General features: G+C 62.0%; 41 protein-coding genes (2 of these 41 cut by a window edge). 27 read left to right on the top strand and 14 right to left on the bottom strand.

The annotated features are described in order from the left end of the window. From D7S89_RS13770 to D7S89_RS13750, 5 genes are all read left to right on the top strand, one after another. On the top strand, positions 1-674 hold the 3' portion of the coding sequence (locus tag D7S89_RS13770) for a sensor domain-containing diguanylate cyclase (protein WP_121278225.1). 268 nt of this gene lie to the left of the window's left edge; 674 of the gene's 942 nt are visible here — the last part of the coding sequence; its start codon lies beyond the left edge, outside the window; the stop codon is at positions 672-674. 247 nt (positions 675-921) lie between these two features. Next, entirely contained in the window at positions 922-1770 is an 849-nt protein-coding gene (gene hpnD / locus D7S89_RS13765) for a presqualene diphosphate synthase HpnD (RefSeq protein WP_121278224.1), read from the top strand. A gap of 34 nt (positions 1771-1804) precedes the next feature. After that, entirely contained in the window at positions 1805-3799 is a 1995-nt protein-coding gene (gene shc, locus D7S89_RS13760; RefSeq protein WP_121278223.1) for a squalene--hopene cyclase, read from the top strand. Between the two features lie 2 nt (positions 3800-3801). Then, positions 3802-4488 (top strand): phosphorylase, encoded by a 687-nt coding sequence (locus D7S89_RS13755; protein WP_121278222.1) that lies wholly within the window; start codon positions 3802-3804, stop codon positions 4486-4488. A 343-nt stretch (positions 4489-4831) separates the two neighbouring features. Then, positions 4832-6874 carry a M3 family metallopeptidase gene (locus D7S89_RS13750; RefSeq protein WP_121278221.1) on the top strand — a complete coding sequence of 681 codons (2043 nt, stop codon included), beginning with the start codon at positions 4832-4834 and terminating at the stop codon, positions 6872-6874. Positions 6875-6925: 51 nt separating this feature from the next. Here the strand turns inward: D7S89_RS13750 and D7S89_RS13745 are convergent, their stop codons facing one another. Genes D7S89_RS13745 through hpnN form a run of 4 tightly spaced genes read right to left on the bottom strand, consistent with a single transcriptional unit; the run spans position 6926 to position 11596 of the window. Then, positions 6926-7198 carry a type II toxin-antitoxin system Phd/YefM family antitoxin gene (locus tag D7S89_RS13745; protein WP_121278220.1) on the bottom strand — a complete coding sequence of 91 codons (273 nt, stop codon included), beginning with the start codon at positions 7196-7198 and terminating at the stop codon, positions 6926-6928. Positions 7199-7246: 48 nt separating this feature from the next. Continuing rightward, entirely contained in the window at positions 7247-8041 is a 795-nt protein-coding gene (locus D7S89_RS13740) for a sulfite exporter TauE/SafE family protein (RefSeq protein ID WP_121278219.1), read from the bottom strand. Beyond that, positions 8041-8967 carry an MlaA family lipoprotein gene (locus D7S89_RS13735; protein ID WP_121278218.1) on the bottom strand — a complete coding sequence of 309 codons (927 nt, stop codon included), beginning with the start codon at positions 8965-8967 and terminating at the stop codon, positions 8041-8043. Before D7S89_RS13735 ends, D7S89_RS13740 begins: the two co-directional genes overlap by 1 nt. After that, the gene (gene hpnN, locus D7S89_RS13730) at positions 8960-11596 is read right to left on the bottom strand and encodes a hopanoid transporter HpnN (RefSeq protein ID WP_121278217.1); all 2637 of its coding nucleotides are present in this window, start codon (positions 11594-11596) and stop codon (positions 8960-8962) included. The genes D7S89_RS13735 and hpnN overlap by 8 nt, the downstream gene beginning before the upstream one ends. A gap of 830 nt (positions 11597-12426) precedes the next feature. On the opposite strand from hpnN, the gene D7S89_RS13720 reads away from it, so the two are divergent. The 6 genes from D7S89_RS13720 to D7S89_RS13690 all read left to right on the top strand — a co-directional run bounded on the left by D7S89_RS13720 (position 12427) and on the right by D7S89_RS13690 (position 26275). Then, positions 12427-20301: a beta strand repeat-containing protein gene (locus D7S89_RS13720; protein WP_245982888.1), complete on the top strand. Its 7875-nt coding sequence runs from the start codon at positions 12427-12429 to the stop codon at positions 20299-20301. Further along, a complete protein-coding gene (locus tag D7S89_RS13715) occupies positions 20298-20651 on the top strand; it encodes an immunity 8 family protein (protein ID WP_245982886.1) in 354 nt (117 codons plus the stop codon). Before D7S89_RS13720 ends, D7S89_RS13715 begins: the two co-directional genes overlap by 4 nt. A gap of 81 nt (positions 20652-20732) precedes the next feature. Continuing rightward, positions 20733-20924 (top strand): colicin E5-related ribonuclease, encoded by a 192-nt coding sequence (locus D7S89_RS28295; RefSeq protein ID WP_121278215.1) that lies wholly within the window; start codon positions 20733-20735, stop codon positions 20922-20924. A 642-nt stretch (positions 20925-21566) separates the two neighbouring features. Then, positions 21567-23624 (top strand): two-partner secretion domain-containing protein, encoded by a 2058-nt coding sequence (locus D7S89_RS13700; protein WP_121278213.1) that lies wholly within the window; start codon positions 21567-21569, stop codon positions 23622-23624. Next, positions 23624-25462, top strand: a complete 1839-nt coding sequence (locus D7S89_RS13695) for a ShlB/FhaC/HecB family hemolysin secretion/activation protein (protein ID WP_121278212.1) — start codon at positions 23624-23626, stop codon at positions 25460-25462. Before D7S89_RS13700 ends, D7S89_RS13695 begins: the two co-directional genes overlap by 1 nt. A 216-nt stretch (positions 25463-25678) precedes the next feature. Then, positions 25679-26275: an MlaC/ttg2D family ABC transporter substrate-binding protein gene (locus D7S89_RS13690; RefSeq protein ID WP_121278211.1), complete on the top strand. Its 597-nt coding sequence runs from the start codon at positions 25679-25681 to the stop codon at positions 26273-26275. Between the two features lie 88 nt (positions 26276-26363). Here D7S89_RS13690 and D7S89_RS13685 read toward each other — a convergent pair whose 3' ends face one another. The 3 genes from D7S89_RS13685 to ispH all read right to left on the bottom strand — a co-directional run bounded on the left by D7S89_RS13685 (position 26364) and on the right by ispH (position 29213). After that, positions 26364-26954 carry an NUDIX domain-containing protein gene (locus tag D7S89_RS13685; protein ID WP_121278210.1) on the bottom strand — a complete coding sequence of 197 codons (591 nt, stop codon included), beginning with the start codon at positions 26952-26954 and terminating at the stop codon, positions 26364-26366. Positions 26955-27099: 145 nt separating this feature from the next. Continuing rightward, positions 27100-28257 carry an adenosyl-hopene transferase HpnH gene (gene hpnH, locus D7S89_RS13680; RefSeq protein WP_121278209.1) on the bottom strand — a complete coding sequence of 386 codons (1158 nt, stop codon included), beginning with the start codon at positions 28255-28257 and terminating at the stop codon, positions 27100-27102. Between the two features lie 17 nt (positions 28258-28274). Next, entirely contained in the window at positions 28275-29213 is a 939-nt protein-coding gene (gene ispH / locus D7S89_RS13675; RefSeq protein ID WP_121278208.1) for a 4-hydroxy-3-methylbut-2-enyl diphosphate reductase, read from the bottom strand. A 438-nt stretch (positions 29214-29651) separates the two neighbouring features. Between ispH and D7S89_RS13670 the strand changes: the two genes are divergently transcribed. Continuing rightward, the gene (locus tag D7S89_RS13670; protein WP_121278340.1) at positions 29652-30824 is read left to right on the top strand and encodes a glycosyltransferase; all 1173 of its coding nucleotides are present in this window, start codon (positions 29652-29654) and stop codon (positions 30822-30824) included. A gap of 64 nt (positions 30825-30888) precedes the next feature. Here D7S89_RS13670 and D7S89_RS13665 read toward each other — a convergent pair whose 3' ends face one another. From D7S89_RS13665 to D7S89_RS13655, 3 genes are all read right to left on the bottom strand, one after another. Then, positions 30889-31380: a hypothetical protein gene (locus D7S89_RS13665; RefSeq protein WP_121278339.1), complete on the bottom strand. Its 492-nt coding sequence runs from the start codon at positions 31378-31380 to the stop codon at positions 30889-30891. Positions 31381-31486: 106 nt separating this feature from the next. Beyond that, on the bottom strand, positions 31487-32497 hold the full coding sequence (gene hpnA, locus D7S89_RS13660) for a hopanoid-associated sugar epimerase (RefSeq protein ID WP_121278207.1): 1011 nt from the start codon (positions 32495-32497) through the stop codon (positions 31487-31489). A gap of 137 nt (positions 32498-32634) precedes the next feature. Continuing rightward, entirely contained in the window at positions 32635-35787 is a 3153-nt protein-coding gene (locus D7S89_RS13655) for a sensor domain-containing protein (protein WP_121278206.1), read from the bottom strand. A 182-nt stretch (positions 35788-35969) separates the two neighbouring features. On the opposite strand from D7S89_RS13655, the gene D7S89_RS13650 reads away from it, so the two are divergent. Both D7S89_RS13650 and rarD read left to right on the top strand, forming a co-directional pair. After that, complete coding sequence (locus D7S89_RS13650) at positions 35970-36266, top strand: acylphosphatase (RefSeq protein WP_121278205.1); 297 nt, start codon at positions 35970-35972, stop codon at positions 36264-36266. After that, positions 36267-37169, top strand: coding sequence for an EamA family transporter RarD (rarD, locus tag D7S89_RS13645; protein WP_121278204.1), 903 nt, complete (start codon positions 36267-36269; stop codon positions 37167-37169). It begins immediately after the preceding gene. Positions 37170-37211: 42 nt separating this feature from the next. Here rarD and D7S89_RS13640 read toward each other — a convergent pair whose 3' ends face one another. Together D7S89_RS13640 and D7S89_RS13635 are read right to left on the bottom strand one after the other, a co-directional pair. After that, entirely contained in the window at positions 37212-37757 is a 546-nt protein-coding gene (locus D7S89_RS13640; RefSeq protein ID WP_121278203.1) for an Mpo1 family 2-hydroxy fatty acid dioxygenase, read from the bottom strand. Between the two features lie 121 nt (positions 37758-37878). After that, complete coding sequence (locus D7S89_RS13635; RefSeq protein ID WP_121278202.1) at positions 37879-38886, bottom strand: zinc-dependent alcohol dehydrogenase family protein; 1008 nt, start codon at positions 38884-38886, stop codon at positions 37879-37881. 199 nt (positions 38887-39085) lie between these two features. On the opposite strand from D7S89_RS13635, the gene D7S89_RS13630 reads away from it, so the two are divergent. Next, on the top strand, positions 39086-39490 hold the full coding sequence (locus tag D7S89_RS13630; RefSeq protein WP_121278201.1) for a winged helix-turn-helix transcriptional regulator: 405 nt from the start codon (positions 39086-39088) through the stop codon (positions 39488-39490). Between the two features lie 85 nt (positions 39491-39575). Here D7S89_RS13630 and D7S89_RS13625 read toward each other — a convergent pair whose 3' ends face one another. Together D7S89_RS13625 and D7S89_RS13620 are read right to left on the bottom strand one after the other, a co-directional pair. Further along, complete coding sequence (locus D7S89_RS13625; RefSeq protein ID WP_121278200.1) at positions 39576-39839, bottom strand: hypothetical protein; 264 nt, start codon at positions 39837-39839, stop codon at positions 39576-39578. Beyond that, positions 39832-40581 carry a DNA/RNA non-specific endonuclease gene (locus tag D7S89_RS13620; RefSeq protein ID WP_121278199.1) on the bottom strand — a complete coding sequence of 250 codons (750 nt, stop codon included), beginning with the start codon at positions 40579-40581 and terminating at the stop codon, positions 39832-39834. Before D7S89_RS13620 ends, D7S89_RS13625 begins: the two co-directional genes overlap by 8 nt. Positions 40582-41710: 1129 nt before the next feature. On the opposite strand from D7S89_RS13620, the gene D7S89_RS13615 reads away from it, so the two are divergent. The 12 genes from D7S89_RS13615 to D7S89_RS13560 form a co-directional block, all read left to right on the top strand. After that, entirely contained in the window at positions 41711-44482 is a 2772-nt protein-coding gene (locus D7S89_RS13615) for a TonB-dependent receptor (RefSeq protein ID WP_121278198.1), read from the top strand. 620 nt (positions 44483-45102) lie between these two features. Further along, positions 45103-45678, top strand: coding sequence for a helix-turn-helix domain-containing protein (locus tag D7S89_RS13610; RefSeq protein ID WP_121278197.1), 576 nt, complete (start codon positions 45103-45105; stop codon positions 45676-45678). A gap of 350 nt (positions 45679-46028) precedes the next feature. Next, complete coding sequence (locus D7S89_RS13605) at positions 46029-48806, top strand: TonB-dependent receptor domain-containing protein (protein WP_121278196.1); 2778 nt, start codon at positions 46029-46031, stop codon at positions 48804-48806. 161 nt (positions 48807-48967) lie between these two features. Then, entirely contained in the window at positions 48968-49663 is a 696-nt protein-coding gene (locus D7S89_RS13600; RefSeq protein ID WP_121278195.1) for an energy transducer TonB, read from the top strand. Positions 49664-49742: 79 nt separating this feature from the next. Beyond that, positions 49743-50651 carry a MotA/TolQ/ExbB proton channel family protein gene (locus tag D7S89_RS13595; RefSeq protein WP_121278194.1) on the top strand — a complete coding sequence of 303 codons (909 nt, stop codon included), beginning with the start codon at positions 49743-49745 and terminating at the stop codon, positions 50649-50651. A 32-nt stretch (positions 50652-50683) separates the two neighbouring features. Beyond that, positions 50684-51109 (top strand): ExbD/TolR family protein, encoded by a 426-nt coding sequence (locus D7S89_RS13590; RefSeq protein WP_121278193.1) that lies wholly within the window; start codon positions 50684-50686, stop codon positions 51107-51109. A gap of 150 nt (positions 51110-51259) precedes the next feature. Continuing rightward, the gene (locus D7S89_RS13585; protein WP_121278192.1) at positions 51260-51688 is read left to right on the top strand and encodes an ExbD/TolR family protein; all 429 of its coding nucleotides are present in this window, start codon (positions 51260-51262) and stop codon (positions 51686-51688) included. A 10-nt stretch (positions 51689-51698) separates the two neighbouring features. Beyond that, positions 51699-52910, top strand: coding sequence for a tetratricopeptide repeat protein (locus tag D7S89_RS13580; protein WP_121278191.1), 1212 nt, complete (start codon positions 51699-51701; stop codon positions 52908-52910). 150 nt (positions 52911-53060) lie between these two features. Further along, complete coding sequence (locus tag D7S89_RS13575; protein ID WP_121278190.1) at positions 53061-54959, top strand: extracellular solute-binding protein; 1899 nt, start codon at positions 53061-53063, stop codon at positions 54957-54959. Between the two features lie 8 nt (positions 54960-54967). Then, positions 54968-56026 carry a microcin C ABC transporter permease YejB gene (locus D7S89_RS13570; protein ID WP_121278189.1) on the top strand — a complete coding sequence of 353 codons (1059 nt, stop codon included), beginning with the start codon at positions 54968-54970 and terminating at the stop codon, positions 56024-56026. After that, entirely contained in the window at positions 55980-57092 is a 1113-nt protein-coding gene (locus D7S89_RS13565; RefSeq protein ID WP_121278188.1) for an ABC transporter permease, read from the top strand. Before D7S89_RS13570 ends, D7S89_RS13565 begins: the two co-directional genes overlap by 47 nt. Beyond that, on the top strand, positions 57092-57671 hold the 5' portion of the coding sequence (locus D7S89_RS13560; RefSeq protein WP_121278187.1) for an ABC transporter ATP-binding protein. Its footprint extends 1061 nt past the window's final position; only the first 580 of its 1641 coding nucleotides appear in the window; the start codon lies at positions 57092-57094; its stop codon lies beyond the right edge, outside the window. The genes D7S89_RS13565 and D7S89_RS13560 overlap by 1 nt, the downstream gene beginning before the upstream one ends.

Raw genomic sequence — 57671 nt, 5'->3', positions numbered from 1 at the left:
TCAAGTTCGAGCACGACAGGCCCATCACGGGCGGCGTCGACTTCATGCAGCAGGACTGCACGTTCATGCCGCTCACGCGCGGGCGCGACGTGATCGCCGTGTGCGTGACGATCTCCGACGTGACGAATGTCAGCGTGATGCAACGCGAGCGTGAGGAAGCCGTCATCAAGCTCGAGGAATATGCGCACCGCGATGGCCTCACGGGCATTGCGAACCGGCGCTTTTTCGAGGGGCGTCTGAGCGATGAGTTCTCGCGCTGGCAACGCTATGGCGGCGATCTGTCGGTGCTGCTGTTCGACCTCGATCACTTCAAGGACATCAACGATCGCTACGGTCATGCGGTCGGCGATGCGGTGCTGCGCGTGATGGCGCAGCGCGTGGGCGAGGCGGTGCGCGCACAGGATACGTTCGGCCGATTCGGCGGTGAGGAATTCGCGCTGTTGCTGCCGTGCACGCCATTGGCCGAGGCGATGGTCGTCGCCGAAAAGATTCGCACGACGATCGGCGATACGCCCGTCGAGGCCGAGGGCGTTCGCGTGCCGGTCACGGCCAGCGTGGGTGGTGCTGCGGCGCGGGCCGGTCTGCCAACTTACGAAGTGCTCATCAACGAAGCCGACGCCGCGCTCTACAGTGCCAAGCGGCAAGGGCGAAACCGCTCCGTCGCGCTCGGCTAGCGCACATTCGTTCGGTCTGCAGAACGTTTTTTCCGCGTGCAAGTGCGATACAAGGGACCGATCGCCAACGTGGCGCGCTGTGGCACTCAATAAAACGTTGCTATACTTTTGCCCGTTTCCGGCATCTCTGCCGGCGTGTCGCACTCGTCGATCCGGGCGCGATGCGTCAATGCAGTGCCCGAGCGGCACACCGCCTGGATAGCATCGATTCTCAATCGCCCGCAAGGGTGCCACAGCGGAGTTCGCCTTGGCCGTTTCCAATCCTGTCGCGGACGAACCTGAAGTCGACGCGGCAGCCGTCACGTCGAGCAGTTCGTTCTATCTCGCGATGCGCATCCTGCCGGCTGCGCAACGTGACGCGATGTACCAAATCTATGCGTTTTGCCGTGCCGTCGACGACATCGCCGATAGCGACGCGCCGCGCGAAGAACGCAGCGCCGGGCTCGAGCGCTGGCGCGCAGACATCGACGCTTGCTTTGCAGGCACGCCGCGTCCGTCGCTGGTCGCGCTCACGCGCCATATCCGCACCTTCGATCTGAAGCGCGAAGACTTTCACGCGATGATCGACGGCATGGCGATGGATGCCGCCGCCAATATCTGCGCACCCAACGAAGCGACGCTCGATCTGTACTGCGACCGCGTCGCCAGTGCCGCCGGCCGTTTGTCGGTGAGAGTTTTCGGGATGGCCGAGGAGCCTGGCCGCACGCTGTCGCACCATCTGGGCCGTGCGCTCCAGCTGACGAACATCCTGCGCGATATCGACGAAGATGCGGCGATCGACCGCTGCTATCTGCCGTACGAACTGCTGGCGCGCGAAGGCATCGCGACGACGAGTCCAGCCGAGATCGCCGACGATCCGTCGTTGCCGCGCGTATGCGCGACGCTGGCCGAGCGCGCGCTCGAACACTTCGCGAAGGCGGACGCCGTGATGGACGCATCGCCGCGCAAGGCCGTGCGTGCGCCGCGCATCATGTCGGGCGTTTACCGATGCTTGCTCGAGCGCACGCTCGAGCGCGGGTTCGACGCGCCGCGCACGCCGGTAGCGAAGCCGAAAGCACGGCTGCTGTGGATCGTGGCGCGTTACGCGCTGTTCTGATGCCGCGCTCCACCATTCCATCCAAGACAGACCGATGAACGATTTTTCCGCAGCATCCGCCGCCGTCGCGGCCGCGAGCGCATCGCACGACGCGTCGCAGCGCGCAGGGCTCGATGGCGCGATCGAGCAGGCCACCGACGCTCTGCTTGCCGCGCAGCAGGCCGATGGCCACTGGGTGTACGAGCTCGAAGCCGACGCAACGATTCCGGCCGAATACATTCTGCTCGTGCATTACCTCGGCGAGACGCCGAATGTCGAACTCGAACGCAAGATCGTGCGCTACTTGCGCCGCATTCAGCTCGAGGATGGTGGCTGGCCGCTCTTCACGGACGGCGCGCTCGACGTCAGCGCGAGCGTGAAGGCTTATTTCGCGCTGAAGATGGCCGGCGAGCCCGAAAGCGCGGAGCACATGCAGCGCGCGCGCCGCGCGATCCTCGGGGCCGGCGGTGCCGAGGCCGTCAACGTCTTCACGCGTATTTTGCTGGCGTTGTTCGGCGTGATGTCTTGGCGTGCGGTGCCGATGATGCCCGTCGAAATCACGCTGCTGCCGAAGTGGTTTCCGTTCCACTTGTCGAAGGTGTCGTACTGGGCGCGTACGGTGATCGTGCCGTTGCTGGTGCTCAATGCACGTCGGCCCGTCGCCAGGAACCCGCTTGGCGTGCACATCGACGAGCTGTTTCATGGCAAGCCGTCGGAGGCTGGGATGCTGCCGCGCGCGCCGCACCAGAGCCGCGGCTGGTTCGCGTTCTTCCGCGTGGTCGACAAGGTGCTGCGCGCCACTGACGGCCTCTTCCCGAAGGGCTCGCGTCAGCGTGCGATCGACGCTGCCGTTGCGTTCGTCGACGAGCGTCTGAATGGCGAGGATGGCCTTGGCGCGATTTTCCCGGCGATGGCCAACTCCGTGATGATGTACGACACGCTCGGCTATGCGCCCGATCATCCCAATCGTGCGATCGCGCGCCGCTCCATCGAGAAGCTGCTCGTGATCGGCGAGGATGAAGCCTACTGCCAGCCGTGTCTGTCGCCGGTGTGGGATACGTCGCTGGCCGCGCACGCGCTGCTCGAAACCGAGTTGCCGCGTGCCGAGCAAGCGGCGCTGCGTGGCCTGCAATGGTTGCGGCCGCTGCAGATTCTCGACGTGCGCGGCGATTGGATCTCGCGCCGGGGGGACGTGCGGCCTGGCGGCTGGGCATTCCAGTACGCGAATCCGCATTACCCCGACGTGGACGATACGGCGGTGGTGGCGTTGGCGATGGACCGTGCAGCCACGCTGACGCGTTCGAACGTCGACCGCGAAGCGATCGCGCGTGCGCGCGAATGGGTCGTCGGCATGCAAAGCAGCGACGGCGGCTGGGGCGCATTCGAACCTGAGAACACGCAGTACTACCTCAACAACATTCCGTTTTCCGATCACGGCGCGCTGCTCGATCCGCCGACGGCCGACGTGTCGGGCCGCTGCTTGTCGATGCTGGCGCAGCTCGGCGAGCTGCCTGGCAATAGCGAGCCGGCACGTCGCGCGTACGAGTATCTGCTCGACGAGCAGGAAGACGACGGCAGCTGGTATGGCCGTTGGGGGATGAACTACGTCTACGGGACCTGGACGGCGCTGTGCGCGCTCAATGCGGCCGGCATCGCGCACGACGATGCGCGCGTCAAGCGTGCTGCGCAATGGCTGATCTCGATCCAGAACGAGGACGGTGGCTGGGGCGAAGACGGCACGAGCTACAAGCTCGAATACCGCGGTTACGAGCGTGCTACGAGTACTGCGTCGCAGACGGCGTGGGCACTGCTCGGTCTCATGGCCGTGGGCGAAGTCAATCATCCGGCCGTGGCACGCGGTGTCGAGTACCTGATGCGCACACAGTGCGAGCACGGGCTGTGGGATGAAACGCGTTTCACGGCGACTGGCTTCCCGCGCGTGTTCTATCTCCGCTATCACGGCTATCGCAAGTTCTTCCCGCTGTGGGCGCTTGCACGCTACCGCAACATGACGCGCGCCAAGCGCGTGCGCGTGGCCGTCGGATTGTGACGATGGGCGGCGACGCAGTGGCGTTGCCCGTCATCGCCGTGACGGGTATGGCGTTTGAAGCCCGTATCGCGCGTGGCGCGGGTATGCAGGCCGTTTATGCGGCGCGTGCTGATTTGCTTGAGCGCGCGCTGAACGAAGCGCTGGCGCGCGGCGCGGCCGGTGTCGTCAGCTTCGGTACAGCGGGGGGGCTTGCCCCTGATCTCGAGCCTGGCACAGTCGTCATCGCCGATGCGATCGATGGGCCGTTCGGCCGTGTCCAAACCGATGTCGAATGGAGTGAGCGTATGGCGGCCGAGCTTGCGGCTACGCCGCTGCGCTCGGCGTTACGGCGCGGCACGTTGGCTGCGGTTGGTGCGCCGGTCGTGACCGTTGCTGATAAGGCGGCGCTGCATCGTGTAAGCGGCGCGCTGGCCGTCGATATGGAGTCGCATATCGTAGCCAAGATGGCGGCCGAACGCGGGCTGCCGTTTGCCGTGTGTCGAGCCATCGTCGACCCGGCTTGGCGGACGCTGCCGCCTGCCGCAATGGCAGGCCTGCGCGATGACGGTACGACAGCGGTGATGCCGGTGCTGGTATCGCTCGCGAAAGCGCCGCGGCAGTTGGGTGCTTTGCTGCGCGTCGCGGCTGATGCGCGTGCGGCACGCATTGCGCTTATGCAAGCGCGGCATGCGGTGCCGTTGGTGCGCTGATGCCGGCGTGAATTGCATCGGCGTTTCGTTCAGGAAGACGTCGCAAGTCCGCCAGTCTCCTCCTTCTTTTGCTTCCTTTTCGTCAGGACGCGAGACATAAAGCTCTTCGCTTTGATCGCCTCGGCCCACCGATGGAGTGTGGGCAGATCGGCTCCCGTCGATTTGCGAAGGTACGCGTTCATCTTCAGATTTTCTTGTCTTGTAAGACCAACTGGGACCGCCGTTGCAGCGGTAGATTTCCGAATGGAAAGTGGCGCTTGTCAATTGACTCAACGTCGATTCGCCGATACCGTTGCATCCGCTGCGCAACGGACCACGATTTGAATAAGAACCGGAGAAGAGCATGACCCGTCCAGAACCGAACCCCCTTTTGACGGACTGGCGTGAGGCCGGCCAATTCCCGCCTTTCGCCGTCATACGCCCCCATCACTTTGCTCCAGCCGTCGCCCAACTCGCGAGCGAACGGCTCGCACGCATCGACGCCATCGCATCGAACCCGGAACCTGCAACGTTTGCCAACACGGTTGCGGCGTTTGAGGCAACGAGCGGGCACCTCGAACGAATCGACGCGCTGTTCGAGATCCTGCGGCTCACGGTCGGTACCGACGAGCTTTGGGCGGTCGAGGCGGAGGTCTGTGCATTGTTGGCGCAATACCATGCGAAGGCGTTGAGCCACCGGTCTTACTTCGAGCGCCTCGACTCGCTTTATCAGAGCCGGCATCAGCAGGGGCTTGCGGCAGACGAGTTGCGTCTCCTCGAGCGGATTCACCTGGATTTCGTTCGCAATGGCGTCGCGCTGAGACAGGACGATGCGGACCGCTTCGCTGCGATCAAGGAACGGCTCGCGCAACTGTGCGTGACTTTCAGCCAGAATCTAGTCGCTTCAACCGATGCCTTCAAGCTTGAGCTAACTACCGCAGACGAGCTAAAGGGGCTACCTGATTTTGTGCGCGATGCCGCACGGATTGAAAAATCGAAGGAAACGTCAGCCCGCTACGTCTTCACGCTGAAGTACTCGAGCGTCGTCTCATTCCTGACCTACTCCTCGCGCCGAGACCTTCGAGAGCGCATCTGGCGCGCGTGGAGCGCACGATGCACCGAGCCGGCATTCGACAACCGCCCGGTCATCCGCGAAATCGTTGCGCTTCGCCTCGACCTGGCGAAGTTGCTCGGATACCGGAGCTACGCGGATTACGCGTTGAGCGACCGCATGGCGGGCACGCCGCAGGCCGCGCGAGCTTTGCTCGATAGCCTATGGGCGCCGGCTAAGGCACTTTGCCAAACTGAGCTCGCCGACCTTCGAGCGATTGCCGCTGATCTCGGGGAGTCAACTGATATCGAGCCTTGGGACTGGCGCTATCTCACCGAAAGATTGAAGGCGCGAAAGTTCAACATCGACGCCGCTTTCGTCAGTCGCCATTTCGAACTGGAGTCGGTGATTCGCGCGGTGTTCGACTGCGCGCATCGTCTCTTTGGCTTGTCCTTTCGTGAACGCAACGACGTGGTGCTCTACCACCCGGACGTTCGCCTCTGGGACGTGGAGCAACAAGGCCGCATCATCGGTTACTTCGTTGCTGACTACTATGCGCGCGATCGCAAAAATTCTGGAGCGTGGGAATCTGAGTTCCGCATGCGCTGCGATGGACATGATCCGATGCTACCGATCGTGATCAACAGTGCATCACTCCAAGGCCGTGCTGGAGCGCCAACGCAACTTGGCATCGACGATGTCGATACGCTCTTCCATGAATTTGGCCATGCGCTTCATAGCCTGTTGTCCAACGTGCGTTTCAGCCGGCTCTCCGGCACGCGGGTAGCGCGAGACTTCGTCGAGTTTCCTTCCCATCTGTTCGAGAATTGGGTGCTTGACCCGGAGTTGCTCGCACTTCATGCGAAGCACGCCGATACCGGCGCCCCGATCCCCGATGAATTGATCGCGAGTCTGCGCGCCGCACGCGTCTTCAACGAGGGCTTTGAACTCGTTCGCTATCTGGCATCGGCGCTCATCGATATCGAGCTGCATTCGCTGCCTGATGCCACCGGGCTTGATATCGAAGCATTCCAATCGAAGCAATTCGCCAGCTTCGGCATGGTTCGCGAAGCCGACGTCAACCATCGCCTTTCGCACTTTCGACACATCTTCTCGGGCGATGGCTATGCCGCCGGCTACTACGTCTATCTATGGGCGCAGGTACTCGAGGCTGATGCATTCGAGGCATTTATGGAGATCGACGATCCATTCGATCCGCAGGTCGCAAAGCGATTGCATGACTGCCTCTTGAGCATCGGTAACGCGAGAGACCCGGATCTGGCATTTCGCGATTTCAGGGGGCGTGCCCCCGATCCGATGGCGCTTGCCCGCAAGCGAGGGGTCGCGGAAGCGTAACGTGCCTTTCGAGATCGGCCTCAGCGGATTGGAGGAAGACGACTTTGACGGTCACTGCGCGTCTTCCTTGTCCAGTTCAGCAAACACGTCGTCAGCGGCTCGAAAATGTCCTTGCTCGATTTCGCGGTTTCCGAGGGCCAGGATCTTGAGGAGAGCAAGCGTCTCCTCATTCTCCTCGTAGGAGTGCACTTCCATGGCTACGAGCTTGGCGTCGCCGTTCTGGGTGATCAACATGGGTTCGCGACTCTCCGGAATATCTTGGACGATTTCCGCCGTGTGGCTTTTGAGGTAGCCGATGGGCTTAATCTGGGTGGAGAACTTCATGGTGTCTCTCGCACGCGATGTGGCTTCGCTCGCCACACCATCCCCCCATCACCACCCCATCGCCTTCCGAATCATCTGCAGGGCAGCGGCCAGCACGAACAGCAACACGACGAGACGAAACGCGTGCGGCGGCAGCTTGTCGCGTAGCGGCCGGGCGAGCACCATGCCGGCGATGACGGGCACGCTGGCGGCGGCGGAAATGAGCAGATCGAACCCGCTTGCGTGTGCGCCGCCTTTGAACGCAATGACGAGCGTCACGATCGAGACGACCAGGATCATGCCCATCTGCTTCGTGAAAGCGCTTCCGCGTGCGCCCGACGCGATCAGATAGATCGCGAGCAGCGGACCAGGAATCGACGCGATGCTCTCCATCATCGCCGCGCCAAAGCCGAGCACGAAGCCGACCGGCTTGACCCAGCGAGGCGGCAACGCAAAGCGTGGCGAGGCGAGCAGCAGCAGCGCCGCGAAAATCAGCAACGCGCCAGCGGCTGCCTGCGCATGGTGCGGCTCGAGCGAGACTAAGATCGCCACGCCGACGAGATTGCCGAGCACCGTGCCGATAAGCGGCGCGGCGATCTTGCGCATGGTCGCCCAGACTTCGCCGCCTTCGAGCGCTTGCGGAATGTTGCCGAGGATGACGGGCATCGACAGCAGCAACACGGCTTGCTTGACGGGCATGAACTGGCTCAGGATCGGCATTGCGACGAGCGGCACGCCGATGCTGACGACACCTTTGACCATTCCGCCCAGCACGAGCGCCACCACGATGCCTGCGAGCGCGTAGGCAGGCAGCGCTTGCAGGCTGGCGGTCAGGATGCCTGAGCAGCAGTCGAAGTGAGTCATCACTGACCCTGCGTGGCGCTGGCAGGTGCGGCAGGTGTGGCGGGCGTAGGTGCGTCGCCGCTAGCCGGCGAGGCCGGTGCGGCGGGCGTCGAAGCAGGCGTTGCCGTGGAGGCGGGCGCTGCGGCCGCAGCAGGGGCCGATGCAGGCGCCACCCCTGAAGCAGGCGCCGCTCCCGAAGCAGGAGCGGCCGGCGCGGCCCCACTGTCTTCCTCGTCGCCGTAATTCGGCAGCGCGGGCGGTGCCGCTTCGCCGCCGCTCAAACGTGCGCGCCGCTGCTGCGTGTAGGCGTCGCGAACGAACGAGTATTTGTCGAGGGCCGCCTGTTCGAGCACGTTGGTCGCACCGAGCAGATCGGAGCGGGTGCTCACGAACTGCAACGCGTACAGCGACGTGCGCACGGCGGGCTCCGTCGCATAGTTGAGCGGATTGAAACGCACGTCGACGGCGAGGCCGATGCCGTCGCGCACCGAACTAGGTCCAAAGATCGGCAGTACCAAATAAGGCCCGGACGGCACGCCCCAGTGGCCCAGCGTGAGCCCGAAGTCCTGGTGGTGCTTCGGCAAGCGCGCGGGCGTCGCGAAGTCGATGAGCCCGCCGATGCCGAACGTCGAGTTCATCGCAAAGCGCACGAGGTCTTCGGTCGCATCGGTGATCTTCAGCTGCAGCAGCTCGTTCGCGATGTTGGTCAGATCGCCGAGGTTCGAGAAGAAGTTGCTGACGGCCGTGCGCAGCGGATGCGGCGTGATCTTCTGATAGCCCTTCGCGATCGGCACCGCGATGGTCTGGTCGATGGTGTCGTTGACCTTGAACACCACGCGGTTCATCGGCTCGAGCGGATCGCCCGGCGTGCGATTCGGCGCGCTCGCGCAGCCAGCCAAAGACATCGCGGCGACCAGCGCGGCGACGGAAATTCGAATGTTAGCCATCGATTCCTTCGAGTTCTTTTTTCGAAACGCGCGCAGCGCGCGGCTTGCCCATCAACACCGGCTGGAAGACCACGGCCCCGATCAGCGTGCACGTCAGCGCGAGCGCAAGCAGACGCCCCATGCTGGCCGTGCCGGGGTGATGCGAGAGCCACAGGCTGCCGAACGCCGTCGCCGTCGTCGCCGCGCTGAACAACACGGCATGCGTGAGGCTCGATTGCAGCAGGCTCGTTTGCCCGGCGCGCCACGCCATCACGAAGTACACCTTGAAAGCCACCCCGACCCCGAGCATCAGCGGTAGCGCGATGATATTCGCGAAGTTCAATGGCATGTCGAATACCACGCACAGCTCGAGTGTAACGAGCGCCGAGACGAGCAACGGAATCATCGTGCGCAGCACGTCGCCGAAGCGGCGCAGCGCGAGCCATAGCAGCAGCGTGATCGACATCACGGCCCATGCCGCAGCCTGCAGGAACGCCATGATGATCGTGTTGGCCGAGTGCAGGATCGAGATCGGTCCTCCGATCGCGCCCGGTTCCGCGTGTTTTACGGCATTCGCGAAGCGGCGCAGCATCGTATCGTCGTTGGGATCGGTGCCAGGCAGCACGCGCGGCGAGATCTGCACGAGCGCACGGCCGTCGGGCGCGACCCAATCGCGCACGATCTCGGGGGGCAAGTTCTCGCGCACGATCGCGGACGGTTGCAGCAGCAACGTCAGCTGCCGCAGCGCGAGACGCAGGGGCAGCGCGAACGCCGCTTCGGCGCGCTCGCGCGTAGCCGCATCGGCAGCCGCGAGCTTCGCCAGCGATGCCGACAAGTGCTTGGCTTCCTTCGCACCCGGGCCCGGGTAGTCCTCGGCCGCGTACGACAGCAGGTTCGACGTCCGCTTGAGCGCCGCCACACGTTGCGCGTCGGTCGCAGCCGGGGCCGGCGTCTGCGTCAAAGCGGGCAGCAGCGCTTGGGCGGCATCCTTGATCAGCGCGAGCTTGGGCGGCTGGTCGTCGGGGATGAACGTCGTCAGCGTCGTCACGCGCCCCACCTCGGGCAGCTTGCGCAGGCGTTGCGCGGTCGCATCGGCCGCTGCAAGCGACGGTGCGAGCACGGCGACGTCGTTGACAGAGGCTTCAGGTGAGTTCTTCAGCGACAACAGCGTCGCCATCGATTCGGTCGACGGATCCTTCAGATTGAGCGGATTGAAGTCGAAGCGCAGATGCAGGAGCAGCGGCGACGCGCCGAGCAGGACGACGAGCGTGCCGATCAGGATCGGCTTGCGGTTGCGCTGCAGATAGTCGTCGACGGGCGCGAGCCGGGGGAAGCCGGGCTGAGCCGCTTCGCCGGGCGGCGCGAGCAGCCTCAGCAACGCGGGCAGCAGCGTCATCGTGCTCAGATAGGCCACGACCATCCCGATGCCGGCGATGAGGCCGAGCTCCGACACGCCGCGGTAGGCGGTTGGCAGGAACGAGAAGAAGCTCGTTGCCACGGCCGCGGCGGCCAGCGTGAGCGGCATGCCCATCGAATGCGCGGCACCGATGAGCGCATGATCGAGCCGCTCGTCGCGATAGCGCTCCTCTCGGTATTTCACGCCGTACTGAATGGCGAAGTCGGCGCCCAGACCGACGAACAGCACCATGAACGCGACCGAGATCATGTTCAGCGAGCCCACGATCATGAGCCCCAGTGCTGCTGTAATCGGCAGACCTACCGCGAGCGTCGCGAAGATCGCGAGGATCATGCGCTTGGAGCGCAGCGCGAGCCACAGGATCGCCAGCACGACCACCAGTGTGCCGATGCCGTTCACGGCGGCGCCGTCGGCAACCGATGCGAACTCCTCGTCGGCAAGGGGCTGCGAGCCGGTGAGCCGAACGACGGCGCCGAAGCGCTGTTGCAAGTTGAGCTGGCGGGCGACCGCACGGATCGTTTCGGAGGTCTGAGCGCCCGCTTGGAGCGCCGCGTAGTTGACGACGGGCTCGACCGTCACGAACGCACGGGCCGGCTGCGCAGCCGCATCGCCATCGACGAGCGCGCGCCACGAGAACGCCGCGCTCTTGCCTGCCAGCACGTCGTCGACGGTCGCGGCGCTGCGTTCGAGCAACCGCGCCAGGTCGGGCAGTTTGACCTGCCCCGACTGCAGCGGCGTGCCGAGCAGCGTCGAGAGCGTGGTGGCGAGGCCCGTCACGCTTGGGTCGTGCGCGAGCGTGTTGACGAGCGGGCGGGCGCGCGCCAGTTGCGAGGTGGTGTCGGCGACGGCGTTCTGCGGCAGAAAGAGCAGACCGTCGTGCTCGAACAGCGGACCGCCGCCCGGCTGCGAGACCGCGCCGATGCGGCCGGCATGCGAGGCCTCCTGGAGGCCGGCCGCGAGCGCATTGGCGGCGGCGTCGGCCAGTTCGGGCGCGCCGGCTTCGACGACGGCCAGGACCGTCTCGTCGCGTTGCGGGAACGCGCGATCCATCGCATTGCTGAGCGCGGACCACTGCGGCTCGGTGTCGATGAGCTTGCTGACGTCGGTGTTGATGCGGAAATGGCCGACGACGTAGACGCTGCTTGCCACGGCAAGCACGAGCGCCAGCGCGACGACCCATAGCGGGCGGCGCACCGACCAGACAACGAGTCGAACGATGAGGGACGTCAGCATGGTGGGGCGGAAACGAAAGCGGTGGGGTAAAACGTCCAAGTATACCGGCGTATCGGGCCGAGCCGTGCCGGGCGGGGCAGAGGCCCCCGGTATCGGGCCGAGGTGCGGCCGGAACGCTGCGTATCTGAATACGAGCGCCTCGACAGTGCAGAAGTGGGAACAGGGGCAGAAGCGTCCGAACGGCCCATCGCTAAAGTTGCTTAACCTGGTTGATCGCAAGGGGCTAGAAGTTCTGCTGTAACGTTTTGCATATGTTGGCTCGCCGCGCCCGGCGCGGCAGTGGCTTAGGGATTTCTCGGTGCAATTGGCCCTTGACGCCCCAAGGGGCCAGGATTCAGCTGAATTATTCCTGCGAGCCTTGGCTGGCTTCTAACTGGTGCGGTAGCGGCGCAGTCGAAATTTTCACGCCCAAGCCGCTGTCCGCCAACGATTCCATTTCCGTTGGCGCTCGGTCCCCGCCAGCACTCCAATCATCTCTTTCCGGCATTCGTCCAACATGCAGTCATGATTTGAAAATAGGAGCGACGCATATTCTGCGTTTCCATATTGGCCACGTTTTCCGAAACAATTGGCTGGTAATTCGCCTTAAGTTGAAACAATTTGTAATGAATCGTGGAATTCTGATATCTTCGCGCCCGGGCCAATAATTACTAACAAAACGCTTAAAAATGAGAGCGGCAGACGGGGTGGTTTATTACCACGCACTGCAACGTGCGATGGCGTTGGACAGGCGCCGAAATTGGAGCGCAGAGCGGTTGACTCCTGTGCGATACGCCTTATGGCGGCGTGTCACGGCAGTTCTAACCGCCTGGGCGGTATACCTTTGCCCGATGGCGCTTTTAATCGATGAGACCGCTCAAGCTGCGGCTATCGTTGATCCGCGCGCGCCCATTCCGTTCCAACCCACCATCACGCAGACCAGTACGGGGATTTCCGCTGTCAATATCGCCGCGCCAAATGCCAATGGCGTGAGCTTGAATCAATACCAGTCATTTAATGTCGACAGCACAGGCTTAGTGCTGAACAACAGCCTGGTAGCGGGAACGCCGCTTCTGGGTGGTGCGCTCCCAGCCAATCCGCATCTTGGTGGGCGCACGGCGAGTACGATCATCAATGAGGTTACGTCGACTGGCCCTGCGTCGACGCTGATGGGGCCACTCGAAGTTTTCGGAAGCCCAGCGGCCGTCATTATTAGCAGCCCTAACGGAATTTCAGTCAACGGGCTCGCTTTGACGAACATTTCAGGGCTCGTGCTGACCACCGGTACTCCGCAGTTCCTGACAGGCAGTGGTGGTACGCTGACCGATTTTCCTCACGCAAGCGCGGTTGCTTACAACGTCAGTTCGGGACGGATCATCATCGACGGCCCGCAAGGCGCGATGAATCCCGGCGTTGGCATTGAGGGTACGGTCGGGGACATCGACCTCATCGGGCAGACCGTCAGCATCAACGCGCCGTTGCGGGCGGACCAGCGCGTGAACATCATCGCCGGCAACCAGACCGTCACGCCTGCGGCATCAGGCAGCGCGTCCTACAGCACGATACCTAACGGCACGGCGAACAAGGCTTCCGTTATTGATAACAACGCGGCCATTGACGCGAGCCAGTACGGCTCGGTTACGAGCGGACAGATCTTCATCGTGTCGACGGCGGCCGGTATGGGCGTCAACATGCAGGGCACGCTGGCTGCGGCGGCAGGCAATGCAGTCGTGACATCGAACGGTGATATTTCCGTTGGCAACACGTTCGCAAACCAGGATGTCACGCTAAGTAGCGCAGGCAACACCACTATCGCCGGCACCGGGCTCGCGAATCAGAACTACACCGTCAACGCGAACGGCGACGTCAATGCGCCCGCTTCGGTATCGGCGGTTCATGGCCTGTCGATGAATGCGGGAGGGAGCCTTTCGGCTGGCAAGCTTGCAGCTAACGGCCATGTTGCGATAGCCGCTCAAAATTCGATGACGCTTGGGTCCGCCTCCGGACAGGATCTTACTCTGCATACCGCTACTGGAGATCTCGCGGTCAATTCATCAATCACCTCTCCTGGCAAAGTTGAAGCAAATGCAGGGCGCGACCTTTGGGTAAGCGGCTCCGTCGAAAGCGGGAACACCGTAACTCTGAAAGGCGCACGCAATGCCAGCGTCAACGGCGCCATTGCAGGGGCGAGCGATATGACGCTGATGGCGTTGAGCGGTACCCTCGCTACAACAGGCAATGTCGGAACGCTCGGTGCTTTGACTGTAACTGGGGCGCAGAGTGTAAGCCTGGGTGGCGCGGTGTTCAGCTCAGGCGACGCAGCGGTTAGCGCTTCGACGGGCTCCCTTTTCATTGGCGGCGGATTGTCGAGCGTGGGCGCTGTCACGGCGGGCGCTGGGCAGGACGTCACGATTACTGGCAGCGTTCATAGCAGCAAATCCTCAACGATTACTGCCGCACGTGATGTAGCCCTCAACGGTAGTCTCGAGGCCGATGGCGCAGGGAATGCGGCGATTAGCGCGGGGCGTACTCTTGCCGGCAGCGGCGCGATAAGTGCCGCGCATGACGCGCAGCTATCCGCGGGGCGCGATATAAGCATTAGCGGCGGAATTCAAACAGGCAATAACCTGTTTGCGACAGCGGGGGCGAACCTTTCGGTCCGCGCGACGACAGTCGTGGGTGCGGAGACACTTACGGCGACGGCGGGTAGCGCGACGCTTGCGGGTAACGCGCTTGTCGGTAAGGCAATGAGCGTGACTGCCGGCAATGATCTAAATGCAGAGGGCGGCATTACCAGCCTGGGCGACCTCGGCTTAAACGCGCAAAGCGGCAGCTTGAAAGCAAGTGGTCAGGTATCGACGGCGGGCGCCGCGGTCTTGAACGCTGGCCGCGACATCGCATTGAACGCGCAGACAACGGTCACGCATGATGCCAGGTTGACGGCCAACAACATTACGACACAGGGGGTGTCGGTAGGCGGCAATCTGATCGCGCAAGCGGTGAACACGTTGGATACGTCTGCCGGACAGCTCAATGCCGCGTTTAACGCGAGCGCGCCTGAACTCAACGTTACCGGCAGCGCGACATTAAAAGGTGCCAATGTCTCGACGGCCAATGCCGTAGTCGGTGGCACGTATGCCGCGACGGGCACCACAACTCTGAAAACGGGTGGGACGGCAGCGTATTTGAGCGATGCGACGCTGGCGGGCGGTGGCGTCGCGAACGTTGGGCGCCAAATGGCGAGCGGAAACCTGAATGTATCGGGAGCCGCTATCACTAACCAAGGCCAGCTATCGTCCCTCAAGATGGCGACGTTGATCGCGGTAACGCTCGATAACGAGGGCACCGTTTACGCGCCCACATTTAACGTCAGCATGTCGGGCGGTACGACAAATTCAGGAGGGCTATTCGCGTCGAATGCGCTGACGTTCACTGCCGGTTCGCTGAACAACAGCAACGGATTGATCTTTGCCGGTGACGTCAATCACCCGACTGCGGCCACCGGTAATGCGACCGTGACGATTACCGGTGGAAACGGGAGCTTCAACAATACGAACGGCAAAGTGCTAGCTCAAAACGTATTGACGCTCAGCTTACCGAATCAGACGATCGATCCATCGACTGCCGCATTCGGAACAATAAGTGGCGGATATGGCATGAGCATAGCCGCGCAAGCGATCAGTAACTCAGGATCGTGGGCGTTGCCTAGTACCAAAACGGCCATCACGACGAGTCAAGGCACTAGCAATTCTGGTTCGTTGAGCCAAGGCGGCGGTACCTTGACGCTCACAGGGGGCGTTTCAAATGCGGGCACACTTAGCGCCACGAATCTCACGATCAACGGCTCGTTGACCAACCAAACGGGCGGGATCATTAGCGCGGGCAATGCGCTAATTCTAAATGGGTCGGCCTCTAATCGAGGCATCGTCCAGGCTCTTAACGCGCTCAATATTTCGGGCACAAATTACGACAATACGAACGGCATCACTAGGGCGGGCAACAGCTCAAGTGCCGCAGGGCAGGGTAACGTCAGCGTCAATCTCAGTGGCGATTTGGCGAATGGGGGCGGCACGCTGACGGCAGTCAACGATTTGGCCATTGCAGCGGCCAATGTGAACAATTCGACAGTATCGGGTGCCCCTACCACATCAACGGCTACTACCACGGTAGTCAACATCCCGCTCGTGATGGCCACCGCCATCGGCACAGAGCTCTTCAATTACCCGCTAAAGATCGGTGGCGCCGGGATGCTCAGCCTGAACTCGACGACGCTTCAGGCGACGATTGGCGGTTTGCTGTCCTCGACAGGCAATACGCCGGGGCCATCAGCGGTGTGGTCCTATGGGTGGGGCGGTGTCATCCTCTCGCAGGAAAACCCCGTCGCGACTTCAGGCACGGTGCAATTTGTGAAAGTGCCTGTAAAGGTAGGGGAGAATACCGACGGCGGTACCGCTGTTTACCCAGACATGTGGGTTGTGCAGGATGGCACCATCTCCGGATATACCGCCACGCGCACCGTCTCGTTGCCAACCGTCGACGAGACGACGACGATCATCCAGTCGAGCGGCGTCAATTCGGTGATCGCCGCCGGCCACAATCTGACCCTCACTGCAAACAGCCTGAACAATCAGGCGGGGACAGTCACGGCCGGCAACGACGTCAATGTGCATGTTCAGTCGCTGTCCAACGGAGGTCAAGCTTACTCGTCGTCGGTCACGGACACGGTCAACGCGGCATCGCTCAATGCGTTTCTTGCCACGTTGAATTCGATGAATGCTCCGGTTATCACTGGTGTCACGGTGCCTTCGAGCGTGCCGGTGCAGGACCTCTGCCCTCCGAACGGGGGCGGGGGCTGCATGGACGTGCCTCCAATCTCGTTCACGTTCGACAAGCAAGCAACATCGCTCCCTTCAACGTCTTCCTCTGTGACGGTTCAAGGCCCCACAGGCCGTATTGCCGCGGGCCACGATCTCAATTTGTCAGGCGGAAGTTTGACGAATGCAGGCGCCTTGGCCGCGGGTAACGACGTTAACATCGCCGCCAAGGGCTTCACTAACCAAGGCACGAATACCGGCACGACGACAACCACGGCTGGCTGTGCAGCTGGCGTTTCGAACACGGGTTGCTCGATACTGAACACCAGTAACCCCAATTCTCAGAACTACAGCTACCAACAGATCAACAGCAACGTTACTGCTGGAAACGACGTCGTTATCGCCGCCGGCATGTTGAATAACAAATACGCCAATATCGCCGCAGGCCGTAACGTGATTATCGGCGGTGCTGGGACACTGGCAAATGACGGTGTTACGGTGTCGGCCGCGCTGACTCAGGCGGGCAGCGTAGCGAATGTTTCCGGTGCGATCGAGGCTGGTTACGACGTCAACATCAATGCCGCCTCCTTGACGAACTCGATATCGGCACCGGCATACGTCCACGAAAACTACGGACGCAAAGGCCCCTTCGCTGGCTGCGAGCAAAATTGCGAAACGTACATCGGCGTCCAATCGGGCAATGCTGCGATCGTCAGCGCCAATCACAATGTGAGTCTGCAGGCAAGCGCGTTTAGCAATACTGGCAGTCTCGTGACGGCGCTGAACAACGTGTCGATATCGGCCACCAATGGTGCGTCGAGTGACAACCAATATTTTCAATCCTTCTGGCATGCAGATCTCTATGGTCCGTCATGGGGTTGCGCAGGAAACGCGGCTCAATGCGCAAGTCTTTATGGGGCTGCGTACTCGCCGGGTGATGCGCAGGCGGCCCCCGGATTGCCTTCGGCTGCGGGCTTTGCCGATTTCGTGCCATCGACGATCCAGGCGGGCAATGCACTGTCGGTGAAGTCGCCAACGCTCACTAACACCGGTAATGTCATCGGTCAGGCGGTATCGCTAAGCGGCGCACAACTCGTTAACGGCCTGACGAATCCTCACGTCTATACGCCGGCTCCGGTGGTTTCGGGCCAGGTGATTACGTTGGGACCGCCTGCGATGCCGGAGATGGCGTCGACGACTGTTAATAGTGCTGGCCTCGTCACGACAATGAGCGGCGAGGCTATTTCCGTCACGGGCGGCGCAGGCCCCCCGCCGACTATGCCGATCGGCGTACAGACGATCGGGAAGCCGGTCGCTCCGGTCGTGGAAGCGGCAACGGCGCAAACGACTGGCTCAGCGACTGTTTCGTACTTTGTCAATAACCCGGCGTCGTTCACGATGCCAGCCTTGTCGCCGGGGGCGCTTTTGGCTGCGCTACCGGCCAATTTGCAGCCGGGCAAGGTGCCGTTCTACTACGATCCCTACACCGAGAATCAGCAGATCGAGCAGGCCGCTTTGCAATCCACGGGACGGGCGACCTTCTACAGCACGACAAGTGCTGCGGACAGTACCGACCAGGCTTCGGTTCAGAATCAGCAGAAGAAGGCCTTATACGGTGCGGCTCTTCAGTACGCTAAAGAACACAATATTGCCCTGGGCACACAGCTGAGCCAGACACAGCTCGCGCTTGTGAGCGAACCGATGCTCTGGTACGTCGAGCAAAGCGTGCCGGAGCCTGGGTGCAGTGCCACCGGTAACGGGACCTGCCCCACAGTTCGGGCGCTCGTCCCGGAAGTGCTGTTGCCGCAGAATTACGCTCAGGTCAATGCAGACGGCGAGATAAGCGGCAAGAACGTCACCCTCGATTACAACAACAGCATTTTGAATACAGGCTCTGTCTCTGCGCAGAGTCTGGCAGTCAACACTGGAACGCTGACGAATGAGCAGCGCTCAACGGATGTTGGCTTGATCTACCAAGCGATTGACGACGGCTACATTGCGAAGACTACGGGTACGGTCGTCCAGCAAGGCGGCTTTATGTCGGCTGCCAACTATACGCTGAACGCGCAAGCCATCCAGCAAATCGGCGGAGCACTCCAGCAGGTGGGGAGCGACGGAAGCGTCGATCAAGCAGCAACGACACAGTTGCTCACGAGCCTCAAAGGCAGTCTTGGTGGCAACTTTACCCAGAGTGCGGTTAGCAACCACCTCGATACGTCGGTGATCGGTGCCGAGGCTTGGTACGACCAGCTCTGGATGGTCGCGGTCATTATTGGGATCTCCATCATGTCCGCGGGAGCCGCATCGGCGGCAATCGGTACTGCGGCGGGCGCGACGGCGGGGTCTGGGACGATGTTCGCAGCGGGCGGAGGCGGCGTTGGTTTAGTGGGCGCGGGCGTCGGCAATGCGGCACTGTCGGCTGGCTTCGCTGGAATGATGAATAGCGCGATGAGCCAAACCGCATTCGGCAATGGCTCGTTCAACGTCGGTACGATGTTCGAAACCGGGGCAGTATCGGCGACAACCGCAGGCCTGTTGAACGGCATCACGGTTAACGGTGGCAGTGTGGGTTGGTCATGGGGGTATTCGCCCAACAGTCTCGCTGCGTTGGCCGGAGTGCAGTCTGCTGGCAGTGCATTTGTCCCCGTTGCGGGAGGCTCGTCGCAATCGCTTCCGACAGTGATTGCAGCCATTGGGGCCGAAGCGACGATCCAGGCTGGGGTACAAACGGCGATACAGGGGGGCAGCTTCCTCACGAACCTGCGCAATAGCGTGGTGAGTGATGCAGCCGCTGCCGGGGCGTATGCAGTCGGCGAGGCCGCTGGTACGTCGGGCTCGTTGATACCGGTCGGTTCGCCGCAGTACATCCTGACTCACGGGTTGTTGGGCTGCGCGGCGGGTGCGGCTGAAGGAAACGGGTGTGCGGCCGGGGCGATGGGGGGAGCAGCTAGCGCTGCGTTCTCGCCGGACTTCATTAAGGCAATTGATCCGTCTGGTGCGTCGCTAGATCAAGGGCAGTTGGCTGCGCTGGCGACGTTTTCGACGCTGGTGGGCGGAGGCCTAGCTGGATTGGCGGGGCTCAATGCGCAGTCTGCGGTGACGACTGCTCAGAATGAGGCGCTGAACAACTCCGGGGCTGGGGACCATACGGCGCAGGCGGTAAAGAATGGCGGAGTGCTGAGCACATTGGCAGACGCGTTTGTCGATGCGCTGCAGTTCAAGCAGCGAATGGACAACTGGCTGACGGGGCAGGCGAGTCAGTTCGTTGGCGTGATGAACAGGAACAGCGCGCAGACGCCGCCGTCGGATCCGAATCCATTGGTGCAGGCGAACAACGGCAATCCGCCGATGACTGGAGGGGCCGTTGTGACGCCGCCGGTTTCCGTTCCACTGCCAAATGGCACGGTTGCGACGACACCACCGTTGATCCAGCCTGGTGCGCCGATCCTGTCAAGTGGTGATAGTGGCGATGACACCGGAGGCGGAGCAACTGGCCAAGGGCCTGCCACAAACACACCTGTGGCGTCAGAAGGTACGGCCAACGCAGCAACCCTTCAGGGTTTGAAAGGCCAACTCGCGAATGAGAATCTTGCCAATATCGCGGCGCAAGATTCGAGGTTGGCAGCGGCGGTGACCGGTAGCGGCACGTCAAATCCAAACTTCTCTATTGGGACGGGAACAGTCGCTGAGGCTAACGCGTTGGGGCAGGTTTGGGTCGGCGATGGCGCTACGTTGGTCTCAAATCAAGTCGCTTGTCCAGGTTGTTTAGTTAGCGCAGACGGAACTATGATCTATAGACCGCCACAGCCTAAAGCTTCGCCCTTTGCGACAACAGGCGTTCAAGCAAATTTTGTAAGGCAGACCCCGGGTGGGGCAATAATTAGCAATGGTCATTTGAATGTAATACCATGAAAGCAATTATCAAATCGATGTGGGTGAATAGCCCGACCGTGGGTCTGGATAGTTATTTCCCGGATGACCCGAAAAATTTCAGTTTGTGGATTGAATTTAGGGTGGGTCCCGATGATTCACCGGGTGCAGATGATTACCGTGTCCTGATCTGCACGCCAGAGTGGCTTAGTCAAAATATATGGGAGCCCCGGTGGGGACGTCATATGCTGATCGTTCGAGCATACGATCGTTTTGCCATCGAGAAGTGTGTCCGCGATTACATTGCGAAATGTACAGGCGATGAATGGGGTGTCGTCGCGCAGAAGGTCGCGCGCAATCTGTCTTGGGAATTTGAGGACTATCAGGGTTAAAGTCGCGTAAATCGTCGCCACAAACACGAGCAATATCACAATCGACAGAAAACTTGAGGCCCAAGATTAGACAGGCAAGAAGTGCAAGCGGTCATTAGCGAAGTTCCTGCCGGAACCACGACGGATAACCGATTCGCAGCCAAGATGCCGGATGGCGTGTCGAGAAATGACCCAACGCCTGTGTATGGTCCGAAGAGTGGTTACGTCGTGATAAATGACCGGAATGGAGAGGTTCGGTACCTCATGTCGACGCTGAGCTTCCCGGCCGAGTGACTACGAATGTAACGGTATCGCCTTGAGCAGAGGCTGCATTTGGCCCTGGCAGGATTTCTATCTTACAGGATGGAACCAAGATTATTGCTCGGTCAAGCAGTACGACGACCGGTTGGCCTACCAGTGATACAGTAATTCCAGGGGCACCAGGGAAATGAATGAAGCGACGGATGTACTTGCGGCTAGCGTGCGACTGGTGTTGCTGAAGGAGTGGGATCCCATCGGCATAAATGATGTGCTTGAGGCGCAGGACGAATACGATTCCTATGTGCCGAAGATATGCGAGATGCTTCGTGGGGACTGCTCCGACGACGACGTCTATAGGCACCTACGGTGGATTGAGTTAGAGCATATGGGACTTGATGGGGATGAGGTCCATACAGGAAAAATCGCCAAAAGGTTAGCGGACCTGCGAGGGCGGGGATAGCAGTAGTGCCTCAATTGACGTGGGCAGCGAACCTGGCTTCGGCCGGGTTCCCTGCTTTTGGACCGGTCAATCGGACGTGATCACAAGCCGCTCGTGTTGGACTTCGACCTTGATCTGCTGACGAGGCTTGAAGCGTGCTCAGATTATTGAGCGTCCTTCTAGATGGCTTCGTCAATTCGGAAATAAATAGAATTATTAAGATAACCTAAATAATAATGCTTTTCAGTCGATGCCTCTCCAAGCGTTTGCCCGTAAAGGTCGCTCTGCTACCGTTACTGTTCGCCATAAAAAAAGCGTCTGCCACCGGCATCGTCGCCGACGGTAACACGGCGACATCCGTGTCTATGGCGGCAAACGGCCATCAGACAGTGAACATAGCGCTGACCGTCGGTGGCGTGTCCCACAACACCTATTCCTCGTTCAACGTTTCATCGGCTGGCGCCGACCTCAACAACGTCGGTGTTAACGCTCGCACGATCGTGAACGAAGTGACGAGTACGAATCCGTCGCTGATCCAAGGCGCGATTGCCGTGCTGGGGCCTCGGGCGAACGTCATCCTGGCTAATCCCAACGGCATCACTGTCGATGGCGGCGGCTTCGTCAACGCCGGCCACGTCGTGTTATCAACGGGACAAGTGACCTTCAACGACCTGACGTCGGCGCTCGGTAGCATTCAACGTAACGTCGTACTAACGACGAATGGCGGAGCCATCACCATCGGCCCTGGTGGCCTGTCCGGGACCTTGGTGAACCTCGACCTTGTAGCGAAACGTCTCGCCGTAAGCGGCCCCATCACGAACGATTTCACGACTTCACTAGGCGGTGTACGTGCAACGATCGGCAATAGCACGACGAATTGGGATACCAGCTTCTCCCCGTCGGACAACGGTCACGATTGGCTCATCAGTTCGACATCACCAGGCGTGGCAAATCACGGCTTTGCGATCGATATAACAGCCGCAGGAGGCATCACTGGCGGGCGTGTGGAATTGATCGTCACAGACCAGGGCGCCGGTGCACGCAATCTCGGCAAGGTCTACGCAAGTGCTGGCGACGCGGTCGTTGCCGCCAATGGCGATGTCACCGCGGTAGACGGCTCGATCAACGCCGCGCACGATATTTCGATCACGACACCGGGCAACGTAACGCTGCAGGGCGCCCAAGTTCAAGCCGCGAACAACGTCTTGGTCAAGGCCGGAGCCGTAACGCTGACCGACGATGCGACTGGCTGGTCGACACTCGTCGCCCAGGCTGGGGCAGTCAACGTGACGACCAGCGGCAACATTTCCAATACCGGCAGCCTCATTCAGGCTGGTGCTGCGGCGCCCAATGGCAATGCGATCGGGGGGGACGTGACGCTAATCGCAGGCGGAAGCGTCACGAATCACTCTTCCGCAGTCAACCTTGGCGTCGTCTTTTCAGCGAACGGCGCAACATCGATTTCCTCGCAGGGCGACATCACAAACGACAACGCACGCCTGCTCGCCAACGGTGCCGTGATCCTCGCCGCACAGGGGGACGTACGGAACGTTATAGATCACACGGGTGGTGCCAGTGGCGGTCAGCCCAGTGCTTACTCGTCGTCACGCGGCCGCTTTTTATTTCTCACACATAACACAAGCGGTTTCAACGTCGACTATGGAACCGTGACGCAGCCGTCACAGCTGGCCTACGTGGCTTCGACTGGCGGAACCGTGACGATCAAGGGGCACAACGTCGCCAACTCGGGCGGGATCATTCAATCGAACAACGCGGATATCAATATCGCGGCACAAGACACTTTCACGAACGCTGCAGTGTTCGATGGGCAAGCCAGTTATTCGCGCAGCTGCTGGATTTTCTGCCATGCAAGTGCGTCAAGCACGGTGCGACCGTTCGGGGGCACGATTCAATCCGGTGCCAATCTCTCAATCAACGCGGGTACCGTCGCGCGAAACGTTGGCGGCAACGTCTATGCAACCGGCGATCTTCGCGTAGCTGCGCCCACCACGTATGCGCAGGGCGTCACAGGTTATAGCGCCATTACCCAGGATCGGGGCTTCAAAGCATTCTTCGGCAGCAGTTGGGCACAGATTCTCGCATCGGATATCGGCGGAGGATTTACAGCCGGCGGAACCGTAAGCCTCACCGGAGACGCAGTCATCGATGGGGGCTCCATCGCAGCGGTTAAGGGTGTATCGGCCACTGGGACGATCACGACTGTGCGTCGACCGTCGAGCACGCCTGTGCAAATCGGTCAGCACCTTGGCTTGTTTAGCTGGGTGGGGTACTGATGCGAGCGGTGCAGGTATTTGCTAAAGCTGTGCGATTGCTGCCGCTTACGATTGGCGTTGCCGTTCTTTTCGCACAGGCCGTGCGTGCGCAGACGGCGCCGGCTGGAACGTTGCCGCTGTCTCTCGGCTCGCCCGTGAGGCCGATACAGGATCCCGGTCAACAGTTGATTGACGAGCAGCGGGAAAGAGCGCGGCAACAGCAGTTGAATCAAGCCCCGGCTTCGATTACCGTCGCGCCGTCAACGACGGAAATGACGCTTGATATTCCGCTCGATACGCCGGTAGACCAGATTGCGGAGCCGGGCCCGACGTTCCTCGTGAACCACATTCGACTGGTGGGCCGGGACGGCGGAGCGTTCATTTCGCTGCCTGATGTTTCGCAACACGAGCTCGAAGCGATTATTGCGCCATTTTCGGGGCACGCGCTCGGTTCACACCGCATTAACGTGCTGCTGAAACGACTTACTGATTCGTTCACGTCCGCAGGGTATGTCACCACGCGCGCTCTGCTTGCGCCACAAAACCTCGGCGGTGGCACCCTTGTCGTCACAGTCCAGCTTGGCCGTATCGAGGCTTACACCGTCAACGGGAAGCCGGTGCACAGGCTTAAAGAAATGGAGAAGTCCTCGGGTGGAGGCTTGTTCACCGACGCCGGATATGAGAATGCGTTTCCAGCGGGGGCCGGCGATCTACTGAGACTCGATGGCATCGATGAAGGCGTGTCACAGATCAACCGCTTGAGGCGCAATCAGGCGGAGGTACAGATCCTCCCTGGCCAAGCGCTGGGCAACTCCATCATCGCGATCAATAACGCGCCCGGCGACCGCGTGTACTACAACTTGGGCGTCGACAATTTCGGTAGCGAAGCGACCGGCGTCACACGATACCGCGCCGGCATTGAAGCCGATAACCTGATCGGCTTGCAGGAAGCCATCAGCCTCAACTACATCGATAGCATCGAGAGCAATGCGCTCGTGGCGTCGATGGCTGTGCCGTATGGGCGGCATACGTTTAGTTATACGCTTTCGGATTCCGAGTATCAGCAGGTGATTGGCACTACTGCGCTTTTATATGGGCGCACATTGAGCCATATCGCCGGCTGGAACTACACACTCGAGCGAACGCGAGCCGATATCGTCAGCATCGATGCGACGCTTTCTTGGCGACGCAGCGATCGCGTCGTGAACGACATTGCCCTGGATCCACAACATATCTCGGTGTTGCGCATCGGCGGCAATTGGCTTCATAAGTTCGAGCTCAACGGCGCGCTGGGCAACGTTACGCTCGACGCAGGGCTGTCGCAAGGATTGCCATGGCTGGAAGCCGATCACGACGCACACGGCATCGCTCGCACCGATGCGCATAGTCAGTTCAGCAAGCTGGATGCCACCGCGACTTTCGCGGTTCCTTTGCCGAGCCTGGGGCGTGCGCACTTTGGGTACCGAGGCGTACTCGGCGGCCAATACACGAACGTTGCGCTCTTTGGCTCCGAGCAACTGTATCTCGGTGGCATGGATTCGATTCGAGGCTTTCGCTCAGGTGAGCTTGCGGCGGACCGCGGGTTCTACTCGCGGAACGAACTCGCGTGGATCGATATGCCCGCATGGCGAAACGGCCGTCTCGAGCCCTATGCTTTTCTTGACGCCGGCAAGGCGAACCTGATCGCCACGTCGGGTTTTCCGTCATTGGTCGGTGTCGGCGCGGGCATGCGTGTGCAGTGGCAATGGCGAGGACAACTGCTCTCGGGAGAAGTGTTGGCGGGGCGGCCGCTGACTCAACCGTCGGTTCTTGGCCAAAAGGCCACTCTTATTCTCGGGACGCTTAACTACACCTATTAGGATCGACACATGAAAGGGCTATCACACCGTATGGCCGTCGCGGCGTAGTCTCGCCAGACGACGCCGGGAAAACTCGAGCAACGGCAGGTTCGCCGGACACCGTCTGGCGATCTGGTCTCCGGGCCACCCCCGGTCCGCCTAGGTATACTGCCTATTCGGCCACCCCACGCCCCCGCGCGAGCTGGCCGGCATTTCTTCACTCGGGCCCGATATTCCATGAAACGTCATTTGTTTGCTTTCCTTACCGCGGCGTTCGTCAGCGCCGCCGCATTTGCACAAAGCGCGCCCGTCGACGTGGTCAAGAGCGCCGTCTCCGGCACCGTCGAGGCGATGAAGAAGGATCCCGCCGCACGCGGCGGCGACATGGCGAAGATCACGCAGATCGTCAGGGACAAGTTCCTGCCGGCGACGAATTTCGAACGTACGGCGCGCATCGCGACGGGCGAAGCGTGGAAGCAGGCTACGCCGGCTCAGCAGCAGGAACTCACCAAGCAGTTCACGACGCTGATGACGCGCACCTACGCTGCCTCGTTGGCTCAGCTCGGCACGCAGGATGCGAAGTTCACGTTCGAAGGCAAGTCGGCGACGGCCAACGACGCGTTCGTCTCGTCGACGGTAGCCACGCCCGGCGATAGTCAGAGCGTCGGCTATCGGCTCGGCAAGGTCGGTGGCGACTGGAAGATCTACGACATCGACATGTCGGGCGCCTGGCTGATCCAGGTGTATCAGGGGCAGTTCAAGGCGCAACTGCAGCAAGGCGGCGTCGATGGCCTGATCCAGTATCTGACCAAGCACAACGCGCGCGCCGAATAAGCGCACGTTTCAACAGCCGTTCGCCGGTGCCCGCAGATCGAATCAGCGGCGCCGGCGCTCGACGGCGAACTTGGTCAACTCGGCTTCCCTAATCCCCCACCAACCCCTGCAACGCCGCATACTGCAACAACATGATCGTCTTGCCGTCGACGATCTCGCCTCGTGTGATCGCCGCGAGCGCGTCCTCGAGCGTCAGCTCGATTACTTCGATGTCCTCACCTTCATCCTCGATTCCGCCACCGTGCCCCACACGTGACGACGCGTCGTATTCGCCGACGAAGAAGTGCAGCTTCTCGGTGACCGAGCCCGGGCTCATGTACGCCTCGAACACCTTGTGCACGTTGCGCACGCGGTAACCCGTCTCTTCCTCGGCCTCGGCAAGAATGCGCGTCTCGGGCGCCGCGTTGTCGAGCAGACCGGCCGCCGTCTCGATCAGCAGGCCGTCGTGGCCGTTGACGAACACAGGGAAGCGAAACTGACGCGTCAGCACGACCGTCTTCTTCTCACGATTGAACAGCAGGATCGTCGCGCCGTTGCCGCGGTCGTACGTCTCGCGGCTTTGCCGCTGCCATACGCCATCGTTGCGCTGGAAGTCGAACACCGTCTTCTTGAGCACGTACCAGTCGTCGGACAGCACCCTGGTTTCGATAATACGCACCCTGTCTTTCGTTGCCTTCATCGTCGTCAGCCTCTTCGAATGGGTTTGTGCAAGCGCATCGATGTGCCTGTCGGCATAGGTAACCGCGTAAACGAAAAAAGCGCGACGGCATCCGTCGCGCTTCTCCCGTATTACCTCACCTTGGCGTGAGCCGTGGCAGTGCTGCTCAATGCGCCGTGGCCGCCTGGGTTTCGCCCTTCTTCGCGCTGGTGGAGCGCTTGATCTCGTCGAGCTTGATCTCGACGTGGCGCGAGAACACGTATTCGGCCGGACGCTGCTTGTCGAGCGGGATGTCCTTCGTGAACGCGCCTTCGACCTTCGGGCCGCGCAGGCTGACGCCCAGCGCCTTCAGCGGATGCGCGACGGTATCCATCACGGCCGTCGCTTCGAAACCGCTGTGGACCATGCAGTCGGCGCACTTTTCGTAGTTGCCGGTGCCGTAGGCGTCCCAGTCGGTGGTTTCCATCAGTTCCTTGAAGGTCTTGGCATAACCTTCGCCGACCAGGTAGCACGGACGCTGCCAGCCGAACACGGTACGCGCGGGGTTGCCCCACGGCGTGCAGTGGTAGGTCTGGTTGCCGGCCAGGAAGTCGAGGAACATCGCCGACTGGCTGAACGACCAATTCTTGCCACGATTGCCGCGCTTGAAGATCTCGCGGAACAGGTGCTTGGTCTTGTCGCGGTTCAGGAAGTGCTGCTGATCGGGTGCGCGCTCATACGCATAACCCGGCGACACCGTGATGCCGTCGACGCCGATCGGGCCGAGCGTGTCGAAGAACGCGGCCACGCGTTCGGGCTTCGCGTCGTTGAACAGCGTGCAGTTGATGTTGACGCGGAAGCCGCGGCGCTTCGCTTCGCGAATGGCTGCGATGCACTTGTCGTAGACGCCTTCCTGCGACACCGAGTGATCGTGCATCTCCTTGTCGCCGTCGAGGTGGACCGACCACACGAAGTACGGGCTCGGCTCGTAGTCGTCCATCTTCTTTTCCATCAGCAGCGCGTTCGTGCACAGGTACACGAACTTCTTGCGCGCGATGATGCCCTTCACGATCTGCGGCATTTCCTTGTGCAGCAGGGGCTCGCCGCCTGCGATCGAGACGACCGGCGCACCGCACTCATCGACGGCGCCGAGGCATTCCTCGAGCGACAGCCGTTGATTGAGGATCGGGTCCGGATAGTCGATCTTGCCGCAGCCGTTACAGGCGAGGTTGCAGCGGAACAGCGGCTCGAGCATCAGCGCGAGCGGGTAGCGTTTATTGCCGGAGATGTGCTGGCGAAAGATGTACGAGCCAACGCGAACTTTTTGCAACAGCGGGATCGACAAGGCGTCCTCCTTAAACTTTAGCGTGCCGCGACGGGCTCGGAGAGCTTCGCCGGCAGCTTGAATTCGACTTTTTCCTCGCGGCCGGCCATCGTCGTCACTTCGACGGGGCCCAGCGCGCGCAATGCGCCGATGACATGTTCGACCATTTCCTCGGGCGCCGATGCACCGGCCGTGATGCCGACCGTCTGCGCCCCAGCGAACCATTCGGCCTTCACTTCGGAACCGTCGGCGACCAGATAGCTCGGCACACCGCTTTCCGCGCCGATTTCGCGCAGACGGTTGGAGTTGGAGCTGTTCGTTGCGCCCACCACCAGCAGCACGTCGACGTGCTCGCTGAGCTCGCGCACCGCGGCCTGGCGGTTCTGGGTCGCATAGCAGATATCGCGCGTGTCGGGGCCCACGATATCCGAGAAGCGACGCGTGAGCGCTTCGATGATGCCACGCGTATCGTCGACCGACAGCGTCGTTTGCGTCACGTACGCGAGCGGCGTGTCGAGCGGCAAATCGAGGCTCGCGACTTCGGCTTCGCTTTGCACGAGCAGCACCTTGCCCGGGATCTGGCCGATCGTCCCTTCGACTTCGGGGTGGCCCGCGTGGCCGATCAGGATCAGCGTGCGGCCGGCCGCCACGTACTGACGCCCTTGCACGTGCACCTTCGTGACGAGCGGGCAGGTGGCATCGAGCACGTCGAGGCCGCGCGTTTCGGCGTCGCGCTCGACGCTTTGCGCTACGCCGTGCGCGCTGAAAATGGCGACCGCGCCATGCGGCACTTCGTCGAGTTCCTCGACGAAACGGGCGCCTTTGCTGCGCAGGTTCTCGACGACGTGACGGTTATGGACGATCTCGTGGCGCACATAAACCGGGGCGCCGTGTCGTTGCAGCGCGCGGTCGACGATCTCGATCGCACGGACGACCCCCGCACAAAAGCCGCGGGGTTGAGCAAGGATGACTCGCATGTTCTGGCGAACTCCGACTGAATCAGAGCAAGGAGCAAGCCAATCTCGAACGGCTTGGTCGCCCTGATTCCAACTATTATTAGAAAGCGGGCAGGATCGCCGGCAGACTTCAAAACGCGCATTCTACCGCTATCAGGCAGATAGCGCTTCAAAGGGGGCTTGCGAGCGTTGCGAGAATGCCCTATAGGGCTTGCGCGACGGGCCCCTTGGCCTGGTTCGCGACAGCCTCGGCCCTACCCCGGTAAACTGGGCGGCCTTGCCGAGAACCTTACGTTCTCTTTACTAATTACTCTGACTGATTGCCGGTCTGCACAGCATGGACGTCAATTCCAACAAGAACTTTTCCATTGCCGGCGCGTGTTTCGGGTTGATGAGGTCGGCGCCATCGGGCCTATCGCACCGCCGCGCCGTCCGCGCCTGCCGTATCGGGAGGCGCGCATGACGGCCCTGCTGTTCGCCCTCTCGATCGTCTCGCTGCTGATCTGGTGCGTGCTGCTGTTCGCGCGCGGCGGTTTCTGGCGCACCCGTCCCGCGTCGCTCATGGCGATCGAGCCGCGCGAAGTCTGGCCGGCTGTCGTTGCCGTCGTGCCGGCACGCAATGAGGCGGACGTGATTGCCCGGGCGGTTTCGTCGCTGCTGGCCCAGGATCATGCGGGCTCGTTCCACGTCATCGTCGTCGACGACCACAGCACCGACGGCACGGCCGATGCCGCGCGGGCCGCGGCGCTGTCGCTCAGGTGTCCTGAGCGGCTCACGGTGATCGCCGCAAAGCCGTTGCCAGCCGGATGGTCGGGCAAGGTATGGGCGCAGTCGCAAGGCATCGCCGCGGTCAAATCGCTGGGTTTGCCGGCCGATTACCTGCTGTTGACCGATGCCGACATCGGCCATCCGCGCGACGCCGTCACGCAACTCGTGGCGCGCGCAACGAACGAGGGGCGCGATCTCGTCTCGCTGATGGTGCGTCTGCGTTGCGATTCGTTCTGGGAGAAGGCGCTGATTCCGGCCTTCGTATTCTTCTTCGCGAAGCTGTACCCGTTCGCCTGGGTCAACAACCCGCGCAACAAAACCGCCGCGGCCGCCGGCGGCTGCATGCTCGTCAAGCGCTCGGCGCTCGAGGAAGCGGGCGGCATCGAATCGATCCGCGACGCGCTCATCGACGATTGCAGCCTTGCCGCACGGATCAAGCATCGCGGCACGGGCCGGCATCCGATCCGGCTCGACGTGGCCGCCAATAGCGTGTCGCTGCGCCCCTACGACGGCCCGGGCGAGATCTGGAACATGATTGCGCGCACGGCGTTCACGCAACTGCGCTATTCGCCGTGGCTGCTGGTCGGCACGCTGATCGGCATGACGCTGATCTATCTGACGCCGCCAATCGTCGCGCTCGTGCTGGGGCGGCTCGGCTGGCCCGCGTGGCTTGCCTGGCTGGCCATGTCCTGCGCCTATGCGCCGATGCTGCGCTATTACGGCCGCTCGCCGGCCTGGGCGCCCGCATTGCCGCTCGTTGCGCTGTTCTATGTCGGTGCGACGATCGCGTCGGCTGTGCGTTATTGGCGGGGCAAGGGCGGGCAGTGGAAGGCGCGCGTGCAGGCCCCTATACAGGACCAGTGAGCAGCGTGGCCGAAAAGGCATGGAAGCGCTGAAAAGCGCTTCAGCTTTGGCTGCGGCTTCGCTGTCAGCTCTGCGCGAGCATCATGTAGAGCTCTACGGCCGCGTCGGCCGAAAACGTGAACGGCACCCAGCCGTGGCCCGTATGGCGCGCCAATAGCAGGCGATCGCCGTTCGCTTGCTTCTTGATCGCCATCATCGGGTTCTTCGTTGCGGCGAAACGCCAGCCTTGCGGGAGCGACGTCGGCGGCTCCGGCTGCATCGACGCGCGCGCGTTGGCGAGCTCCTCGATGAGCCTGCCGATCTGCTCGGGCTGCAGCGTGACCGATTGAGCGCCGATCGTCAGCGTGATTTCGTTTTGCGAGGGGCGTGCGACGCGCAGCGTCGGTTTTTCCTCGACGGCGGGGGCGACGGGCTCGGACGGGGCGGGTGCCGCGACGGCCTCGTCTGCGTGGCTGCGCTCGGCGGCCGCGGCGAGGGCGGCCTGCGCGAGCTTGTCGATCTCGTTCAGCCGATCGACACTCGCCTCGAGCGCCTCGATCTGTTCGTGAAGGTTCATGCGCGGCATGGCTCTGGACTGGAAAGAACCCGCGATTCTACCGGCTGCGCGCCGGCTTCATTCTCCTGCGCGCGTCACGACTTGTAACAAAATGCACGCGGCGTGCTCACGCGCCCAGATAGCCGGCTTCGCGGAACCAGGCAAGCGCGTCGCGCAGCCCCTCGCGATACGGGCGTGCACGATAGCCAAGCTCGTGCTCAGCCTTGGCCGACGTGAAATACATCTTGTTCTTGGCCATCTTGAGCGCGTCGATCGTGACGAACGGCTCACGCTTCGTGATCTTGGCGACGCATTCCGCGCCGAACGCCAGCGGATAGAGCGGCCAGCGAGGCAGGCTCAGCGTGGGCGCCTTGCGGCCCGTCTCTGCGGCGATGTCGGCCAGCATTTGCTGGAGCGGCAGATTTTCGCCGCCGAGGATGTAGCGCTCGCCGATGCGTCCGCACTCGAGCGCAAGCAAATGTCCTTCGGCGACGTCGTCGACGTGCACGAGGTTCAGGCCCGTATCGACGAATGCGGGAATCTTGCCGAGCGCGGCTTCGACGATGATGCGGCCGGTGGGCGTCGGCTTGACGTCGCGCGGGCCGATCGGCGTCGACGGATTGACGATGACGGCCGGCAGCCGCTGCTCAACCACCATGCGCTCGACGGCGCGTTCGGCCAGCACCTTGCTGCGCTTGTAGACGCCGATGGCCTGCTCGGCAGTCAACGGTGCGGTTTCGTCGGCGACGTTGCCTTCGCGCGTGACCTTCAGCGTCGCGACGCTGCTCGTATAGACGATCCGTTCGACGCCTTCGGCGAGCGCAGCGCGCATCGTGGCTTCCGTGCCTTCGAGGTTCGCGCGCTCGATGTCGGCGGGGTCGGGAGCCCACAGCCGATAGTCGGCCGCGACGTGAAAGAGATAGCGGACCCCACGCAAGGCGGCGCGCATCGAGGCTTCGTCGCGCATATCGCCGACGACGATTTCGGCATCCAGCGCCTCGACGTTCTTGCGCGGGCTGTTCGCGCGTACGAGTACGCGCACGGCGAAACCGCGTGCGAGGGCGGCACGTGCCACGGCCGAGCCGACGAAGCCCGAGGCGCCCGTCACGAGCACGAGATCGCGTGAAGTAGCGGTCATTTCTGGTGTCTTCCTTATCCGTTGCGAAGCGATGCGATGCTGCATGCAAGGCGCATCGGCCGCGCTTTGCAGTCGCGTGTCGCCGGATTGTAATCGGGACGGCCGGATGGTTACTCGCAGCCGGCCGTTCAGCTCGTTCAGCTGTAGGCGAGCGAGCCTTCGTTGAACTGCAGGATGAAGTTGTGGGCCTCGGCTGCCTGCATCGGTCGGGCGAAGCGATACCCCTGCACGACATTGCAGCCGTGACGGCGCAGGAACGCGAGCTGCGTGTCGGTCTCGACGCCTTCGGCCACCACCTTGAAGCCGAGCGCGCGTCCGAGCGAGAGGATCGCGCGCGTAATCACTTCGTCTTCGCGATGCACGCCGATGCCGCGCACGAACGACATGTCGAGCTTCAGGCGCTCCGCGTGGAAGTTGCGGATATACGAAAGGCTCGAATAGCCGGTGCCGAAGTCGTCGATGGCGATGTCGATACCCGTGGCGCGCAGCGCGCGCAGCACGTCGAGCGAGCCCAGATGCAGCAGCGCGCCTTCGGTGATTTCGAGCTCGAGCAGATGCGCCGGTAGCTGTGCCAGGGCGAGCGCGTGCTGGATCACGCGCACGATGTCGCCGCGGGCGAACTGCCGTGGCGAGAGGTTCACCGACATGCGCAGCCCCGGTAGCGTCGCTTGCCAGACCTGTGCCTGGAAGCACGCCTGCTGCATGACCCACTCGCCGATCGGCACGATGAGTCCATTCTCTTCGGCGATGGGAATGAAAGTAGCCGGGCTCACGGGGCCGAGCTCCGCATCGCGCCAGCGCAACAGGGCTTCGACGCCGGTCACGCGATTGGTTTCCAGATCGATCTGCGGCTGATAGTCGAGTCGGAATTCGCCGTTCGCAAGCGCCGTGCGCATGCGGCGCGACAGCGCAAGCCGCTCGTCCGCGCGCTTGCCGAGCTCGGGTGTGAAGCGCTGCACGCCGTTACGGCCGTTCGATTTTGCGCGGTACATCGCGAGATCGGCGCGGCGCAGCAGCGTTTCCGCATCACTGCCGTCGGTCGGATAGGTGGCGATGCCGATGCTCGTCTCGACATGGAATTCGGTATCGTCGATCCAGACGGGACGGGCGAACGCCTGCGACACGCGCGCGAGGACTTCGGTCAGGCGGTCCTGCGTGCCGCCTTCGCTCACGAGCATCACGAACTCGTCGCCGCCGTAGCGCGCCACGGTGTCGGCTTCGCCGACGCACGCCGACAGCCGCGCACCGATCTCCTGCAACAGCCGGTCGCCGACGCCGTGTCCAAGGCTGTCGTTGACATCCTTGAAGTGATCGACGTCCATGAACACGAGGGCGACGCGCGTGCCTGTCGCTTGTGCGTCGCGAATCGCTTGCGCAAGCCGGTCGTTGAGGCGGTTGCGATTGGGCAGCGCCGTCAGAGAGTCGACGTTGGCCTGCTGACAGAGCAGGTCGCGCGATTGCACGAGTTCGGTCACGTCGTTGACCACGCTGATGTGGTGCGTGATCTGCCCGTTTTCGTCGCGCACGGGTGCGATGTAGATCTGATTCCAGAACAGTGTGCCGTCGTGCCGGTAGTTGCGCAGCAGCGTGGCCACTTCGCGTTCCTCGGCGAGCGCGCGGCGGATCGATTCGATACCGTCCTGGTCGCGGTCGTCGCCTTGCAGGAAGCGGCAATCGGTGCCGATGACGGCATCGATGGAATAGCCGGTGATGCGCTCGAATGCCGGGTTCGCGTATTCGATCAGGTTGCCGCTCTCGGTCGAGCGCGTGATCAAGACGGCATTGACGATCGCATCGAGCGCGCGGCTGCGCAGACGCAGCGCGAGCTCGACACGCTTGCGCTCGGTCACGTCTTCGTAAGTCGCCAGCAGACCGATGACTTCGTCGCGCGCATTCCTGAGCGGCACCTTCGTTTTGCGCAGCCAACGCCAGACGCCGTTGGCTGCCGGCGAAAACTCCTCATACTGCGCGAGTGGCTTGCCCGTTGCGATGACTTCGCGATCACGGCGGCGCGCGCTCGCAGCCGACGTATGCCACGGCAGATCGTAATCGGTGAGCCCGATCACTTGCGAGGCGTCGCCAAGGCCGACGTCTTCGGTGAAGCCTCGGTTGCATCCGAGGTAGCGCGAGTTCGTGTCCTTCCAGAAGATGCGCTGCGGCACGCTGTCGATGACGGCTTCGAGCATCTGCTTCGACTCTTGCAACGCTTCCTTGGCGTGTTCCTTCTCGGTGACGTTGATGGCGACGACGAAGCAGGCACGCCGGTTCGCAAACGTCAGGAAGTGGAAGGTCGGCTCGACGAAGAACAGCGTGCCGTCACGATGCATGTGACGGAGCACGCCCGGCGAGCCGCTCGGCTTGCCGGGCTTCGACGCGAGTTCGGCAAACAGCGCGAGGAATTGGGGTTCGTCCTCGCGCGGACGCAGCGCCCCGATCGGCAACTGTTCGAACTCCTCACGGGTATAGCCGTATTGACGGACTGCCGCATCGTTGGCCGCCGCGACCGTGAGCGTGTCGACGTCGTAGATGAGCATCGGCAGCGGATGCTCTTCGAAGTACTCACGAAAGCGCACTTCGCCTTCCTCCGCGGCGATCCGTGCGCGGGCGCGCTCGAGGCCGATGCGGTGATTGACGAGGAAGCCGTAGACGAGGAAGACGAAGGCCGCCGTGGCCGCCGCGGCGAAGGCGACGCGCTCCGACGCGTGCCGGCGCGCGAGCTGGCTCGCCCGGCCGCCGGCGGACAGATCTTCTGTCGCGTCGAGGCTGCGCAGGCCGGTGGCGACACGGTGGCGCGTCTCGTCGACCGCCAGTAGCGCATCGCGTTGCAGCGTGACGGTATTGCCGGTCGTGCGCGCGCCGAGCGTCGACTGCGCGAGCCGGCGCTGCCATTCGTGGGTGGCGTTGCGCAGCGCATCGACTTTCGTGAGCCGCTCGGGCGTGTTCGCAAACGCTTGTTCGAGCGTACCAAACGCCGTTTCCGCCTGCGTGATGCGCTCGACGGGCCACGGCTCGGCGTGCGAGTCGGGATCGACGACGAGTCGCAGGAAGTCGGCGTCGGCCTCTGCATAAAGCGCTTCGAGGCCTTCGACATTGTCGCGCACGAGCAGCGCTTTCTGCAGCCGTGCGTCGTCGATTTCGCGCGCGGCGAAGATCTGGCTGGCACCGAACGCGACGATGCCGACCGCGATCGCGCAGACGGCGACGGTCACGATGGTGGTGCTATGTTCGTCGAACCAGCTCCTGACGACTCGCGAGCGATCGACTCGTGCTGTGTGGTTCTTTTTGGCCACCGAAAGGTCTCCTGGCGCGCATGAGTTGCCGCGCTTGGCTTGTGCGATGCGATCAGGAATATTAACGACCGGTCACCGCGATTTCTTTAGTGCCACCAAAACATGTTGCGGTGTGTTGCGGGCGGAGCCAAGCCTGGCGCGGCTACAATGCCGGATTGAAATGGGCGGTCAGGAGAGCGGGCATGAGCGGTCCCGATTTGAATACGAGGATGGAGACGTACTACGTGCGCGTGCGCGGCGTCGTCCAGGGCGTGGGCTTTCGTCATGCCACGGTGCGGCAGGCCCATTCGCTCGGTATCACGGGCTGGGTCGCCAATCTTTCCGACGGGTCGGTCGAGGCGATGCTGCAAGGGCCGGCCAATCAGATCGACCGCATGCTCGAATGGATGCGGCGCGGCCCGCCGTCGGCGCGCGTGATCGATTTCTTCAGTGAGGAGCGTGCCGTCGACAAACGTTTTGCACGCTTCGAGCAGCACTGAATGACGGCGCTCAATACGGGCAGGGGCATTGCACTTTCGGTAGGCTCCTCTGCGCTGTTTGCGCTGCTACCGGCGTATACGCGGCTGCTCGCGCCGCTCGGCGGTCTCGACATTTTCGCGTGGCGCATCGTGTGGACTGCGTTCGGCGCACTCGCATTGCTGGTGTTGCGCGGGCGCGTGCCGCAGCTCGTCGAACTGGCCTTGCGTGTTTGCACGCAGCCACGGGTGGCGGTGACGCTCGTCGCGTCGACGGCGCTGCTCGGGGTGCAACTGTGGTTGTTCTTGTGGGCACCGCTGCATGGCCGCGTGCTCGAAGTGTCGCTCGGGTATTTTCTGCTGCCGCTGACGATGGTGCTGGTTGGCCGCTTCCACTATCGCGAGGAACTGGTTCCGCTGCAATGGCTTGCTGTCGCGTGCGCGGCGCTCGGCGTGGCGCATGAATTGTGGATGACGCACGCGTTTTCGTGGCCGACGCTTCTGGTTGCGCTCGGCTATCCGCCGTATTTCGTGCTTCGCCGCACGATCGGTGCCGATTCGCTCGTGACGTTTGCCGCCGAAATGCTGCTGTTGCTACCCGTAGCCTTGCTGCTGGTGGCGACAAGTGCTACCGCACGCGCGGCGTTCGATCACATGATGTTGTTGACCGTATGGCTGCCGGGGTTGGGCGCGCTCAGTACGGTTGCGCTCGGTTGCTATGCGAGGGCCAGCCGCCTGCTGCCGATGGCGCTGTTCGGCATCCTCGGCTATGTCGAGCCGGTTTTGCTCGTCGTGCTGTCGGTCACGCTGCTGGGAGAATCGTTGTCCGCGCAACAGTTGGCTACGTATGTGCCGATATGGATCGCAGTTGCGATCACGGCTGTGCATAGTGTGCTGTTGCTGCGCGAGACGCGGGAGCGCGTTTAGCGTTTCAAGAGCGAATGACTTCGCGGGCGGGTACGGCCCGCTTCATCGAGCCTGATGCTCGGGCGCGCTCGGGGCACTGCCGTGCGCAGGCCCCACGCGCTGTTCGACGGCTTCGCGCAGCGCAGGGCGCCAGCCCAGCGCAAACAGCAGTTCGGCCATGATGAACAGCGGCCCGATCAACAGGCCGACGATGTCGTCGGCAAACGCGGGCTTCTTGTGTTCGTAGGCCACGTGCCCGACGAATTGAAAGACCCAGCCGACCACGAACAGGGTGAGCCCCGAGACGAGCCATACGCCGAGCGACGCATTGGCGAGCCAACTGCCGAGCGCGAGGCTCACGATCGACAGCGCGACCATCGCCAGCGCGAGACTGGCATCGAGCAGGAAGTAGAAAACGTTTGCTGCGATGAAGAGCAACCAAGCCGGCGAGATGGCAAAGGGCAGAACCCCTACCGTCGATTGCGGCCGGCTCAACAGGACCGCAATCGCCACGACGATCATCGGTATGCCGACGAAGTGCGTGGCGATGTTGCGCCGGTCGCGGTGATAAGCCGCGTATTGCGTGAGCTGATCGGTCAGTGTTTTCACGGTGCCGCTCCTTTCGTCGAGCGCGTCGATCCCTGCAACATGGCACGTCTGTGCGCGATCTTCAAGCGATTGAATGTGCCATTCGACGAAGAACGGACACAGCCAACCGCGATCCGTCGATTCAAAGCGACAGGCAAACCTTGCCGAAATGCTTGCCGGCCGCTTGGTGGCGGAACGCGTCTGCTATCTCGTCGAGCGGGAACGTACGGTCGATCACAGGTTTGGTGCCGTTCGCATCGATCGCACGGATCATGTCGACCTGATGCCTGCGACTACCGACAATCAGGCCTTGCAGCTTCTGCTGACGAAGCATCAGCTCGACCGTCGGCACCTGCCCAGCAATGCCGGTCAATACGCCTATCAGCGCGATATGGCCACCGATCCGGCAGGCCCGGATCGACTGACCGAGCGTTTCCGGGCCGCCGACTTCGACGACGTTGTCGACGCCGCGGCCGTTCGTGATGTCGAGCACGTTCGCGGCCCAGTCGGTGTTGCGCCGGTAGTTGATCAGGTGATCGGCCCCGAGTGCGGCAGCCCTCTCCAGCTTTTCGTCGGATGACGACGTCGCAATGACGGTCGCACCCATCTGCTTCGCGAACTGCAGTGCGAAGATCGAGACGCCGCCAGTACCCTGAACGAGCACAGTGTCACCGGCCTTCAGCGCATCGTCGACGACTAGCGCTCGCCACGCGGTCAGGCCGGCAGTGGGCAATGTCGCGGCCTCCACATGGCTGTAGCCCCGTGGCGCGTGTGTGAACCAGTGAGCGGGGCGCACGACGATCTCGCACGCGTACCCGTCGACACCATCGCCCGGCGTCGTCGAAAAGTCGGCGAGCGTCGGGCCGCCGTCGAGCCAGTGCGGAAAGAAGGTCGATACGACCGTGTCGCCGACCGAGAATTCGGTCACGTTGTCGCCGATCGCTTCGACAACGCCCGCGCCGTCCGACATTGGAATGCGACCGTCGGCGGTCAGCAGGCGTCCTGTGACGACACTCAGGTCATGGAAGTTGAGCGAGTTCGCGTGTATGCGCACGCGGATTTCGCCCGGCGCTGGCGCACCGGGGTCGGCGGTATCGACGCGTTTGAGCTGTTCCAGTCCGGCGGGTTGGCGCAAGGTAATGGCTTTCATCGAAGCAACTCCTGATGGTCAATTGACAGACACACAATGCGCGATATTGCATCGGCGTCAAAAAGGCGATTGCGCGCGCTGGTCGGTGCGCGGGGCCGGGGAAGGTCCTCGGCCACGTCGTGATTGTCGGAGCGTGCGTCGATTACCGCAAGAACGTACAATTAACGCAGGTACTATCAATTATGTATGTAACCCCGCTATGCGACCTAAACGCTTGAACGGCAGGAGCGGCTGCGCCGTCGAAGTCACGCTTTCCGTAATCGGCGGCTTGTGGAAACCGGTGATCCTCTTTCATTTGTTGCAAGAGAAAAAGCGATTCATGGAACTCACGCGACTGATGCCGAACACCACGCAGCGCATGTTGACGCTGCAATTGCGTGAACTGGAGGCGGACGGCATCGTCGCTCGACATGTCTACCCGCAAGTTCCGCCGAAGGTCGAGTACGAGCTAACGCCGTTCGGGGCGACGCTCGCGCCGGTGCTGATCAGCCTCAGGGAGTGGGGCGAGTCCTATCGAGGGCGCCGGGTAAAAGACGTTGCGCCAGACGAGGCAATACAGAAAACAACGGGAGCGCGTCGACGTCGCACGAGCTCAGCCGCATGAGCTAACCTCAATCGGGATCTTCAAGCGATTGAACGTGCCATTCGAAGAAGAACGGCTCCACCCAACCGCTATCCGATCGCGTCGTTCAGGCGAACGGGTTCTCGACGCTGCCCGTGGGGGCCGGCGGCTCATCAATGAGCTTGGCAGGCAGCGGTGCCCGCTGGAGTTCCGCGACGATTGTGTCGACGGCCGCTTTAAGCGCGAGCGCCGCTTCGAGCCCGCGCCGGTCCTTCGCGATCTCGAGCGTGCCCGAGATCGTCACGCGTGTCGTGCCGTTCGAGACCGTCAGTGCGTCGCCCGCGATGTTGAGCACTTCGTCATCGTTCGAATAGGCGTGAAAGTCAGACACCTTTGAGTCCTCCGATGCGTTGATCCTTGAGTGCCTCCGGTATGCCCGGGAAGCGCATGCCGCTCATCGCTTCGAGCTCGTGCACCGTCTTCACGTCGTAGCGATCGGTAGCGACGTTGTCGACGACGATCGCGAACGCCGTTTTCGTCGACGGCACATAGACGAGCTTGAACAGCTGGGTCGGCACGAAGACGCGATTCGCGCCGATCGTGTGCAACTCGCGCCCCGCGAACATCGGGCCCGTCAGCACATAGGCCTCGTCGTTCTTGACGGCGATCTTGCGGACTGCCGATTCGATGTGGGCCCACAGATGCTCGTTGTTGTCGCGATTCTGCGGGACCATGTTGGCGAGCGTGAACGATTCTGCCATGGCTTCGCCGTTCCAGCGGTCGCCGGCGGGGCTCATATGGCCGCGGTCGAAGCCGCTGCGTTTGTAGTCGGCCAGCGTGGCGCCGTCGCCGGCCGGCAACGCGCTCTCTTCATAGAACTTGTTGGTGCGCACCTGTTCTTTCGCGTCGCCGAGATGCGCGCGCGTCAGATGTTCGGCGGACCAGAGCGGGCCATGGGTGATGCCCGAGTGCAGCACGGCGAAATCGGAATAGCACAGCAGGTGAGTCTTCGGCGCCATCTTCGCGTTCGTGAGCACCGGGAACTGGGCGTTCGGAACGAACTGCGGGCAGGTGGGGGCGGCGACGGCGTGGGCGGCCCATGCAGCGAGCAGGCCAACAAGCAGCTTCTTCATCGATAACCAGGAAAAAGGGTGAGGGGGCGCGGAAGTATACCGACCGACGACGCCAGACTCACCGAGTGCCCTGGTGCGCTCTGACGCCGTGCAACATGAGGGAGATGCATGGATGACAGCCAACGTTCAAATTGGCGGCCAATCCGAATTGATTAGGAAAGCTATTCGAAATGCAATTGTAACTATTGGATTGACCGGGTTAGATGAATTCCTCTAAATACAATTGCCACGGTGGCAAATTTCATCCTGCTATCGTTGTGACGCTGCGTCGAGTGCATGACGTTGGTGCATGCCACGATGAGTGGGAAGGGAGTCGACGGATGCGGGGCTGCTCACCATTGCACTCATGCGGCGTATCGCCCAAACCGCGATGGGCAAGGGCGTTTTGGGGCAGATAGACCTGCTCGTCATGCAAGTGACACGACGCGTGAGGTCGCATGCTGATGACATTGCCAACGATGCTCATTAAGAAGGCATGCCTACTAGTCAGCACTTGGATGGTGCGTCGAGGAGGAATCAGCTTCGGGTAAACCTAATTTGCTGATATCAAACAAATTTTGACTGCCGGTTTCTGTCCTGCTAAGGTTCCCCGACACTCAAGATAAGACATGCGTTGCTCTGGTGCTGAGCAGCAAAATTGGTGGCAGGTGGGGATGACATTGCAGCACTTCGTCGATATGCCGACAGAGGCCAATCAGTCCGTCGCAACGACGAATTGAAGTCTGCAAGGATGGATGATCAATACACTCGGCGAAGAAGCCGTGCCCGTCCGGGGCGGTGCGCCGAAGCTGTTTAAGTTTGCCGTTTGTTCGTTTTTTCGCAGGAAGCGAGTCTACGCAAGAGCTTAAGGATTCCTAAGCGCTTCGGACGCGCTCGGCCGTGCACGTCTCGTCGCTGCGTTGCGCGGACTTGATGATTGCTTGCCATCGGATGCTCACAGGCTCGATGGGTCGGTAAAGAGTTAGGACACCTATCTAAGTTAGACGAAGCCTTCCAGACAGGTTCGTATTGCAGTCGTGGTTGCGTTGTAGGGAGCAGTAAAAGAGCGGTGCAGGGGTGCCGCGAGCGAGGGGGCCTGCCAAACCTTCTCGCATACAGCTTGGCCTTCACTGACGAGAGAATGGGAAAAATGAAACAAACGGCTTTAGGATCGGCAATAAGAAAGATACTGTGGGCTGAGATGGCGTTGACGGCCGTATTGGGCACATCGGCTTTCGCGCAAAGCCAGCCGGCCGCAACGGGGACCACGAATTCGTCGACCGCCACGACGGCGCAGTCGAACGGGACGAAAAAGGCGGCGGCTGCTCCCGACGCCGCGTCAGGTGCCGCCGCAGCCGCACCGGCTGCCAAAGGCGAGAAGGTCCAGCAGCTCCAGCGCTTCGAAGTGACGGGTTCTCTGATCCGCAGCGCCGATAAAGTCGGTTTCAACCAAGTCCAGACCGTCACCGCGAAGGACATCTCGGATAGCGGCTACACGAACGTCGCCGACTTCTTGCGCGGCGTCTCGGCCAACTCGGCGAGCAGCTGGAGCGAAGGCCAGACCAGCAATTTTGCGGCAGGCGGTGCGGGCATCGCGATGCGCGGTCTCAGCATGAAATACACGCTCGTGCTGGTCGACGGTCAGCGCGTCGCGCCGTATGCGTTCTCGTCGAACGGCGTCGATACGTTCTTCGACTTGAACACGCTGCCGCTGAACATCATCGACCGCATTGAAGTCGTGAAGACCGGCGCCGTGTCGCAATACGGTTCCGACGCCATCGCGGGCGTGGTCAACATCATCACGAAGCACAACTATCGCGGCTTGCAGCTCGACGGCAGCTACGGCATGTCGACGCAAGGCGGCGACGGCACGACGAAATTCAACATCCTCGGCGGCTTCGGCGACCTGAACGCCGATCGCTTCAACGTCACGGCGGCTGCGAGCTTCTACAGGAACAACGGCTTCACGCTGGCCGACCGCGACACGACGAAGGGCCAGGACTTCACGAATCGTCCCGGCGGCTTGTCCATGATGGCGCCGACGTTCTGGTCGCCGACGGTAAACGGTAGCCAGGTCGCGCAGGCGCCGAGCAAATGCGCCTTTGGCGGCTCGGTGCAGTCCGCGAACAACAACTATCTGACACAGAGTGCGGGACTGCCGGGCACGGTTTGCGGCTTCAATTCGGCCGAAGACACGTCCATCATGCCGATGACCGAGCGCCTGAGCGCCAAGGTTCACGCCGACTTCAAGATTAGCGATGCCGTGACGGCGTTCGCGGACATCTGGGAATCACGCAACACGACCGACTCGAACATCGGCTCTCAGCTGTTCGGCAACCCGAATTCGCCGGCGCTCATCTTCAACCCGGCGACGGGGGGGCTTACTCCGTTCAGCAACGTCGTGCCCGCGAGCAATCCGTACAATCCGTACCACGTGGATACGCCGCTGACGTTGAGCCTCCCGTTTGCGACCGACGACAAGACCGTCTCGAACTACTGGCGCTACTCGATGGGCGTCAAGGGCTCGTTCAGTCTGCCGCGCGGAGACTGGGACTGGGCGACGTCGTACAGCCACTCGCAAAGCACGGTCACGAACACCTGGTCCAACTGGCCCACCGTGGCGGGCGCAACGAACATTTACCAGAATGGCGCCCTCAATTTCGCGGATCCGTCCACGACGCCGAACGCGTTCAACGGCTTGTTCGAGAGCGTGAACAACTTCGGGATCTCGAAGCTCGACACAGTTGACGCGACGCTGTCGACGCCGAACCTGTTCAAGCTGCCCACGGGCGACGTCGGCTTCGGTCTCGGCGCGCAGTTCCTCCATGAGAGTCTGTTCATTTCTCCAGGTGCGGAATACCTGTCGGGCGCGACCCTGAACCCGGGCCTTCAGACCGTGCAAGGCTCGCGTAACGTGGCCGCGGCCTACTACCAGTTCGACATTCCGATCATCCGCAACCTGACCTTCAGCCAGTCGGGCCGCTACGATCACTACAGCGATTTCGGCGGTGCGTTCTCGCCGCGCTTCGCTCTGCGCTATCAGCCGATCCAGCAGGTCACGATGTACGGTTCGTACAATCGCGGCTTCCGTGCACCGACGTTCATCGAGAACACGCCCTCGAAGACGCTGGGGTTCCAGCAGCTCGGCAACTCGCTCGTGACGACGATCACGTCGGGTAATACCGCTGTGCAGCCGGAACGCACGAAGAACTACAACATCGGCTTCCAGCTCTCGCCGACCCGCACGACCGACTTCGGCCTCGACTGGTACAAGATCAGCATCGACCACGTGATCGGCCAGGCGAACCTCAATCAAGTGGTTGCCCAAAACGACCCGAGCCAAGTTGTGCGCGATTCACAGGGCAACATCGCGTTCATCAACCTGCCGTACATCAACCTGGGTTCGCTCGAGACCGATGGTTTCGAAGGCACGTTCCGTCAAGCGGTGCCGACGCCGGCCGGTACCTTCACGCTGTCGGGCGACTGGGCGTACGTCCATCACTTCCGCATCGGCTTCCCGAATGGCAGGACGGTCGACTCGGCCGGCAACAACTTCGCGATCACGCAGCCGTTCGGCGCCAGCTTCCCGCGCTGGAAGGGCAATACCGAGCTGAACTGGGCTTACCACAAGTGGAACGCGACGCTGAGCTGGGAATACACGGGACCGTATTCGCAGACCCAGGCTATCGCCGCGCCGACCGCAGCAGCGGACAGTGTGGCGTCCTACAGCCAGTTCAACTTCTTCATGAGCTACACGGGCTTCAAGAACTGGACGCTGTACGCCGGCGTGAACAACATCTTCGATCGCGCACCTCCGTTCGACCCGGCCTGGCAGAACACGCTCAGCCAGAACGGCTACGATCAGTCGCTGTACATGTACTACGGCCGCTTCGCCCAGATCGGCGCGACGTACAAGTTCTGATGCTGTAGCGACAGTTGCACGTTTGACCGCCTTCCGCCTGGTACCCACTCGGCGGGAGGCGGTTGCACGTGCGACGTCCCCCTTCGAGTCCCCCGATACGTCGATCTCCTTGCGCGCCTCTGTTGCCATGCAGCATGATGGACATGCGCCGATGACAGTCGACGGTGCAATCGGCGGAAATTCGAATTGGTTAAGAAAGCTATTCGAAATGCAATTGTAACTATCAAAGCAACTAGTTTAGATTGCTTCCTCTAAATCTATTTGTTCCGGTTGCGAATTTCATGCTGCTATCGTCATGCCCCTTCGCCGCATGCATGACATTGGTGCATGTGACGAAAAACGGAATAAGAGTGGGCGCACGCAGGACTGCCAACCATTGCGCTCATGCGGCTCATCGCTCGAATCGCCATGTGGGCGGGCGTTTCAGGGTAGGTAGGACTGCTTGTCACGCAAGCGACACGATGCGTGAGGCCGCATCGTCGACAGTATTGCCAATGGCGCCTTCGGAGGAGGCGTGCCTGGCGGTCGGCACCTGGACGGTGCGTCGAAGAAGAATCGGCTTCGGGTAAACCTAATTTACTTATATCAAACAAATTTTGACTGCCGGTTTCTGTCCTGATATGGTTCCGCACACTGAAGATAAAACATGCGCTGCCCTGGTGCTGGGCAGCAAAATAAGAGCGCTTCGCAAGCGGCTACAGCGCACACTGGATGAGACAGCAACGGCGGCGGGAATCTCCAAGCCGTTCCTTTCCCAGGTCGAGCGCGGGCTGGCAACGCCGTCCATTACGTCATTGGCCGGTATCGCGAGAGCGTTGGGGGTGACAGTGCAGTATTTCGTCGAGACGCCGACAGAGGCCAAATCGGTCCGTCGGGGCGACGAATTGAAGTTCTTTGGCTTTGCTGATTCGGCGAATCTGTTTGCGCGACTCACGAATGTGTCAGGCGATAGGCAATTGGACGCCATTCTCGTGAGGATGCCGGCAGACCAGCCGCCGTCGGAAGTGACGACGCATGCAGGCGAAGAGTTCCTGTACGTACTGAGTGGTGAAGTATCGCTGAGCCTGGAAGGCACGACCTTTGTGCTGCACGCTGGAGACAGTGCGCACTACGAGTCGACGGTCCCGCATGGATGGGCCAATACAGCCGGCGAAGAAACTGTGCTCGTCTGGGTCGGAACACCGAAGCTGTTTTAAGTTTGCCGTTTGTTCGTTTTTTCGCGGAAAGCGAGTCCAAGCAAGAGCTTAAGGAGTCCTAAGCTCTTCGGGCGCGCTCGGCCGTGCTCGTCTCGTCGCTCCATATGCGCGGACTTGATGCTTGCTTGCCATCGAATGGCCGCAAGCTCAATGGATTTGTAATGAATTAGTACACCTATTTAGATTCGAAGCGTCGTTGTGGATAGGTGTTCATTGCGGTTTTGGGTTGTGCGCTGTGTGGAGCAGTAAAAGAGCGGTGCAGTTGGACGCGCGGTACAGGGGTGCCGCGAGCGAGGGGATGCCAAACCTTTCGCGTACAGCTGGCCTTCACTGACGAGAGAAGGGAAAAAATGAGACAAAAGGCTTTAGGATCGGCCATAAGAAAGATAGTTTGGGCTGAGATGGCGTTGACGGCAGTACTGGGCACTTCGGCTTTCGCGCAAAGCCAGCCCGCCGCGACGGGCAACACGAATTCGTCGGCCGCCGCTACGGCGCAGTCGAATGAAACGCAAACGGCGGCGGCTCCTGCTGCCGCTGCAGGCACCGCTACCAAGGCGGCTGCCAAAGGCGACAACGTCCAGCAGCTCAAGCGCTTCGAGGTGACGGGTTCCCTGATCCGCAGTGCAGACAAGGTTGGCTTCAACCAGGTTCAAACGTTCAAGGCAAAGGACATCGAGGAGGCCGGCTACACGAACGTCTCCGACTTCCTGCGCGGTGCATCGGCCAACTCGGCGAGCAGCTGGAGCGAAAGCACGCAGAACAACTTCTCCGCCGGCGGTGCAGGCCTTGCGCTGCGTGGCCTGAGCATGAAGTACACGCTCGTGATGGTCGATGGCCAGCGCGTCGCGCCGTACGCATTTGCGTCGAACGGCACGGATACGTTCTTCGACCTGAACTCGCTGCCGCTGAACATCATCGACCGCATCGAAATCGTGAAGACGGGCGCCGTGTCGCAATACGGCTCCGACGCTATCGCGGGTGTGGTCAACATCATCACGAAGCGCAACGTCCAAGGTTTGACGCTTGATGCGAGCTACGGTGGCGCCACCAACAACGGCGGTGGCCTCGGCACGACCAAGTTCAGCGCAGTCGGCGGGTTCGGCGACCTCAACGCCGATCGCTTCAACGTCACGGCAGCCGCGAGCTACTTCCGCGAAAACGGCGTGACGCTCGGCGACCGCGACTTGACGGAGAACGAAAGTTACCTCGGCAAGCCGGGCGGCCTCTCGGCGCAACCGGTCTCGTACTGGCGCGTACCTGGCTCCACCACCGGCGCGGTCCAAGCATTGAACGGATGCCCGTACGGCGGCAGCGTGAAGCCGGCCTCCAGCAACAGCGCCACGTCCGCTCGTGATGGCACCATCTGCGCGTTCAACGGCGCGGACAACACGTCGATCGTCCCGTCGAGCGAGCGCCTGAGCGCCAAGGTCCATGCGGATTTCAAGCTGACCGATGAGATGCAGGCGTTCGCGGACTTGTGGGAGAGCCGCAACACGACCAACATCAACGGCTATCAAGCGGGCTTCGGTGGCTCCACGCTGGGGTACAACCCGGCGACCGGTGGCGTCAATGTAATTTCCAACGTCATCCCGGCGAGCAACCCGTCGAACCCGTTCGGCGTTCCGGCCAAGCTCGTTTATCACTTCCCGGAAGTGCAAACGACCAAGACGGTCTCCAATTTCTGGCGAGCCGCTGGTGGCGTCAAGGGATCGTTCCATACGCCTAACGGCAGCGATTGGGATTGGTCTGCTGCGTACGGCCATTCGCAAAGCACGGTCGACAACACGCAAGGCAACGTGCTGAATGTGCCCGCGCTTCAGAGCCTCATCGGCGGCGGCACCTTCAACTTCAACAATCCGGCGCCCGGCTCGACGAACGGGCTGTTCACGACCGCGGACTACGAAGGTATTTCGAAGCTCGACACGGTCGATGTGAACCTGTCGACGCCGAACCTGTTCCACCTGCCGACGGGTGACGTAGGCCTTGGTCTCGGCGCTCAATTCGAGCACCAGAGCGAATTCATCGGCCCGGCCACAACCTTCATCCAAGGTCTGGGCGCGCCGGCGATCATCCAGTCGGTGAATGCGAGCCGCAACGTCGCGGCGGCGTTCTACCAGATCGACATTCCGATCATCCGCCACCTGACATTCAGCCACTCGGGTCGATACGACCACTATAGCGATTTCGGCGGCGCGTATTCTCCGCGCTTCGCCCTGCGTTATCAGCCGGTCCAGGCGCTCACGGTGTACGGCTCGTACAACCGCGGTTTCCGCGCGCCGACCATGATCGAGAACGCGCATTCGCAAACGTTCGGTGCTCAGTACGCGCAGGATAACTTCGCCGGCAGCCCGCAGGCTGGGCAGTCCGGTTTCTGGGAAGTCGTTCAGGCCGGCAACCAGAATCTGCAGCCCGAGCGCACGAAGAACTACAACATCGGGTTCCAGCTCTCGCCGACGCGCACGACCGATATCGGTATCGATTGGTACAAGATCCATATCGACAACGTGATCGGCCAGGACGACGTCCAGACCCTGATCAACGCGAACGACCCGAACATCGTCCATCGTAATTCCGACGGGTCGATTGCATTCGTCGACGCCCCGTACAAGAACCTCGCGTTCCTCGATACGGACGGCTTCGAAGGTACGTTCCGCCAAGCGTTGCCGACGAGCATCGGTACGTTCACGCTGTCGGGCGACTGGGCTTACGTGTGGCACTTCAAGATGCCGCAGGGCGGTGTCACGTCCGATTTCGCCGGCAACAACGGCGCGATCAACCAACCGTTCGGCGCGAGCTTCCCGCGTTGGAAGGGCAACACGGAACTGGCCTGGAACTACCACAAGTGGAACGCCGCTCTGACGTGGCAGTACACGGGGCCGTATGCGCAGACTCAGGCCGTGCCAGTGGGCGCTGCTGATCACGTGTCGTCGTACAGCCAGTTCAACATTTACATGAGCTACACGGGCTTCAAGCACTGGACGATCTACGGTGGCGTGAACAACATCTTCAATCGCCCGCCCCCGTTCGACCCGGTCAACCAGAACGCGAACAACCCGCAAGGCTACGACACGTCGCTCTACTCGTACTACGGTCGTTTTGCCCAAGTCGGTGCGACGTACAAGTTCTGATGCTTTAAATGCTTTTTTTGTAAATGTAGTGTGTGTCGTTAGTGGGTTCGCCGCTCCCGCCGCTCGCCGGCAAGGGAGCGACGGGAAGCGGCAGCCCGTGTTCTAGATGGACCGAGGAAGTCTCCTGTGCCTCAAGTACTCCAGGAGGAGCAAAGGTGGGCATGAAAACTGAAGGGAATTTTCCGGCGGCGGCAGTTCGGCCCGTCGTACCGGGACGTCCGCGAGAATTCGGGCGCAAGCAACAGAATCCCGCACGCCGCTTCGGCGGTATCGCAGTCGTCATCGCACTGCACATCGTGCTCGTGTACGCACTGCTGAACGGCCTCGCAACAAAGGTCGTGCACGTCATCCAGCATCCGATCGAAACCAAGATCATCGAGCCGGTGAAGCCTCCGCCCCCGCCGCCGATGCCGCCGGTGCAGCTGCCGCCGCCGAAGTTCGCGCCGCCGCCGCCGCCGTTCGTGCCGCCGCCCGAAGTCCCGGTGCAGGCGCCGCCGCAAAACACCATTACGCACCAGGCTACGCCCGTTCAATCGGCGCCGATGGCTCCGCCCGCGCCGCCCACGAAGGCTGCCCCTGTCGTGCATACGGAAGTTGGCGTCGTGTGTCCGAATTCGGATCAGATTCGCGGTTCTATCGCCTATCCTAAGGAAGCACAGGAAAACGGCGATACCGGCGAAGTCGTCGTCGAATTCACGGTTGATCCGCAAGGCCACATTACCGGTGAGCGCGTGTCGAAGTCGTCCGATCACGACAGCCTCGACGATGCCGCCTTCAAAGCGGTCAAGCGATTCAATTGCATCGCCCAAGGTCAAGCTGTCCGGGTGCAAGTGCCGTTCTCGTTCAATTTGAATTGAACAGCAACGTCCAGCAGCAACCGGAAGCAATTGGTTAATCAGATTTCACAAGTTCAACGGACTTGAACTGGAGCAGATTATGAAAAAGCGTTCTATCGCCGCACTGGCAACCAGCATGTTGATCGCCGCCGCCGCCGTGGGCACCGTCGCCCCGCACGTGGCCTTCGCTCAAGCGAGCGCGCCGGCCGCGACCGCGACCGCCTCGGCGCCCGCTACGGCTGCGCCGCAAACGGCCGCACCCGCAGCCGATCAACCCGTGCCGCCGCCCGCACCGGCTGCGACCGAAACCGTCAACAATCCGTACGGTCTCGGCGCACTGTGGAAGAACGGCGACTTCGTGGCGCGTTTCGTGCTGATCCTGCTGGTGATTATGTCGATGGGCAGCTGGTACATCATGATCACCAAGTTCTTTGAACAATTCCGTGCCAACCGTCGCGCGAAGCACGCCGACGAAAACCTGTGGAACGCACCGACGCTCGCAGACGGCGCGAAGAAGCTCGACGAGCAATCGCCGTTCCGCTTCATCGCCGAAACCGCGATCGAAGCCGGCGAGCATCACGACGAAGCGCTGCTCGAAGCCGTCGACCGCAACACCTGGATCGACGTCTCGGTCGAGCGCGCGATCACCAACGTGTCGAACCGTCTGCAAGACGGCCTCGCATTCCTGGGTACGGTCGGTTCGACGGCACCGTTCGTGGGCCTGTTCGGTACGGTGTGGGGCATCTATCACGCACTGACGGCCATCGGTATCGCAGGCCAGGCCTCGATCGACAAGGTCGCAGGCCCGGTGGGCGAGGCGCTGATCATGACCGCAATCGGTCTGGCAGTGGCCGTTCCGGCGGTGCTCGGCTACAACTTCCTGGTTCGCCGTAACAAGTCGGTGATGGAGCGTGTGCGTGGCTTCGGCGCCCAACTGCACACCGTGCTGCTCGCAGGCAGCAAGCGCCCGGCTCGCAGCAACAACCGTGCCGCTTCGCTCGTGCAGTAAGTAACCCCGTCATCAAGTAAGAGAGGTTCGTCATGGCTATGAGCGTTGGAGGGGACGGCGACGAAGACGAGGTCATCTCCGCCATCAATACGACGCCGCTCGTCGACGTCATGCTGGTGCTGTTGATCATCTTCTTGATCACGATCCCGGTCGTCACGCATACAGTGCCGCTGCAATTGCCGAAGGAAACGGTGATGCCGCTGCAGACGACCCCGAAGAGCATCGAGATCGCGGTCAACCGCGATGGCGACTTCTTCTGGAACGAGCAGCACGTGGATGCACCGACGTTGTTGACGCGGCTCAAGACCGTCTCGGTCCAGTTGCCGCAGCCGGAGGTTCACGTGCGTGGCGATCAGAGCACGCGCTATGAATTCATCGGCCGCGTCATTACGGCGTGCGAGCGTGCCGGCATCGCCAAGGTGTCATTTATCACGGAGCCGCCGGCGCGCGGCGGCTAGCTTTGTGTGGGACCAGGGTGAGCGTTAAAGCGCTAAACCTGGTCGACCGCTGCGGGATTGGAGTAAGCGCTAAAGCGCTAACTCCAATCAGCCGCAGCATGGGATCAGAGTAAGCGCTAAAGCGCTAACTCTGATCGACAGGAGTCCAATATGGGGATGAACGTATCTTCGGGCGGTGGCAGCGAACCAGAAGTGATGGTCGACATCAACACCACGCCGCTTATCGACGTGATGCTGGTGCTCTTGATCATGCTGATCATCACGATCCCGATCCAGATGCACGCGGTCAAGATGAATCTGCCGGTCGGCAATCCGCCGCCGCCGCTGGTGCAGCCTGAAGTCGTGCAGATCGACATCGACTTCGACGGCACGATGATGTGGAACGGCGTCGTCGTGCCGGGCCAGGCCGCACTCGAGGCCAAGCTCGCACAAGTGGCGGCCGAGCCCGTACAGGCGGAGATTCACCTGCGCCCGAACAAGCTCGTGCCGTACAAGGATGTGGCTGCCGTGATGGCCGCGGCAGAGCGCGTCGGCGCGACCAAGATCGGGTTGATCGGCAATGAGCAGTACATGCAATAAGGAAGTCGCAATGCGAACGATCCATCGACGCTTCAAGCAGGCCGCGTTCGCGGCCGTCGCGAGCGGGCTCTTCATGCTCGCTGCCGCGCCGGCCACCACGTATGCCGCGGACACGCTGCGCCCGGATGTGGCCAAGCCGCTGAATGCGGCTCAGGATCTGTACCGGGCTCACAAGTACAAGGATGCGCTCGGCAAGATCGCGCAGGCCGCGGCAGTGCCGGGCAAAACGCCGTACGAGACCTACATGGTCGAGGAAATGCGCGGCGCGGCTGCGATGGCCGCCGGTGAAACGGGCACGGCCGCGCAAGCGTACGAGACGCTGCTGGGCTCGGGTCAGCTCAAAGGCGAGGACGAGCAGCGCGTGACGGCCACCCTGGCCGGCGTGTACTTCCAGCAGCACAACTACGCACGTGCGATTCAGGTCGCACAGCGCTATCAGAAGGCCGGCGGCGGCGATCCGCAGATGCGTACGCTGCTCGTGCAGTCGTACTACCTGTCGAACGACTGCGGCAACGTCGTGGGTCTGCTCAAGAGCAGCGCCGATGCCGAAGTGCGCGGCGGACGTGCCCCCGACGAGTCGAACCTGCAATTGCTCGCCACCTGCGCGCAACGCAACAAGGACGACACGGCTTATCGCGGCGCACTCGAGAAGCTCGTCGCCTATCACCCGAAGCAGTCGTACTGGGACGACCTGTTCCACGCGATTCGCAACAAGCCGGGTTACTCGTCGCGTCTCGACGTCGACACGTATCGCCTGCGCCGTACGATGGGCTCGCTCGCGACGGCTGACGACTACATGGAGATGACGCAGCTCTCGATCGTCGCCGGTACGACGGCCGAGGCCAAGCAAGTCATCGACCAGGGCTTCACGTCGGGCGTGCTCGGACACGATGCACAGGCTGATCGCGAGAAGCGCTTGCAGGCGCTCGCGGCCAAGCGTGCGCAAGGTGGCGCGACCGACAGCAATGGCGTACCCATCCCGGCGATCGACCAGGGCTTCAACAAGGTCTACGCAGGGCAGGCCAAAGACGGTCTCGCGATGATGGAAGCGGCTATCGCTAAGGGCGGGCTCGACCATCCCGACGAGGCGCAGCTGCACCTGGGCATCGCGTATTACGTGGCTGGCCAGAAGACGCGCGCCGTACAGGCGTTCCGCGCGGTCAAGGGCACGGACGGCGCGGCCGATCTCGCGCGGCTCTGGCTGCTGGTTGCGTCGAAATGATCGGGCGGGCGAACACGCCTGCGTCATGGGCCGCACCGTGCGGCGCATGAACCCAGGCGCCTGAGCGCCCGCTCCCTCATCATCGATCCGATGAACGGCATACCGGTCATGCATCGCGTGAACCGGTATGCGCCCTCACGCACATAGAAAATGAGACCAGTCACGTTTCGCCTGCTGCTCGCGACGACGCTCGGTGTCGCGCTGGCCTTGCCCGTGCACGCGAAGCCAGGCATCGCGCAATTCGGGGAGCCGAAGTATCCGGCGAATTTCACGCATTTCGACTACGCGGACCCTAATGCGCCGCGAACGGGCGACCTGAACTTCGAGAACTACAATCAGGCGCAAAGCTACGATTCGCTGAATCCGTTCATCGTGCGCGGCTCGGCAGCGCCGGACATCCAGAACCTGATGTTCGACACGCTGATGCAGCGCAGCTGGGATGAGCTCGCCTCCGAATATCCGCTGATTGCCGACGATGTCGAAGTGGCGCCTGACAACCTGTCGGCGACGTTCCACATCAATCCTGCCGCGCGTTTCTCGAACGGCGATCCGATCACCGCAGCCGACGTCAAATACTCGCTCGATACGCTCAAGAGCCAGCAGGCGTCGCCGGTCTTCGGGTCGCAATTCTCCGTCATCAAACGCGCCACGGTGGTCGATCGCCATACTGTGCGCTTCGACTTTGCCGATGCGTCACGTGTCGCCCCGCTGGTGGCAGGCGATATCCCGGTGTTCTCGCAGAAGTGGGGGATGCGCTCAGACGGCAAACGTGTACCGTTCGATCAGCTCGCCGTCGATCCGCCGATCGCGAGCAGCCCGTACCTGATCGAATCGCGCAAGAACAACAAAGAGATCATTTATCGCCGCAACCCGAACTACTGGGCAGCGAACCTGCCCTCGCGACGCGGCATGTTCCACTTCGAGCGCGTGAAGTTCAAGCTGTACCTCGATCAGTACACGATGCTCGAGGCGCTGAAGGCCGGCGATGCCGATGCGCACGTCGAATACAGCTCGACGCAGTGGGCGCGCAAGTACGTGGGCAAGAACTTCAAGTCGGGCCTCATCACGAAGGGCGTGTGGAACGATGGCCCGGCGCAGATGCAGGGCTTCCTGATCAACACGCGCAAGTCGCAGTTCAAGGACCGTCGCGTCCGTCATGCACTGGCCCTCGCGTTCGACTACGACTGGATGAACCGGATGATGTTTTACGGCCAGTACGTGCGTCTGAACAGCTTCTGGGACGACAGTCCGTTTGCCGCCAAGGGCATGCCGAGCGACAAGGAGCTCCAGCTGCTCGAGCCGTACCGCAAGGAACTGCCGTCCGAAGTTTTCGGGCCGATGGTGAAGTCGCCGAGCACGCTGGCGCCGAGCTCGCAGCGCGCGAACCTGCGCGAAGCGCGCCGGCTGCTTGGCGAAGCGGGCTGGCACTACCGCGACGGCGCGCTGCGCGATGCCGACGGCAACGCGATGACGATCGAGATCATGGACGACGAGCCCGGCATGGATCGCCTGATCGTGCCGTACACGCAGGCGCTGCAGACGCTCGGCATCCAGGCGCATCTGCGCGAGCTCGACTCGGCGCTCTATCAGAAGCGGCTCGACAACTTCGAGTACGACATGACGACGTTCATCTATCCGCCTGTCACGATTCCTGGCATCGAGCTCGTGCGCCGCTTCACGAGCCAGGCGGCGTCGGAAGTCGGTTCGGAGAACTACTCGGGCATCCGCTCGAAGGCCGTCGACTCGCTCGTGAAAACGGCGATCTCGGCGACCACGCTCGACGATCTGGAGACGGCCACCCATGCGCTCGACCGCGTGCTGATCAACGAGTATTACCTCGTGCCGCAGTACTACATGCCGCACGCGCGCATCGGCTACAAGACGTCGCTCGGATTTCCGGCGGTTGTGCCTGATTCGTATCAGTACGAGGACTGGGTGATCGATTACTGGTACCGCAAGCCGCAGGGCGCGAGCGCAGGCGCTCCGCAGGCGGCACCGAAGACGCAGACGGCGGCTGAGCCAGCCGCTTCCGCAACCGCAGCGCATTGAGGAGTGCCATGCTTGCTTACATTCTCAGACGTCTGCTGCTGATGATCCCGACACTGATCGGGGTCATCACGCTGACTTTCGTCGTCACGCAGTTCGTACCGGGCGGACCGGTCGAGCAGATGGTGATGCTGATGCGCCACGGCGCGCAGCACGGTGGCGGCGGCGATGGCGGCGGCGGTGGCGGCGGCTACCACGGCAGCCAGGGCGTCGATCCGCAGCAGATCGAGCAGATCAAGAAGCAGTTCGGCTTCGACAAGCCGCCGCTCACGCGCTACTTCCTGATGATGAAGAACTACGCGACGTTCGACCTCGGTCAGTCGTACTTCCAGCACGAGAGCGTCTGGCAGGTCATCAAGGACAAGCTGCCTGTGTCGATCTCATTGGGGCTATGGACGGTGATATTGACGTACGCCGTATCGGTGCCGCTCGGGATCGCGAAGGCGGTGCGTAACGGCACCCGCTTCGACACGGTCACGAGCGTACTGGTGCTGATCGGCTACGCGATCCCGGGCTTCGTGCTCGGCGTGCTGCTGCTGATGCTGTTCGGCGGCGGCACGTTCTGGCAGGTGTTCCCGATGCGCGGGCTGACGTCGGACAACTTCGACGATCTCAGCACGATCGGCAAGCTGCTCGACTATCTGTGGCACATGGTGTTGCCCGTGACGGCATCGGTGGTCGGCAACTTTGCGATCGTCACGATCCTCACGAAGAACACGTTCCTCGAGGAGATCGGCCGTCAATACGTGCTGACGGCGCGTGCCAAGGGGGCGCCCGAGCGCGACGTGCTGTGGAAGCACGTGCTGCGCAATGCCGCGATTCCGCTGCTGACGGGTTTGCCGACAGCATTCGTCGGCGCGTTCCTGAACGGCAACCTGCTGATCGAGACGCTGTTCTCGCTCGACGGCATGGGCCAACTCTCGTACGACTCGGTGATTCGCCGCGACTACCCCGTAGTGCTCGGCTCGCTGTTCCTGTTCACCTTGATCGGTCTCGTTACCAAACTTATTGCTGACGTCTGCTATGTCCTCGTCGACCCCCGCATCCAATTCGAGCGCATGGACCGCTAAGCCGGCCACCGCTGCACCGGCGGCGTCGATTTCGCCGTGGCGGCGTACCTGGCTGCGCTTCAAGCGCGAGCGCCTGGGCTACTGGAGCCTCGTGCTCTTCGTCGTGCTGTTCGTGGTGAGCCTCGCCGGCGAGCTGATCGCCAACGACAAGCCGCTCGTCGTGCGCTACGAAGGCCACTACTACTTTCCGATCGTGAAGGAGTATCCGGAGACACAGTTCGGTGGCGACTTCCCCGCCAAGACGAACTACCTCGATCCGTATATCCGTTCGCGCATCGAATCGAACGGCAACTTCGCGATCTATCCGTTCAACCACAACTACTACGACACGATCGACTACTTCGCCGTGCGGCCGTTTCCGGCGCCGCCGTCGTCGGCAAACTGGCTCGGCACCGATCAGTTCGGGCGTGACGTGCTGTCCCGGCTGTTGTACGGCTTCCGCGTCTCGGTGCTGATGGCGTTCGCGTTGACGATATCGGGCGTCGTGTTCGGTGTGCTGACGGGGGCGATACAGGGCTTCTACGGCGGACGCACCGACCTCATCGGGCAGCGCCTGATCGAGATCTGGGCGTCGATGCCGGACCTGTACCTCTTGATCATTTTCGCGTCGATCTTCGAACCGACGTTGTGGCTGCTGTTCATCCTGCTGTCGATGTTCGGCTGGCTCGTGCTGTCCGACTACGTGCGGGCCGAGTTCCTGCGCAACCGCTCGCTCGACTATGTGAAGGCGGCGCGCACGATGGGTCTGTCGAACTGGCAGATCATCTGGCGCCATGTGTTGCCCAACAGTCTCACGCCCGTCATCACGTTCCTGCCGTTCCGCATGAGCGCGGCGATTTTGTCGCTCACCAGTCTCGACTTCCTCGGCCTTGGCGTCCCGGCGCCGACGCCGAGCCTCGGCGAGCTGCTGCAAGAAGGCAAGAACAACCTCGATGCCTGGTGGATTTCGATTTCGGCGTTCTCCGCGCTCGTCATCACGCTGCTGCTGCTGACGTTCATGGGCGACGCCTTGCGTAACGCGCTCGATACGCGCAACCGTGGTTCGGCCTTCGGAGGGGCGAAGTGATGAGCAACAATCAGCCCCTGCTGCGGATCGAGGACTTGTCGATCGGTTTCGGCGATAAATCGGTCGTGCGCGATCTGAATCTAGCGGTCAGCCGCGGCGAGCGTGTCGCGCTGGTCGGCGAGTCAGGCTCGGGCAAGAGCGTGACCGCGCTGTCGATCCTGCGTCTCGTGCAACATGCGAAGTACGCGGGCCGCATCATGTTCGACGGCGAAGACCTGCTGAGCAAGAGCGAACAGCAGATGCGCGGCGTGCGCGGCGCCGATATCGCGATGGTGTTCCAAGAGCCGATGACGGCGCTCAATCCGCTGTACACGATCGGCAAGCAGATCGCCGAAAGCCTGCGGCTGCATGAAGGCTTGCGGCCCAACGCCGCGCGTGCGCGCGGTATCGAACTGCTGCGGCGCACGGGCATTCCCGAGCCGGAGCGACGCATCGACAGCTTCCCGCATCAGCTTTCGGGCGGTCAGCGTCAACGCGCGATGATCGCGATGGCGCTGGCGTGCCGTCCGCGCCTGCTGCTCGCCGACGAGCCCACCACGGCGCTCGACGTGACCGTGCGCCAGCAGATCGTCGACTTGC

Origin of the sequence: Trinickia fusca (assembly GCF_003628145.1) — a bacterium.
Lineage (GTDB): Bacteria > Pseudomonadota > Gammaproteobacteria > Burkholderiales > Burkholderiaceae > Trinickia > Trinickia fusca.
Note: the sequence above shows the minus strand (reverse complement) of the source record. Positions and strands in the feature narration are given on the sequence as shown.

Coding starts and splice junctions, on each gene's coding strand:
- D7S89_RS13590 (WP_121278193.1), top strand. CDS start 50,684: ATGGCTATGAGCGTTGGAGGGGACGGCGACGAAGACGAGGTCATCTCC.
- D7S89_RS13585 (WP_121278192.1), top strand. CDS start 51,260: ATGGGGATGAACGTATCTTCGGGCGGTGGCAGCGAACCAGAAGTGATG.
- D7S89_RS13650 (WP_121278205.1), top strand. CDS start 35,970: ATGAGCGGTCCCGATTTGAATACGAGGATGGAGACGTACTACGTGCGC.
- D7S89_RS13665 (WP_121278339.1), bottom strand. CDS start 31,380: ATGAACCTTCACGAACAGATCGAGGCGCTCGAGGCGAGTGTCGATCGG.
- ispH (WP_121278208.1), bottom strand. CDS start 29,213: ATGCGAGTCATCCTTGCTCAACCCCGCGGCTTTTGTGCGGGGGTCGTC.
- D7S89_RS13720 (WP_245982888.1), top strand. CDS start 12,427: ATGGCGCTTTTAATCGATGAGACCGCTCAAGCTGCGGCTATCGTTGAT.
- shc (WP_121278223.1), top strand. CDS start 1,805: ATGAACGATTTTTCCGCAGCATCCGCCGCCGTCGCGGCCGCGAGCGCA.
- D7S89_RS13685 (WP_121278210.1), bottom strand. CDS start 26,954: ATGAAGGCAACGAAAGACAGGGTGCGTATTATCGAAACCAGGGTGCTG.
- D7S89_RS13580 (WP_121278191.1), top strand. CDS start 51,699: ATGCGAACGATCCATCGACGCTTCAAGCAGGCCGCGTTCGCGGCCGTC.
- D7S89_RS13630 (WP_121278201.1), top strand. CDS start 39,086: ATGCGACCTAAACGCTTGAACGGCAGGAGCGGCTGCGCCGTCGAAGTC.
- D7S89_RS13600 (WP_121278195.1), top strand. CDS start 48,968: ATGAAAACTGAAGGGAATTTTCCGGCGGCGGCAGTTCGGCCCGTCGTA.
- D7S89_RS13750 (WP_121278221.1), top strand. CDS start 4,832: ATGACCCGTCCAGAACCGAACCCCCTTTTGACGGACTGGCGTGAGGCC.
- D7S89_RS13575 (WP_121278190.1), top strand. CDS start 53,061: ATGAGACCAGTCACGTTTCGCCTGCTGCTCGCGACGACGCTCGGTGTC.
- D7S89_RS13700 (WP_121278213.1), top strand. CDS start 21,567: ATGCTTTTCAGTCGATGCCTCTCCAAGCGTTTGCCCGTAAAGGTCGCT.
- hpnN (WP_121278217.1), bottom strand. CDS start 11,596: ATGCTGACGTCCCTCATCGTTCGACTCGTTGTCTGGTCGGTGCGCCGC.
- D7S89_RS13670 (WP_121278340.1), top strand. CDS start 29,652: ATGACGGCCCTGCTGTTCGCCCTCTCGATCGTCTCGCTGCTGATCTGG.
- rarD (WP_121278204.1), top strand. CDS start 36,267: ATGACGGCGCTCAATACGGGCAGGGGCATTGCACTTTCGGTAGGCTCC.
- D7S89_RS13690 (WP_121278211.1), top strand. CDS start 25,679: ATGAAACGTCATTTGTTTGCTTTCCTTACCGCGGCGTTCGTCAGCGCC.
- D7S89_RS13595 (WP_121278194.1), top strand. CDS start 49,743: ATGAAAAAGCGTTCTATCGCCGCACTGGCAACCAGCATGTTGATCGCC.
- D7S89_RS13735 (WP_121278218.1), bottom strand. CDS start 8,967: ATGGCTAACATTCGAATTTCCGTCGCCGCGCTGGTCGCCGCGATGTCT.
- D7S89_RS13755 (WP_121278222.1), top strand. CDS start 3,802: ATGGGCGGCGACGCAGTGGCGTTGCCCGTCATCGCCGTGACGGGTATG.
- D7S89_RS13695 (WP_121278212.1), top strand. CDS start 23,624: ATGCGAGCGGTGCAGGTATTTGCTAAAGCTGTGCGATTGCTGCCGCTT.
- D7S89_RS13605 (WP_121278196.1), top strand. CDS start 46,029: ATGAGACAAAAGGCTTTAGGATCGGCCATAAGAAAGATAGTTTGGGCT.
- D7S89_RS13620 (WP_121278199.1), bottom strand. CDS start 40,581: ATGAAGAAGCTGCTTGTTGGCCTGCTCGCTGCATGGGCCGCCCACGCC.
- D7S89_RS13570 (WP_121278189.1), top strand. CDS start 54,968: ATGCTTGCTTACATTCTCAGACGTCTGCTGCTGATGATCCCGACACTG.
- D7S89_RS13565 (WP_121278188.1), top strand. CDS start 55,980: ATGTCCTCGTCGACCCCCGCATCCAATTCGAGCGCATGGACCGCTAAG.
- D7S89_RS13610 (WP_121278197.1), top strand. CDS start 45,103: ATGGTTCCGCACACTGAAGATAAAACATGCGCTGCCCTGGTGCTGGGC.
- D7S89_RS13615 (WP_121278198.1), top strand. CDS start 41,711: ATGAAACAAACGGCTTTAGGATCGGCAATAAGAAAGATACTGTGGGCT.
- D7S89_RS13635 (WP_121278202.1), bottom strand. CDS start 38,886: ATGAAAGCCATTACCTTGCGCCAACCCGCCGGACTGGAACAGCTCAAA.
- hpnA (WP_121278207.1), bottom strand. CDS start 32,497: ATGACCGCTACTTCACGCGATCTCGTGCTCGTGACGGGCGCCTCGGGC.
- D7S89_RS13740 (WP_121278219.1), bottom strand. CDS start 8,041: ATGACTCACTTCGACTGCTGCTCAGGCATCCTGACCGCCAGCCTGCAA.
- D7S89_RS13715 (WP_245982886.1), top strand. CDS start 20,298: ATGAAAGCAATTATCAAATCGATGTGGGTGAATAGCCCGACCGTGGGT.
- D7S89_RS13745 (WP_121278220.1), bottom strand. CDS start 7,198: ATGAAGTTCTCCACCCAGATTAAGCCCATCGGCTACCTCAAAAGCCAC.